The following is a 56,356-nucleotide window of genomic DNA, read 5'->3' on the forward strand; positions in this document are numbered from 1 at the left end:
CCCGTGCCAACCCCGGCCTACCGCCGGGGGATGGCGTCAAGGCCCGCATCGGAGCCCCAGGGGCTCGGCGGGAAGCTTTATAGCCGGTTATTGGGGCCCGGCCGTCTACCACGGGTGGGCCGGTAGCTCAGCCTGGAAGAGCGCTCGGTTCGCACCCGAGAGGTCCCGGGTTCAAATCCCGGCCGGTCCACCACCCCGTTTCTCCCCCGGCTGTGAGGATGCTCTGCCGGACAGCCGAAGGCCCCTCCCGCGTGGAGGGGTGGTGTGGCCCCGGGAGGCCGCGTCCCGAGCCCTGGCCTCTCATTAATCCCCTGGGTGGGGGCGACCCTCCCCAGGGGTGCCGTGGAGCGTCTTGCCCGGGCTCGCGGTATACGCTATGGGTAGCCCGTTCAAGCGGCTACCCCGCCTCGAGTTCGTATACGGCGCGGCGTCGGCCGAGGCCCTGGACCCCCTGGCCGCCCTCCTCGACCCAAACGTGTATGATAACCGGGGGCTCGTGCTGGTCCCCGACGTGTACAGTGTGTGGCCTCAGGTCGGCGCTTTCCCCCGGTCGCAGAGCTACAGGGAGGTGCTCGATAGGCTCCAGGACTACATGGTGAGGCGCTGTGGCCTCCGCCTAGGCACCGTGGCCTGTGCCCGTGCCTCCTACGCCACGGTGCCCTGGAGGGGCCTCATGGGCGGCTGGAGGTTCACGGGCCTACCCGGCGACGCTCACGCCGCGGTGCTCAGCGCGCTGCTCGCAGCCGCCCTGAGGGAGCGGAGGAGGCCCGGCACGGTCTACGTCGTCCTGGGCGAGGAGGGGCACGGCGCGCTTCAAGCAGTTGTGCTCGAGGCGGCCGCGGCGACGGCAGCCCTGCTCGGGGCCAGGCTGGAGGCTGTCGCGGCCGAGCCGCGGCCCTTCCCGGCTGAGACCAGGCAGGTGGTGGAGCTCCACGCCTACAGCTCCACGGGCTGGAGTGGCTGCCTCCTCCACACGCTCTCCCTCGCGCCCGAGGAGCCGCTTCCCTGGAGGCTGCTCGAGCCGAGGACGCCGCGCGGTAGGCCCCCGCCTCCGAGCCGGGAGGAGCTGCTGACGCTCCAGAGCCTCGTCATGGCTCGGCGCCGGTGGCTTGTGGCCCTCGTTTACAGTGGCTGCGGCGCCTGGGACCCCGCCTCCAAGCTCCACGGCATCATTAGCCGCGCGCTCGAGGCCTACATTGACGCCACCCAGCTCTCCAAGAGGAAGGTGGGCGGCACGGTGGCCCACCACCTGGGCTTCAACCACGGCATGGTGAGGGCTCTCGCCGCGGCCGCGGCAGCCGAGGCTGCCGCGCTTCGCAGCCTAGGCGGCCCCGCAGCCTGCGAGCAGGTCTACCGCAGGGGCGTTCCCCGAGAGGCTCTCAAGAGGCTCGAGGCTCTTCTAGGCCCCGACGCCACGCCGAGCGAGTGCCTGGAGGAGGCGCAGCACGGCCCAAAGCTAAGGGATGGCTGCATGAAGAGGCTCCGCGCCGAGGCGGCGGAGCAGGCAGGGCTCCCGGCACCCTAGCCCCCGAGGGGCTGGAAACCCAGATACCCCTCCAGCCCCGGCCCCACCGGTACCTGGGTGCCCCCGGCTTCCCGGCGGCGGCGCAGCCGCGACGCCGGGCAAAGCCCGGCGGGATGGGCGGGCTAGCCTCCAGCCGGGGGCACAGCACCACCGCTTCTCCGCACGCTCCCACAGCCGCCGGCGCCCCCTAGCTCTCCCCGCCCGGCCTCCATGGGTTCTATGGAGCTAGTCTCCATTTTCCACCGGGCTCCCACCGCATTACCGGGTAGTGTCCCACATACTTAGGTTCAGGTGCAGCACTACCTGTGCAGCCGGTCACGCTGCAGGGCGGCTGCAGCCATGTCTTGTAGACGCCGGGTCTTCACACTGGGTGTGACGGGGCCTGGGCCAATACGGGGGCGGCTGGCATACACGGTATTGAAAGAATGGTGGTAACACCCAGGCTTACCTGAAAACAGTAGCTCTGATAGAGTAGAGAGACACGACCACGAAATACTTATATCCTTCCCTCGGCCGCTAGCCCTCAAACACGGCGAGCCCCGCTGGGAGGGAACCCCGGCGGGGCCGCGGGACGATCACGCAGCAATAATGGGGGCCCAAGCAAACCCGGGGGCCGTACCCCTGGGACGCTTGGGCCCGACGGGGGCCCAGGCCCCGCCCGCCCACCGGGCCCGGGGCCAGACCCCGGGCCTCCGGGATAACGGGCGGCACGGGGTGGCCCGGCAACGGCCCGCCTTGCGGCCGTGACTCCGGTTGATCCTGCCGGGCCCGACCGCTATCGGGGTGGGACTAAGCCATGGGAGTCGTGCGCCCCCGGACGCGGGGGCGCGGCGGACGGCTGAGTAACACGTGGCCAACCTACCCTCGGGACGGGGATAACCCCGGGAAACTGGGGCTAATCCCCGATAGGCGAGGGGGCCTGGAACGGGTCCCTCGCCGAAAGGGCGCGCGGAGCCTCCCCGCGCGCCGCCCGAGGATGGGGCTGCGGCCCATCAGGTAGTTGGCGGGGTAACGGCCCGCCAAGCCGATAACGGGTAGGGGCCGTGAGAGCGGGAGCCCCCAGATGGGCACTGAGACAAGGGCCCAGGCCCTACGGGGCGCACCAGGCGCGAAACCTCCGCAATGCGGGCAACCGTGACGGGGTCACCCCGAGTGCCGCCGATAAGGCGGCTGTTCCCCGCTGTAGGAAGGCGGGGGAGTAAGCGGGGGGCAAGTCTGGTGTCAGCCGCCGCGGTAATACCAGCCCCGCGAGCGGTCGGGATGATTACTGGGCCTAAAGCGCCCGTAGCCGGCCCGGTAAGTCCCCCCCTAAAGCCCCGGGCTCAACCCGGGGAGTGGGGGGGATACTGCCGGGCTAGGGGGCGGGAGAGGCCGAGGGTACTCCCGGGGTAGGGGCGAAATCCGATAATCCCGGGAGGACCACCAGTGGCGAAGGCGCTCGGCTGGAACGCGCCCGACGGTGAGGGGCGAAAGCCGGGGGAGCAAACCGGATTAGATACCCGGGTAGTCCCGGCTGTAAACGATGCGGGCTAGGTGTTGGGCGGGCTTGGAGCCCGCCCAGTGCCGCAGGGAAGCCGTTAAGCCCGCCGCCTGGGGAGTACGGCCGCAAGGCTGAAACTTAAAGGAATTGGCGGGGGAGCACCACAAGGGGTGGAGCCTGCGGCTTAATTGGAGTCAACGCCGGGAATCTTACCGGGGGCGACAGCAGGATGACGGCCAGGCTGACGACCTTGCCCGACACGCTGAGAGGAGGTGCATGGCCGTCGCCAGCTCGTGCCGTGAGGTGTCCGGTTAAGTCCGGCAACGAGCGAGACCCCCACCCCTAGTTGCTACCCCGGGGGCCACCCCGGGGGCACACTAGGGGGACTGCCGCCGTCCAAGGCGGAGGAAGGAGGGGGCCACGGCAGGTCAGCATGCCCCGAATCCCCCGGGCTGCACGCGGGCTACAATGGCGGGGACAGCGGGATCCGACCCCGAAAGGGGGAGGCAATCCCTTAAACCCCGCCGCAGTTGGGATCGAGGGCTGCAACTCGCCCTCGTGAACGCGGAATCCCTAGTAACCGCGCGTTAGCATTGCGCGGTGAATACGTCCCTGCTCCTTGCACACACCGCCCGTCGCTCCACCCGAGCGGGGGAGGGGTGAGGCCCCGTCCCTCGCCAGGGCGGGGTCGAACCTCTCCCCCGCGAGGGGGGAGAAGTCGTAACAAGGTAGCCGTAGGGGAACCTGCGGCTGGATCACCTCCTGTGGCTGCAGGGGGCCGAACGGGCCACCCCGGGAACCCCCGTTATCCCGGGGCTCGGGGGCCCATACGGGCCCGGTGGGCGGCGCGCAGGGCCCGGGAGGGCCCGGCCAAACCGGGCCCTGGACCCCGCCCTGGGCGGGCTCCCACGGCACGGACGCCGCCCGGTGGATGGCTCGGCTCGGGCGCCGACGAAGGGCGCGGCAAGCGGCGATATGCCCGGGGTAGGCGCAGGCAGCCGTTGAACCCGGGATCCCCGAATGGGGCCTCCCGCCACGGGCGAATAGCCCGTGGCGCTCGGGAAACCGCGGGTTCTCCGCGGGAGTACCGAGCGGGAACCCCCCGAACGGAAACATCTTAGTAGGGGGAGGAAAAGAAACCAACAGGGATCCCCTGAGTAGGGGCGACCGAAAGGGGGAGAGCCCAAACCAATCCTCCGCGGGATAACCGCGGAGGGATGAGGGGTTGTTGGCTCGGCGGCTGGGGCCCCGAGCCCCAGCGGGCCGACCCCGGGTAGCCGAAGTGGGCTGGAAAGCCCCGCCGTAGAGGGTGACAGCCCCGTAGGCTAAACCCGGGGGGCCCGCGCCGCCGAGCAGAGTACCACGGCTTGGTTCTGCCGTGGGAAGCTGGGAGTCACCGACTTCCAAGGCTAAATACGTCCCGAGACCGATAGCGAACTAGTACCGTGAGGGAACGCTGAAAAGCACCCCGGAAGGGGGGTGAAAAGAGCCTGAAACCGGGCGGCTAAGCACGGGGCGGCCCGAAAGGGATGAGGCCCCTCGAAGGAAACCGGCGCGAGCCGGGAGTACGAGAGGGGCGGACCAGGGTCGCCCCGTCCGTCTTGAAACACGGGCCGGGGAGTTCACGGCCGTGGCGAGCCTAAGGGGTTCACCCCCGAAGGCGTAGGGAAACCGACGAGCCCGCAGCCGGGGGCTTCCCCCGGCGAGGGGCGGGGTCCGTAAGGGCCCGGAGTCACGGCCGTGAGACCAGAAACCGGGCGATCTAGGCGGGGGCAGGGTGAAGCCGGGCGAAAGCCCGGTGGAGGCCCGAAGGGGTTCTGACGTGCAATTCGTTCCCCTGACCCCCGTCTAGGGGTGAAAGGCCAATCTAGCCCGGTGATAGCTGGTTCCCGCCGAAGTGCCTCGCAGGGCAGCCCCGCCGGAGGCCGGGCCGCGGGGTAGAGCACTGATTGGGGGTGCAGGGGGCGTGACAGCCCCCGGCCCCCTATCAAACTCCGAACCCGCGGCCGCCGTAGATGGCGGGAGTGGGGCTCCCCGGGGTAAGCCCGGGGGCCGAGAGGGGAACAACCCAGACCGGGGTTAAGGCCCCCAAGGGCCGGCTAAGTGCCAACGAAAGGGCGTCCTCGGCCTCAGACAGCGGGGAGGTGGGCCTAACAGCAGCCATCCTCTAAGGAGTGCGTAACAGCTCACCCGCCGAGGCCGAGGGCCCCGAAGATATGTCGGGGCTTAAGCCGGCCGCCGAGACCCCGGGGGCGGCCCGCTATGCGGGCCGCATCCGGTAGGCGGGCGCCGGGGCGGCGCAGAAGGCGGGCCGTGAGGTCCGCTGGAGCCGCCCCGGGTGCGGATCCCGGCGGTAGTAACAGCGAAGAGGGGTGAGAATCCCCTCCGCCGGAAAGGGCCAGGGTTCCTCGGCAACGGTCGTCGGCCGAGGGTGAGCCGGCCCTAACCCGGGCCGTAACACGGACCCGGGGAAAGGGAAACGGGTCAATATTCCCGTGCCGCGGGGGTAGGTGCGGCAACGCAAGCCCCGCCTCCGACGCCTCCGGGTAGGCGGACCGGGGGCGGCCGAAGGGCCGCGACCCGGCTAACCGCTGAAGGCCGGGGAGAGCCGTCATGGCGAGAACCGGCCGAAGGCGGGAATGGGGGCCCGTTAGGGCCCTTCCGCCGATCCCGGGGGCCCTTGAAAAGGGGGCGGGGAGCGATCCCCCGCGCCCGTACCGAGAACCGACACAGGTGCCCCTGGGTGAGAAGCCCCAGGCGTCTGGGGGTCAACCCGGGCCAGGGAACTCGGCAAATTGGCCCCGTAACTTCGGGAGAAGGGGTGCCCGCGGTCTGGAGGTAAACCCTCTGGACCGCGGGTCGCAGTGCCTAGGGGGGCCTGACTGTTTAATAAAAACATAGGTCCCCGCAAGCCCGAAAGGGTGTGTACGGGGGCCGAATCCTGGCCACTGGCGGTCCGTGAAACCGGGGTTCAACCCGGCGAAGCGCCGCTGAAGGCCGGGAGTAACTCTGACTCTCTTAAGGTAGCCAAATGCCTTGCCGGGTAAGTTCCGGCGCGCATGAATGGATCAACGAGGTCCCCACTGTCCTGGCCCGGGGCCCCGTGAACCCACGGAGCCGGTGCACAGGCCGGCATCCCCCCGCAGGGCGAGAAGACCCCGTGGAGCTTTACCGCAGCCTGGGGTTGCCCTTCGGGCCTGGGTGCGTAGCGTAGGTGGGAGCCGATGAGCCACCCTCTCCGGGGGGTGGGGAGGCGCCAATGAAACACCACCCACCCAGGCCCGGGGGGCTTACCCCCGGCGGGAGCCGGGGGGACAGCCCCAGGTGGGCGGTTTGGCTGGGGCGGCACGCCCGCGAAAAGGTAACACGGGCGCCCAAAGGTCGGCTCAGGCGGGTCAGAGCTCCGCCGTAGAGTGCAAGGGCAAAAGCCGGCCTGACCGGACCCCGAACAGCAAGGGGTCCGGCCGGGAAACCGCGGCCTAGCGAACGCTCGTGCCCCCCTCGGTGGGGGCCGGGCATGACAGAAAAGTTACCCCGGGGATAACAGAGTCGTCGCGGGCGAGAGCTCACATCGACCCCGCGGTTTGCTACATCGATGTCGGCTCTTCCCATCCTGGGGGTGCAGCAGCCCCCAAGGGTGGGGCTGCCCGCCCATTAAAGGGGAACGTGAGCTGGGTTTAGACCGTCGTGAGACAGGTCGGACTCTACCCGCGGGGGGTGTGGGCCGCCTGAGGGGAAGGTGCCCCTAGTACGAGAGGAACGGGGCGCCGCGGCCTCTAGTGTACCGGTTGTCCGGCAGGGCAGCGCCGGGCAGCCACGCCGTAGGGGGTAACCGCTGAAAGCATCTAAGCGGGAACTCCTCCCCGAAAAGAGGCGGCCGCCCGGCCTCCTCTGGGGGCCGGGCCCGGGCTCCCGTAGAAGACGGGGTTGATGGGGCGGGGGTGTAAGCCCCGAGGGCCTTAGGGCCCGAGGGGTTGAGCCCGCCGCTCCCAATCGCCCGGACGCCGTGGGCTTCTCGCCCAGGGGCGGGCCACGCTGGTTGTAGGGCTGCGTGGCCCGCCAAGGGGTCCAGGGCCCGGGGCTAGGGGCTCTCTCCCCGGGCTCTGCGCGTGCGGGGCCTGGGCCCCCGGCTTTCCTGCTGCGTGGTCGTCTGGTTCTCCTCGCCTCCCTGTCTGTCCTCGGCTCTTCTGCCGTGTGCTTGTCGGCGTGTGTCTCCTCTCCGGGTGTGTTGGCTTCTCTACCTCCGGGGCCCTTCTCCGCCCTGGGGGCTGTGTGAGTGGGCGTTGAGGGGTGGCTGGGTTGGTTTGCTGGAAGCTTGTCCGGGATGGTGTTGCGCGGGAGCTTGAGGGGCGTAGTGATGTGGTGCTCTACCGGGTCTCCGGCAGCGTGTTGGAGGCACTGTTGAGGGCTAAGGTTGTGGAGGAGGCTTTGGAGTTTGCTGGGTCGGGCTCGCTGGAGGAGGCTGCTGACCTGCTGGAGGCGCTGCGGGAGTGGCTGCGCGTCCGGGGTGTGGGCTGGGAGGAGCTTGAGGGGGTTGCGGGGGAGAAGAGGAGGAGGCGTGGGGGGTTCTCCGGCGGGTTTGTGGCGATCTGGCCTGGCAGGGACGCCTGCTAGGGCCACTCCTCCCGGGCCATTATCTGGCGGAGTACCTGGCGTATGCTTATAACCCCTAGCACCCTGCCCTGGTCGTCGACTACTGGTATGTGGCGTACGTTGTGCTCTATCATCTTGTGGGCTATGAGTGGCAGGGGGTCGTCTGGGTGGGCTGTGACCGGGTTGGGTGTCATGGCGTCCTTGAGGGGCTTGTCCAGGTTCTCGCCGCGTGCTACTAGCCTGGTCAGGTCGCGCTCGGTGAATATTCCTAGGAGCCTCTTCTCCTCGTCGACGACGAGCACGCTCCCTACGTTGTGGTCGGCCATTATCTGTGCGGCTCTCCGGACGCTCGTCTCCGGGCCCGTGTAGATGGGGTGGATCTCCCTGACGAGGTCCCGCGCCCTCGTGGGTGCGGTCAAGACCTGTGGCTCCCGGGGCTACCATTTATGTGGTGAGCGTGTTATAGGGTCTCCGGGCGTGTGCCGGCCTTGAAGGGCCTGCGTCTACGCTTCCTCCACGTCGACGCCGGCTCCGGGCGCTACCGGGTTGAGGATGCGGCTGCCCCCGGCGTCCTCGGCCCCGTCGACTACGGTATCGAGGTCCACCTCAGGGCCGGGAGCCAGGAGCACCCGGTGTTCAGCGCCCGTAACCCCGTGGTCGCCGGCTGCGGGCCCTTCGCGGGCAGCAGGGTGTTCGGCTCCCGCCGGATGGTCTTCGTGTTCCGCAGCCCGGTCACCCGCGGGCTGCACGTGAGCGCGCTGGGCGGCGCCTGCTACCGGTTCATCCGCACCGGGGTCCACGGCCTGGTGGTGGAGGGCTGGAGCGAGGAGCCGGTTGCAGTGGTGGTCAGGGGCTCCAGCGGGGGGCTCGAGGGCGTCGAGGTCGTGGAGCTGGGCTGGGAGAGGCTCTGGAGCGTGTGGCGCGAGTACCGGGGGCTCAGGGGCACCTGGGCGCTCGCCGCCTACGCCCTGGACAGGCTCGCCCGGGGGCTCCCGTCCCCCGGCGTCCTCGTCGTGGGCCCGGCGGCCGCCCGCACCATCATGGCCGGGGTGTTCAGCTTCAACGTCGAGGCCGGGTCCCCGGGGAGGGTTGTGGACTCAGCCAGCAGGGGTGGCGGGGGCAGCGTCCTGCTCCAGGGCCACGGGGTCGCGGCGGTGGTCTATGGGGGCTCCTACGACCCCGCCTCCGAGAACCCCCGCCTCCGCGACGTGAGGCTGCTGGACCGGCTGAGCAGGGAGGCCACCGGCAAGAGCTTCATGGAGGCGGTGGAGGCTGCTACTGTGAAGTACCGGTACGACCCGAGGTTCGGGGCCGGCGGCACCTTCGGGGTGAACTACCCCCACTACAGGGAGCTCGTCCCCTTCTTCGGCTACAACAGTGTCTACCTGCCGGCGGGCGAGAGGAGGAGGCTCGCCGAGGAGGTGCTCAGGAGCCTCTGGGAGCCGGTGAAGAGGGAGGTGTTCCCGGAGGGTAAGGGGCCCCGGCCCTGGAGGACCTGCGGCGAGCCCTGCCCCGCGGCGTGTAAGAAGCTCTGGAGGGGCGTGAAGCTGGACTACGAGCCCTCCAACGCCCTCGGCCCCTTCTCCGGCGTGCTCCGCGCCGGGGACATGGCCGGCCTGGTGGAGCTCGCTGACGAGCTGGGGCTGGACGCCATAGAGGCGGGCCATATAGCCGCGTGGTTGATGGACCTCGTCCACCGCGGCATGCTGGATCCGGGGGAGGCGGGGCTCGAGGGGCGCCCGGTCTTCGACCCGGCTGGCTACAGCGTGGAGAGGGACAGCGGGGTCAACGCGGAGGCGGTCCGGAGGATCCTCGAGGGCCTGGTCGAGCACAGCACGCCGCTGCTGAAGGCCGTTGCCGAGAGGGGGCTGCGGGAGGCGGCGGCGTGGCTGGACCTCGTCTACCCCTGGAGGACTAGGATGTACCACGCCAGCCACCGGGACCCCGCGGTCTACTCCGCCTACGGCGAGCGGGGCTACATGACCCCCAACCTCTACTGGAGCCCGGGCGTGGTGGCGCCGGTGCCAGTGCCCGGCCGCTACTGGACAGTCTACAGCCCGAGCTTCGCCGACCCGGAGGAGCTGGCCGAGGCGGTGTACGAGAGGATGAAAGCCGAGTACCTGCTCGACAACGCGGGGCTCTGCAGGTTCCACCGCCGCTGGGCGGAGAGGCTCCTCGAGAGGATGTACAGGGAGCTACTGGGGGTGGACGTGGACCTCTCCAGCCACGCTGCCGAGACGCTGAGGAAGATAGCAGTGTACCAGCTCGAGGCCGGCGCCGAGCCCAGGCCCTGGGAGACCAGGAAGACCGTGGACATGGTGGCGGGTATAGCCTGGGAGGTCGGGAGCCGCGACTGGGCGGAGAGGCTCCTCAAGGACCCCTCAGCCGCCAGGGAGTGGTGGGAGCGGTTCCGCAGGAGGCTCTGGAGCATGATAGGCGTCGAGGAGCCCCGGGCCTCGTAGAAGGGGGCGCCGCCTCCTTTTTAGCAAGCGGCGTGGCCAGCCCGGCCTTCCTCGGGCTGCTGTGGAGTGAACCCAGCCGGGCCGCTGGCGGTTGGCTTCCTCGCCGGCTTCCTGGGGACACTGCTCGGCATAGGCGGCGGTGTGTTCATAGTCCCCCTCCTGGTCCTGGCCGGCGTCGACATCAAGCGCGCTGCGGCCGCGAGCCTCGTGGCGATACTCGGCACCAGCGCCGGGGGGCTCCGCCGCCTCCACCGGGAGGGCCTCGTAGACGTCTGGACTGCTGTCTTCCTCGAGTCGGCATCCACCACCGGGGCCTTCCTAGGCGCGGTGCTCGTCGGGAGGGTGGAGAGCAGGCTCCTGGTGGCGCTCTTCGGCATCCTCCTCATAGCCTCGGCCGCTGGCTTCGTGGTGGAGGAGGGGGTTGGCAGGCGTGGCGGCAGGCGTGGCGGCAGGCGCAGCCTCCGCGAGGTGCCGGGCTCGGGCCGGGCTGTGGGGTGGCTCGCCTCGTTCGCCGCCGGGATGGTCTCCGCCGTCCTGGGCATAGGCGGCGGCGTAATCAAGGTGCCGGTGCTGGTGCTCCTCCTCCGCTTCGACATGAAGGTTGCCGTGGCCACGAGCAAGATGATGGTTGGGCTCACTGCGCTCGCCGGTGTGCTAGGCCACGCCCTCGGGGGGAGGCTCGACGCGGGCCTTGCGCTCCCCCTGTTAGCCGGCACCTATACCGGCGCGACGCTTTCCTCCAGGGTCCTCCTCCGGGTAGGCTCCAGGGCGCTGCGCCGGCTGGCGCTGGCCTACTACCTTGCTATGGGAGCCTATATGCTGGCCCGGGGTCTGGGCCTGGCATAGCCCCGGGAGTGGCCTGGGGTTGGCGAGGCTCCACCCGGTGCTGAGGCTGCAGGACTACGAGAGGCTCCTACGCCGCCGCCGGCTGTGGGTCAGCGGCCCCGTGGTGCTGGAGGAGAAGCTGGACGGAGCCCTGCTGGTGGCCTACGAGGGCCGGATCTACACGGGTGCAGGCCGCCGAGCCCCCGGATGGATGGTGCGCGCGCTGGAGGAGACGGGCGCAGACCCCTGGGGCGCGGTCGGGCTCCTTCTCTACATAGAGCTCTACGGCCGCTGCTTGACCCCCGGGGGCTACCACCGCGGCGACCCGGAGTGCTACCGGGCGGCCCTCGTCGACGCAGCTAGGCCTCCGGCCTCGGCCGGGGTGTTGTGGGAGGCAGTGCTCCAGGCCAGGGTGCTTGAGCCCTGGGAGAGGCTCGCAGCCGCGGAGGAGGCGGGCATGGAGAGCCCGAGGGCGGTAGCCCTCTACGCCGAGAGGCCCCCGGAGCCCGGGGAGATGTTGCGGTGGCTGGACATGTTCCCGGGGAGGGAGGGCTACGTTATGAAGCTCTACGCCGTCCACGGCCACCGGCTGCCGCCGGAGCATGGGGCCAAGCTGCGGGGAGTCCTGGAGGTCAAGGTCAGGCAGGCTAACCGTGGGAGTCGGCTCCAAGCCTAGCGGGCGCCGGTACCCCTGGCTTAATGGCGGGGGGTCTCATTGCGGGCCATGACCGCGGACGGCTGCCTGGGGTTCAAGGGGCCGGGGGCCGTGTCCCTGGGCCGGTACGAGGATTTGGGTGATGGGGGTGGCGCCGCGGCCGGGATTTGAACCCGGGTCACGGGCTTGACAGGCCCGCATACTGGGCCGGGCTATACTACCGCGGCACCATGTAAGGCTGGGGCGACCTCCAGCCCCGTTAAATGTTTTGTCATCCAGTGGCTCCTTCCAGGGGCTAAGCTCTAAAATATGGCAGGTCCTCTTGGCGCTTCCCCCTGGGGTGCTGGACCGTGAGCGTCACCTACGCGACTCTGGGCGAGCTACGTGTCGGCAGCTACATTGTGATCGATGGAGAGCCCTGCAGGATTGTTGAGATGAGCAAGGCTAAGACCGGTAAGCATGGCAGCGCTAAGGCCCACGTGGTTGCTGTGTGCCTCTTCTCGGGGAACAAGAAGACCCTTACAGCCCCGGTCGATGCCAGGGTTGAGGTGCCCATCATCGATAAGAGGATTGGCCAGGTAATAGCCGATATGGGTGACATGGTTCAGATCATGGACATGGAGACCTATGAGACGTTCGAGGTCGAGAAGCCCAAGGACGAGGAGCTGCGGTCCAAGCTGCAGCCGGGCGCTGAGGTGGAGTACTGGGTGGTCATGGGCAGGTACATTATAAACCGGGTTAGGGGCGCCCCCAAGTAGCCCCTGCTCTATACTCGACCCGAGTATTTTCTAACGCAAGGCTTACACCTCCCGGCCGTCCGGCGCCTCAACCCCCCACTGGGTGCATGGAGCTGCGAGGGGCCTGGCGGCGCGCCCGGCTATGGAGCATAAGGCTGGGCGTTGTCATCTCCATGGTATACGCTGTCCTGGGCTTCGTGGCTGCTCCTCTGGGCGACTTCCATGCCCACTTCTCGCTGATGGCTCCCAGCATAGTCGTGTTCACGTCCAGCATGGCCTACGCCTATGCCGTGCCTGCTCTCAGCCGTCTGGGCAGCGCTGCCGAGGCCGCGGGCATCCCTGCTGTGGCCCTGCTAGCCCTCTACCCGGCCGCCCTCTACCTGGGCTACGGGTTCTCCTGGCTCCTCTACTCGGCCGGCGCTCTCCTCCTGGCTACACTGTCCGCGGCCGGCGTGGCGGCTATGCGCAGCAGCCTCCTGAAGGCTAGCTATCTCCACATAGCTCTGAGCTATGCGGTCTCGGCTGTCCTGGTGCCGTTGGCCCTCGGGAGGCTCGGCGCCGGCGCAGCGGGCATGGCCGCTGTCTACGGCTTGCTGCTGCCGATGGTTTATGCCGTATCATACCAGTCGTTCTCAATGACTTGTGGGGTTAAGCCAGTGCTGTGGCTTCTCCCGGTAAGCACGGGCCTCTCCCTGGCCGCCGGTGCCCTGCTGCTCACGGGCCCGGCCGGGCTGTCATCGCTGCTCGCCGCCCTCTCCACGGTACTATACGCCCTGGGTGCCCGCATCTACCGGGCCGGCCGCTGCGCCCGCAGCGGGAGCCTTGCCCACAGCTACTTCGCGGCCGGCTACGTGGGCGTGCTGGCTAGCCTTATCCCTGTCATCTACGCTGCCCTCGCCGGCGGGGACGTGTACACGATGCACATGGTGGCTATAGCCTTTATAGGCATGCATATAGCCGTGCACGCCCCCATGATGGTTCCGGCGGCGGCGGGCATCCCCAACGCCAGGCGTTACAGCATAGCACCCTTCCTGGTAGGCCTCTCGGCCGCCGCTGCCTGGAAGGCGTGCTGCCTCTGCAGCTCAGTATTCCTCATATACTGGCTCGCCCTGGTACTGCTCGTTGCAGCCGCCCTGAGGCGCGCCAGGCAATATTAGACGGCCCGGGGGCTGCTCTCCTCTACCCAGGGGGACCTGCGGCAGGGTGCATAGAGGGTGCCGGGCCTCGAGGACCTCCGGAGGGCAGTGGGGAAGCTGCTGAAGCGTAGTGGGCCCTACGAGGCCCTGGTAAAGGAGTATGTGAGGGACGTGCAGCGCGCCCTCATATCCGCCGATGTCAATGTGCGTCTCGTGTTCGAGCTAACTAGGAGGATACGGGAGCGGGCTCTGCAGGAGAGGCCGCCGCCCGGGGTGAGTAGGAGGGAGTGGCTGGTCAAGATAACCTACGAGGAGCTGGTAAAGCTTTTCGGCGGGGACGGGGAGCCGGAGGTTAAGCCCCGGTACACCCCCTACGTGATAATGATGGTTGGTGTTCAGGGGAGCGGCAAGACGACTACCGTCGGCAAGCTGGCCAAGTTCTACCGGTCAATGGGCTACCGGGTTGGCGTGGTCGCAGCCGACACGTACCGGCCGGGCGCCTACGAGCAGCTCAGGCAGCTCGCCGACCGAGTGGGGGCCATGTTCTACGGTGAGCCGGGCTCCAAGGATGCTGTGGGTATAGCTAGGAGGGGGGTGGAGGAGCTCCGGAAAAGAGGGGCTGAGATAATAATAGTTGATACGGCCGGCCGCCATGGCTATGGGGAGGAGGAGGCCCTGCTAGAGGAGATGAAGAACATAGCCGAGGCTATAAACCCGGACGAGGTAATGCTGGTCATAGATGCGGCTATGGGGCAGAAGAGCTACGACCTGGCTAAGAGGTTCCACGAGGCGACCCCGATAGGCAGCATAATAGTGACGAAGATGGATGGAACCGCTAAGGGCGGCGGTGCGCTGTCCGCGGTGGCTGCTACGGGCGCTAGAATAAAGTTCATCGGCACCGGCGAGGACGTAGACGAGCTTGAGGTGTTCAGGCCGAAGAGGTTCGTTGCAAGAATCCTCGGGATGGGTGACCTGGAGTCTCTGCTGGAGAAGATAGAGAGGCTCCAGAGCGTCGGTGAGTTCGAGAAGACTATGGAGGAGATGATGGCAGGGAAGATAACGTTCCGCACAATCTACAAGCAGTTGCATCAGATGAAAAAGCTTGGGCCTTTCAGGAAGGTGCTCCAGATGCTACCAGGCTTCTCGGCTATGCTCGACTCCTTCGACGAGGCCGCTAGGGTGAGCGAGGAGAAGATGAAGAAGTGGATAAGTATAATGGACTCTATGACCTTCGAGGAGCTTGACAACCCGGAGCTGCTGGAGCAGAGGAGCAGGGTCCGGCGGCTAGCCATAGGGGCAGGCGTCGAGACCAGCGATGTTAGGGAGCTGTACAACTACTACAAGACGGTTAAGAGGATGATGAAGCAGCTGAGGAAGAGGAAGGATATACTTGAGAAGCTCTCCCGGCTCGGGAAGCTGCCGGGTTAGGGTCCTCTACCGCGACGAAGCCTCCCCCGGCAGCCTGCTCCGCGCCGGCATGGTTGCTGCGGCCGCCCTCCTGCTCTCCGGCGGCATCCGTAGATGGGTCTGTGTAGAGGCTGTTGTGTGGCTCGAGGCGGGGGAGTGGAGGCCGGTCACGGTAAGGATAGACGGGTCTAGAGTGCGCTGGCTGAGGGCGGACGAGCCCACACTGCTCGGCGTGCTCAGCTCGGCCCTTGAGCGGGGCTCCTGGCCGGGGATCGAGGCGAATCCCGGCGACGTGCTCGAGGAGGCCGGGGGCTGTGTGGAGGCCTGGGAGGTGCTTGAGGAGGGCCTCTGCAGCAGCTGCATTCTAGCTCGGGGCCGCGCCGGGTTTAAGCCCTGGTGGCTGCTAGCCGCGGCAATGGTAGCGTATGATGAGCGGTGCCTCGGAGGCTGCGGGCGGGGAGAGGAGGGAGCCGGGAGAGGCCTGGGCGCTGGTTGAGAAAGCCTACCGCCTGCTGAGGGAGTACCCTCTCTGCGACCACTGCCTCGGCAGGATGTTCGCCCTCCTGGGGAGGGGGTGGAGCAACGCTGAGCGAGGCCGGGCTCTGAAACGCCTCCTCGTGATGTCGCTCCACATGTCCCTCCGAGAGGGCCGTGAGGAGGCCAGAGAGGAGCTGGAGAGGCTAGCACCCAGTATAGGCGGTATAGCGGAGGGGCTCTACCGCGAGGTATTCGGTAAGCCGCTGGAGGCTAGGCGCTGCTACATCTGCGGCTCCAGGCTCCCAGGCCTATTCGACGAGGCCGCGAGGAGGGCGGTCGAGCAGCTCTCCGGCATGGACGTCTCCAGCTTCCTTGTGGCAGCGCGCCTAGACCCGGGTCTGAGGGAGCGTGAGGACGAGCTGAAGAGGATGTTCGGCCTGGTGTACGCGGAGTCGATAGCATCGGAGGTGAAGAGGGAGGTTAGTAAGAGGATACAGAGGCTCACAAGCCTAGTCCCCGAGTTCGACAACCCTGACGTGGTTGTGGTAGTCGACATCCCCAGCGGGGATGTGGAGATACGAGTTATGCCTCTCCTACTGCGCGGCCGGTACTGGAAGACTGCCCGCCGCGTCTCACAGACAGCCTGGGTGACCAGGAGGGGCAAGCGCCGCTACCCGTTCAGTGTCGAGGACGCGCTGTTCATCTTGTCCGAGGCGGCAGACGTCGACGACGTCATCCTCCACGGCTCGGGCCGGGAGGATGCAGACGCGAGGATGCTCGGCCTAGGCCGCCCCTTCATAGTGGAGCTGAAGGCTGCCCGGCGCCGCAGCTTCTCCGCCGGCTTCCTGGGGGACTTGGTCAACCGCTACGCTGCTGGCCTGGTCGAGGTGAGGCTAGAGTCTAGGGCCCGCCGCAGAGACGTGGCTGAGATCAAGGGGGAGCACTCCAGGAGGGCTAAGATATACAAAGCCCTGGTGGTGGTTGCCAGGGAGGTCCGTGAGGAGGAGCTACGCGGCCTCGAGGAGTACTTCACCGGGGCCACGATAAGGCAGAGGACTCCCCGCCGGGTGAGGCACCGCCGCCCGGACGTGGTGAGGGAGAGGGCCGTCTTTTCCCTCCAGGCCCGGAGGCTGGCCCCGACAGTGTTCGAGGCTGTAATAGTGGCTGAGGGCGGCCTCTACATAAAGGAGCTTGTGAGCGGGGATGGCGGCGACACTACGCCGAGCTTCGCCGAGTACCTCGGCGCCGACGCCTACTGCGCGGAGCTGGACGTGCTGGGAGTGCTGGAGCAGCCTCCGGCCCGGGCACGCTAAGAGGATATAATACTCGCCCCCACAGCCGCGGGACCCGGGGCTGGAGCATTGAAGGCATCCAGGGGCTTCAGGCACCGCACCAGAAAGCTCCTCCGCAAGCACGTACGTGAGCGCGGCGCAGTACCTCCCCTAAGCCTACTGATGCACGAGTACAAACCGGGAGACAAGGTGTACATAATAATAAACCCCTCAGTGATGAAAGGTATGCCCCACCGCCGCTACCATGGTAAGGTCGCGACAGTTGTCGGGAGAAGGGGGAAGGCCTACATACTTCAGCTGAAGGTCGGCAGCAAGGTAAAGACGCTCATAGTGAGGCCCGAGCATATGCGCCCGGTGCCGCCGGAGGCGCTGACGCCTCCGAAGAAGAAGGAGGGGGTCTAGCCCCTCGGCCTGCAGTAGGCGAAGAGGCTCCAGGCTCTCCGCAGCCTCGAGGCCTCTTTCGCGGCCGGGGAGGCGAGACTGGTATCCCTTCGTGCCTCACTCTCAGTCGAGCACGCCCCTAGGGTGTCAGCCGTGGTGGAAATACTTAGTTCCAGGTACACGCCGATACCTGTAGCGAAAAAGATACTCGAATCCCTCGTCCCAGTGATGGGCGACAACCCTATAGTTATGAGGACCTACGAGTATGTGGGTAAGTTCGCGAAGTGCGGGCCAGACGAGGCCGAGGAGGCTATGAAGAAGCTTAGAGAGATAGGGTTTAGTGAGTTTGCTGCCTCGATCCTCGTGAACATCCTGCCGGAGACTGTGGAGGAGGCTAAAGCTATACTGGGCGATATAGACGGCGGCTATGATGCATCAGACGTGGAGAAGGCCCTGGAGATACTATCCGAGGCGTGCCGGCGCGCGGCTCGGCAGGAATAAGCACGTCCGGTGTCCAGGTCCCCTACGACTGTTCCTCCCAGCGGTGCGGAGGCCGCGTGGGCGCAGTACCTCTTTTGTCCTTTGTCTCGCCTTCTTCCCTCTTCTCCCTAGAGGATGGCGGCGATCCGCCCCGTTTAAATCCCTTCGGGACGGCGTAGTGTATGGGGCTATGCGTTTGAGAGGGAGCTGGAATGCAGCAGCGCAGGCCGAGGCAGCGCCGGAGAGGCGGCAGGCCGCATGAAGAGTACGCCTATGTGCTAGACTACATGCCGATGGGCAACCCTACTGATAGGCATCCATGGCATAAGAACAAGCCGGTGGTACAGCTGATCGGCGAGGACTACTTCATACTCATGGAGGCTTCTCCGAGGCATGGAGTCCAGCTCGAGGTTGGCGAGCGTGTCTATGTAGGCCCTGTTGCAGAGGTGCGTGATAAGATATACCGTGTGGAGGCAGACATAGAGTATGAAGACTTGACGGGGTTCGCGAAGGAGATGTTGCCAAGCATTGTTGAGGAGATAGTGAGGAAGAAAGAGCCCGTGTTCGTCGAGTTCTTCAACATAGCGGGGCCTATAACCCTAAGGTTTCACAGTCTTGAGCTACTGCCGGGCGTAGGGAAGAAGACTGTTATGAAGATTATAGAGTCTAGGGAGAAGGAGCGCTTCAAGAGCTATGAGGATATAAGGAGTAGGATCCACATAGACCCGGTTAAGGTTATCGCGGCGCGTATAGTTGAGGAGCTTAAGGGGGGACAGAAGTACTACCTCTTCGTGAGGCCCCCCAGGCGGGAGAGGGAGCAGCCCGTGAAGCCACTTTACCTGAACTACCTGGAAACTATATACGCGAAGCTGAGCCGCGGACCCACTGGCCAGGGGGAATCAGGAAGCAGTGGAGCCCAGCCCTAGGGCCTCCAGGAGGCTTGGCCAGAACTTTCTCAGGGCACGCTGGGTTGCCAGGGAGTTCGCCCGCTGGGCGTGCGGCTTCACCCGCCTCCTAGAGATTGGCGTGGGCCAGGGCTTCCTAACTTCCGAGATCCTCAGGCGCTGCAGGCCCAGCCTCCTGGTGGGTATAGAGCTCGACCGGAGGCTCATGGAGTGGCTGGGGAGCCTATCCTTCTTCCACCCGGTGTTTGCCCCGGTCCAGGCTGATGCCCTAAGCCCCCCGGTCGTGTTGGAGCGGTTTGACGCTGTCTACGGGAGCATACCCTACAGTATAACGGGGCCCCTCCTCTCGCTCCTCTCAGTGGAGGCGCAGAAGCCGGCTATGCTTCTTCTCCAGAGGGAGGTTGTCGACCGGATAGCGGCTAGACCCGCCGCCAGCAGCTACGGGAGGATAACCGTGCTAGTCCAGCTAGTTTACCGCGTCAAGCCGGGCCCCGTGGTGCCTCCCTCAGCGTTCCGGCCAAGGCCCAGGGTGTACTCGAGGATAGTAGTGCTCGAGCCGAGGGAGGACCGGCCGGGGAGGGAGGAGCTGCGCCGCGTGGAGGAGCTTACACGCTGCATGTTCTCTGGGAGGAACAGGAAGGCCGCCAAGCAGGCCTCCAGGTGCCTCGGCCTTAGCCGTGACGAGGCTGAGAAGCTCCTAGGGGGGCGTAGAGTCTACGAGCTATCCCCTAGCGATTTCTACCAGCTGGCAGTGATGGCGTAGAGGGTCCCGGGGCGCCTTGGAGGAGCTGGGCTATAGCTGTGAAGCCGGCTGCCATAAGCGTGTCTACCTTGATGGTGACCGTGGCGTCTGCGTCTGCCCCCGGGTCTACGAGCCTGCGGAGGATACATGGCTCGCGCTTGAGGCCATTCGGGAGATAGAGGCTGGAGGCCCCGCCCCGCTCTGCGTCGATGTGGGCTCGGGCACTGGCGTGCTCGGGCTCGAGTGCGCCAGCCGGGGCAGCTACACCGTCATGATAGACTTGAGCCCCTGCGCGGCCCGCTGCAGCCTCCTCAACGCCCGTGGCTCCGGGCTCGACGCGCTGGTTGACGTAGTCCAGTGCGACAATGCCTCATGCCTCCGCTGCCCCGGCGCCGGCGCTTATATCATGTACAACACGCCCTACCTGCCCGTAGAGGATGAGGGTATAGAGGCTCTGGCCTGGAGCGGGGGTATAGGCGAGGCTGAGAGGCTCGCGGCTCTAGTGGCCGGCTGCCCAGGCTACCGGTGCGTGGTGCTCGTTTACTCCTCTCTCAGTGGAAGCAATGAGAGGCTGCTAGACGTGCTCAGCAAGGCAGGTGTAGCGTTGAAGAAGGGGAGCCTCCACCTCTTCTTCGAGGACATAGTGGTGGTGTATGGTTGCCGGGAGCCGCGAAGGTGAGGCTCGTACTCGTCGGCACCGAGGGGGAGGTGAACCTGGGGTTCATAGCCAGGCTAGCCGCCAACTTCGGGGTGGACGAGTTCTACCTGGTCTCGCCGAGAGTCAGCCCGGGCAGCGAGGAGGCGAGGCGCTTCGCAGCCCACGGCGCCTATATGCTCGATCGCGCCAGAGTGCTAGATAGCCTGGACGAAGCGCTGAAGGGTGTCGATGTAGCCGCATGCACCAGTGCGAAGACGGGGCAGCGCAGCGACGTGCTCCGCCACGCCGTCGCTGCCAGGGAGTTCGCCGAGAGGCTGGCGCCGCGCTACAGGAGCCTGGCCGTGGTGTTCGGCAGGGAGAGCGTCGGGCTCACCAGGGAGGAGCTGTCGAAGTGCCATGTCCTGGTCCATGTGCCGGCTAACCCGGAGTACCCGGTGCTCAACCTCAGCCATGCAGTGGCGATAGTGCTCTACGAGCTGTGGATCTCCCTCAGCGGCCGCCGCGAGCTGCATGAGAGGGCTGATGCGGCGAGCCTGGAGAGGGTCTACAAGCTGCTCCGCAGCGTGGCGGAGGCCCTTGTTGACAGGGAGAGGCTTGGGGCGGTGGAGGCGGCTCTCCGCCACGTGCTGTGGCGCTCGGGGCTCACGGGTGGCGAGGCGTCAGCATTATACCTGCTAGCTAAGAGGCTCCGCCGCCTAGTGGAGGAGTGCAGAGGCGGTGGCGCCCAGGACGCTGATACTTACGACAAACCCGGGGATAGAGGACATAGTGGCGGAGGAGGCGACGGCTAGGCTCGGGGCCAGGATCCTCGAGACCAGGACGGGTCACGGCCGTGTAATAGTATCCCTGGATGAGGACCAGCTATACCTAGTCAGCTACATGAAGTCGATACACCGGGCTAGGCTCCTTCTCTCCCGCAGCAGTATCTGCGGCGGCCACAGCTGCCTAGAGAAGGTCCGCGAGGCGGTTCTCGAGAGTGGAGTGGAGAAGTACATAACGCCCTACACGAGCTTCGCTGTGAGGGCTGAGCGCGTCGGGAAGCATAGCTTCTCCTCGCTAGACGTGGCCCGCGTGGCCGGGGACGCTGTTATAGAGGCTGTGAGCAGAGCCCATGGAGCCAGGCCCCCTGTGGATCTCGACTACCCTGCTGTAGTAGTAGCGGTGGATGTCATCCACGATGAGCTCTTCGTCTCTATAGAGCTTGGCGGCGAGCTGTCCTGGCACCGGAGGGGCTACAGGATATACGACCACCCGGCGGCGCTCAAGCCAACCCTCGCCTACGCTATGATAATTCTCTCGGGCATACGTGACGGAGAAACATTGATGGATCCCATGTGCGGCGGGGGCACGGTGGCGGTGGAGGCGGCAACCCTGCTGGAGAGCTCCAGGATAATCTGCATGGATAGGAGCCGCAGACACATAGGAGGTGCTAGGCTCAACGCCAGGGCCGCCATGGTGGAGAACCGTATACGCTTCATAGTGGGCGACGCCGCAAGGCTCTCAAGCTACGTGGACAGTGTCGATGTTATAGTGTCTAACCCTCCCTACGGGATACGCATGGGGAGCCCTAGGGAGGTGCGGCGTGTCTACCACAGCTTTCTCCGAGAGGCGGTTAAAGTGGTGCAGAAGAGTATAGTATTGATAACTACAGAGCATAAGACGGTGAGGCAGGTGTTGGAGAGGGAGGGCTGGTCCATAGCCCACGAGCGCCGCGTGGCCCACGGGAACCTCTATCCCTACATAATTGTCGCTAGGCCGGGGTAGCGGCGGAGAAGGCTTCATAAACAGCCACCTCCGGGTCTCTCCCTCGGGGCCCAGTCATGCCGCAGAAGCCCGCGCGCTGCTACACGAAGCGCAGGTCCAAGGCGTTCTCCGGGCCGGCGTATACGAGGAAGGAGTATATCCACGGTGTGCCGCCGCCGAAGATACAGAAGTTCACCATGGGTAACCCGCACGGCGACTATGACTACATAGTTGAGGTATACGTGGAGGAGCGCGGCCAGATACGCCACAATGCCCTCGAGGCAGCCCGTGTAATGGTTCACAAGTACCTGTCCACCACCATAGGTGACCAGAACTACCTCTTCCGCGTAAGGGTGTACCCCCACCACGTGCTCCGCGAGAACAAGATGATGGCCTTTGCGGGCGCGGACCGTCTGCAGGAGGGCATGAGGCAGGCCTTCGGCAAGCCCGTCGGCACCGCTGCAAGGGTATACCCCGGCCAGGCGGTGCTAGAGGTGCGGGTGAGCAAGAAGCATCTCGACCACGCTAAGGAGGCGCTGCGCCGTGGCGCCTCTAAGCTGCCACTGCCAACCCGTATACGCATAATACCCCTGAAGGAGGAGGTGGCCCCTGCGAGCTAGCGTCTTCCTCCCCACACCTCCTCTCTCCAGCTAGCCGGCCCCTTCACCCCCCGGGCCACATTCGGGGCCCTCAGGCGCGGGCAGTGCTATCGGGGTGCTCCCGGGTCCGGGCCACTGGGTGCATGGGCTGTCTTGGCCTGGGAGTGTAGGGGCTGCTGCACGGTCATAGACGGCTACATGTTCGACTTCAACCATGTCGCGGAGGCCGTCAATACCAGGCGGTCCGAGCTGCTCATCCTCGAGGCTCCACAGGGCATGGTTAGGCTTCTCGAGAGGCTAGCCGGCTTCCTGGAAGCCTGTCTCGGCGTGCGTGTCGCTGTAAGGCTGGAGCCCTCGTTCGGCGCTTGCAGTGCCTCCCTGGACGCACTAGACATGTTCGGAGGCCGGGCTATACTGGTGCATATAGGGCATGGCGAGTACGTCTACCCCCTCTGCTGGCGGGGGAGCTGCTCCCAGGGGCTCCCCGGCGGCGTGTATCTCGTCGAGGCAGAGTACCTCGGCGGCGACCCCGAGGCCTTATCCTCCAAGCTCCTAGAGGCCCTGGAGAGGCACGGCTGGTCTAGGGTGGCTGTCGGCTATTCGGTCCAACACCGTAGGCTTGCAGCTATGATTGCTGGGAAGCTCTCCAGCTCCGGCGTAGTGGTTAGGGCTGCCAGCAGCGTGCTCGGCTGCTATTACTACAACCTGACCAAGCTACGGGGAGCCGTGGATGCCTACCTGGTAGTTGCTGGAGGATACTTCCATGCCCTCGGCCTCGGCCTGGCGCTCGGCGGCTCCAAGCCCGTGCTCCGCGTCGACCCCTACACATCCAGTGTCGATGACATAGGCGGCCTTGTCTCAAAGACCCTGGCCAGGCGGTACTGGTTAATGCAGCAGGCCTCTAGGGCCTCAAGCCTGGGCATTATAGTGGGGCTTCTGCCGGGCCAGTACCGGCCCTGGATAGCTGACTACCTCTCCCGGCTAGCGGAGAAGAGGGGTATAAGGCACCGCGTGATACTCGCCAGGTACCTCTCGAGAGAGTATCTCGACAACCTCTCCCCGGGCGACTACGACGCCTTCGTGGTCACCTCTTGCCCGAGACTGGCCATAGAGGATCTGGGAGACTACTACAAGCCAGTGCTCACGCCGGCCGAGGCCAGGATAGTGCTTTCGGGCGGAATCACGTCGCAGGACTACACATTTCCCTGGTGACATGGCCGCCTTGAAGCCCCTAAAGGTTTCGAGGCTTGCCGTCCTCCTGGAGAAGCTTGTTCCCAGGCTCCCCAGGCCTAAGCGCATCTATGAGCAGTACCGTACACCGCCGGAGATAGCGCTAGATATGGCCCTATGCATTGCCCTCGAGGACTGCGGCTTGGCGGTTGACCTGGGCTCGGGAACCGGTATGCTCAGCTATGCAGTATCGCTGGTTACAGCGGCCTACGTTGTAGGCATCGACATAGACTCGGAGGTCCTCGAGGCTGCAAGGGGATCGGCGCTCTACCGTATGAGTCTAGTAGACTTTGTAGCAGCCGATGTTGCCAGCCTGCCTCTACGAAGGCTCGAGGACGCCTGTATTGTCGAGAATCCCCCCTTCGGCGTCTCAAGAAGGAGGGTTGATCGGCTATTTATGGAGGCGGGTATTGACCTGGGAGCGCGCCTGGTCTGCAGCCTCCACTACGCGGGGGAGGGTGTGAAACGCTACCTTTCCCGCCTCTTCTCCTCCGCGGGCTACACGGCGGAGTTCCTTAGGGTTTACCGCTTCCCCATACCCGCTATGTATGATGGCCACGTCAAAAGGATACATTACATACCGGTGCTGCTGCTGAAGGCCCGGAAGGGGACGCAGAGCCATGGCGCTGAGGAGCATCGAGGAGCTGGCGGGGCGTAGAGTGTTCCCCGGAGAGCCCCTCTGCACGGTGGAGGAGTTCATACCAGGCGACGGCGTCTATGTGGACGACGGCTTGATACGGGCGGCGCGCTTCGGGAGAGTAGAGGTAGACATGGCTTCTAGGAGGATAAGCGTGAAGCCTTTCTCAGCAAAGCCCAGGCTACCTAGGCGTGGCAGCGCAGTCTACGGCATCGTGTACGCGGTCCCGCGGGAGGAGCTAGCCCTTGTCAGGATATTCGCGGATGAGCGCATGGTGCCCTATAACGGGTTCTTCAGTGGCGCACTACACATAGTCCAGGTAGCCGACTCCCCCGGCGAGAGGAGCATATACGACTACGTGAAGCCCGGCGACTACATACGCGCAACGGTCATGTCCTCCACCCCGCCCTTCATGCTGTCCATGAAGAAGTCGCAGGACGGCGTAGTGCTGGCCTACTGCTCTGTCTGTGGAGCCCCTCTTTACCGCGTCCCAGGTAGCCCCAGGCTCGTCTGCCTGCACTGCGGCAATGAGGAAGATAGGAGGGTATCCCCACTCTACATACTCACCGCCCGGCGCAAGAGGAGGCACAATGCTGGAGCGTAGCGGCCCTGAGGGTGACGGGCTTGAGGGTGGTAAAGAGGAAGCTCTACGTGGTAAACGCTCCACCTGGTGTGCCTATCGAAAAGCTGTATGAGAAGATAGGCAGTGCCCTCAGAAGCAACTATGCCGAGGTAAGCATTAGGGATGGAAAAGTGTATGTAGAACTCGTAGGCACCGACTATGAGATCAAGGACACCTGGTACCGTGTGAGGCAGGCCTTAGCCGAGCTATGGGAGATCTACAAGCTGGAGACGAGGCGGGAAGCCTCCATAGAGGCCATAGTGAAGGAGGCCGGCAGGACCTTCCCGCCGGAAGCCCTCGTCCATGCCCTCCTGCTCCGCGGTTACGATGCCCGGCTGAGCGAGGACAAATCCATACTCTACACCGACGCTCCGCCGGAGGAGGTGATAGAGCTTGCTAGGAGAATAGCCGAGGTTATAGAGGGCCTCAGGTTCCGGGTAAAAGGGGCGGCGGCCAAGCGGATGATAGCTGCTCTCGCGGCTGGACTGGGGGAGGACCCCGAGAGGGTGATAGAATACGGGCTCCGCTCCAGGGTTCTTGAAGAGACCGAGGAGGGGCTCGTTCTCCGGGAGGAATGGCGCCGCGGCTTGAGGAAGATAGCGGTACTGCTTAAGGGGGCTCAGCTCCCCGGCTAAGGCGGCGGGGGCTGTGGGAGGCCATGGCCGAGAAGGTGAAGCTGCTGAAACGCGAGGGTAATAGCGTGGAGCTGGAGCTTGTGGGCGAGGACCATACCATGGCAAACCTGATCGCCAAGTACGCCATAAGGAAGCCGGGCGTGGTGTACTCGTCCTACATGATACCCCACCCGCTGATAGGCAATCCGGTCATAGTCCTCTCTACTGACGGCAGCAGGGATCCCCTGGACGTGGTAGAGGAGGTTTTGAGCGACATAATCAGAGATGCTAGAGAGTTCCGCCGGGCCTTTGAGGAGGCGCTAAAGTCTAATGCGAAGTGTGAAGCGTGAAGCCCGCCTCCTATACATCCAACAGTGTGGAGACGCGGCGGCAGCGGCGGTTCTGCGGGGGCAGGGTAGGGTCGAGGCCCTCTTCATAGGCGGCTCCCTCGAGGAACTGGTCGAGACAGTTAGATCCAGCAGCTTCTTCGAAGAGCTTAGGGCTGCATGGCCTCCGGGGGCCGCTGCGCGGCTGGGCCTAGAGCCTCTGAGCCTAGAGTCCTACACGCCAAGCTGCCATGCCTGCATCAAGGCGCTCTTAAGGGGTCTCTGCGCTGAAGACCCCCTGCGTCGATGGCTCCAGGGTCGTGGAGAGGACGCGGGCGGCTGGCAGCGCCGCGCGTAGGTGGAAAAGTGTAAGAGAGGCCAGGTGGCTGGCTCTGTGGGCTGGCTCCCGAAGCGTATCAATAGGGCGGAAGGGCGGCGCGGCGCAGTGGATCATAGGGGGTGCCTGGTGCCATGAAGTTCTGTCCTCGCTGTGGTAGCCTAATGGTCCTACGTACCGTTGATGGCAAGCGTGTCTGGGTGTGCCCCAGCTGTGGCTACCAGGAGGAGGTCGATGGTAACAATAGCCCGGCCCTCTCGGTACTCCGGCAGCAGATAAGACACAGTGAGAAGGAGAGGATAGTTGTTGTCAGCAGCCAGCAGAACCTAGAGTCGCTGCCTAAGACGAGGGTTACATGTCCACGCTGCGGCTACCATGAGGCCTACTACTGGGTTGTGCAGACCCGCCGCGCCGACGAGCCCCCGACAAGGTTCTTCAAGTGTGTGAGCTGCGGGTATGTGTGGAGAGAGTATGACTAGCGGCTCGTGCGTGATCGACTATAGCTACTTGGAGTATTTTGCCAGGCTGTTCGGGAAGCTCTACGAGGATGTTTTTGAGGCATACAGCAGGACTCCTCAGCACATATCGTCGAGGCCCCATATGGAGAGAGCCCTTCACCTAGTGCAATCGGGGCTGAGTGCAGCCCAGCAGCTGCTGGCTATGTGCCGTGAAGCCCAGGGCCGGGAAAAGGCCCCATCCTAATTTTACCCCGGTCAAGCCCCCAGCGTACGCTACATCCTGGGATAGGAACTGCTGGAACCCCCCGGGTCCAGGGCAGCGACGAGGTGACACCGGTCTTGAAAATTGTGTTCTTCGATGCCCGTGTCTGGCGTTACCTCGTATCGGCGATATCGAAGGTTATAGAGGAGGGCGTGTTCGTCGCAGACCCGGAGGAGGGGCTCCTCTTCAGGGCAATGGATCCCTCGCACGTAATTATGCTAGACATGCGGTTTCCCAGGGACTCTTTTGAGGAGTTTGATCTAGAGGAGCGTAGGGAACTCGGCCTCAACCTCGACGATGTCGCTAAAGTCTTACGCCGAGCGGGGAAGGAGGACCGGCTAGAGATAAATGCTGACGAGAACTCGGTGAGCTTCAGCTTCATAGGAAAGGGTGTGCGCACATTTACCCTCCCCCTGCTCGACATAACTGCCGAGCAGCTTCCCGAGCCCCAGCTAGAGTTCAAGGCCCACGTCAAGGTTATGAGCGACGTGTACCGTGATACTATAAAGGACGTGGAGCTCATAGGTGACGTGATAAGATTCGTAGCGGAGGGCGACGAGTTCAAGGTATCGTCCTCAAGCGAGCTCGGCGAAGCCGAGATAATATACACGCGTGAGAGCGGAAGCCTTGTAGACCTCGAGGTGGACGGCTCCCAGCAGGCAAGCTACACGCTCGAGTACTTCAGCGACCTATCAAGCGCCTCCAGAGTGGCCGACATGGTTACAATCCACTTCAGCACCGACATGCCGGCTCTGGTGGAGCACGAGCTCCCCCAGGGCGCTAAGTTCAGCTTCCTAATAGCCCCGAGGGTAGAATAACCGATGCCGGAGGAGGGCCTGCGGGCCAAGGCCGCTAGGACTAGGAGGCTGTTAGAGAGGCTCACCCGCGAGTACTATGAGAAGCGGGATCCTAGCCTTCCCAGCGACTTTGCTCTCAGAGAGTTTGCCGCACAGACCTGGACCGGCAAGAGCTATATACGCCACCTCTCCTTTACAAGCGCCTCGCAAGTCAAGCAGTTCCTAGTCGAGAGAGCGCCCCGCCACTTCTACTACTCCTCCGCCCGCTACGACCAGCCGGGGCTGGACGATATGGATGCTAAAGGATGGCGCTCCGCCGACCTTGTATTCGATATAGATGCCGACCACCTGCCCGAGTGCAGCGGTATGACTGTGGAGGTCGAGACCCCCCTGGGGGAGAAGACCTCCTTCATAGACGAGAAGTGCATCAAGCCCGCCGCGCTGAGGAGTGTGCTCCTCTACGACATACTGGTCGATGAGCTGGGCGTTGAGGAGAAGCAGGTGGCGCTAGAGTTCTCGGGGCACCGTGGCTTCCACCTGACGGTCTACCTCCGGGACTCTGACGAGCTGGCCCGGGCCGGGCAGGATATACGCCGCGAGCTGGTCAACTACGTCAAGGCAGTGGGGCTTCGCGAGGAAGTGCTCGAGCCCTGGCGCAGCCTCAGCCTACGCAGAGGGAGACCCTCCCCCATACCCCCGAGCATAGACCTCGCCGGGGCAAGGGGCAGGCTAGCTAGGGTGATGTACAGGCTAGCCGAGGCCGCCGGCCGCCGGGATCTGGCGCGCCGCCTTACGGGCCGTGTCCAGATGAGCTACGAGGAGTACCAGAAGCTCTTCGGCGAGCTTGAAGCCCGGGCCCGTGAGCTGCTGGGCGTGGAGGTAGACGAGCAGGTGACTGTGGATACGCGTAGGCTAATCCGTGCCCCCTGGAGCATCAATGGGAAGACCGGGCTCCCAGTGGTGCCTCTGAGCCTGGACGCCCTCTACGGCTTCACGCTGTCGGAGAGCCTGTCGCCCTTCACAAGCTATGATACGCTGAGGATCGAGATAGTGGCGGATATACCTGCCACTGTGACGGTGCTGGGTAACCGGCTGCGGCTGCGGAGGGGAGATAAGCCTAGGCTGCCGGCTCCCGTGGCTGTCTACCTGCTGGCTAAGGGGGTAGCTGTAGTGGCCTAAGCCCCCGGCAGCCCAGAGGTGGGTAGTATTGTCTGTTGAGGGGGAGTATGGTCTCTCCCTGTTACTGGATGCTTTGAGGAGGGTTCTCGACTCTGGCAAGCTTGGGGAGCTATTAGAGGCCGGCCTCCGGTTCCATGGCATGCTTGCCCGTAGCCTCCTGGATCGGCATGCGCTTGAGCATAAGCGTGTACTTGTCCGCTACTTCGACATGGTAGGGGAGGTAAAGGAGCTTGCTAGAGAGGTGCTGGTGGAGGCTGCAGGAGCGGGCGTCGATGAGGCGGAGACATATGCGAGGCTTCTTGCCGGCGAGCTGGTTTACGGCAGGCAGTGTATGCCGGTGGTGCTCCGCCAGCCCCTGGGCGTTAAGGGCGGTCTTGGTAAGCCTGGCGCCTACACGTGCATGGAGCCCTCTAGGGCGGTTAAGCTGATAGCAGCGGGGCTCGCCGAGCCCGTGGAGACCGGCCTGGCCTTCAGCCAGGCGCGGTGAGGGCGGCAGCCCTAAGGGGCCCATCTATAGAGTATTTAATTTAAGTCTGGGAACCCCCTGGGGCCCGGTATACGGGGTTCGGTAGGGTAGCGGTGCAGCGCCATGAAGGTGCCCAAGGTTATAGTCACCTACTGCCCGCGCTGTAAGACGCATACACCCCACTCGGTGACGATATACAAGCATGGTAAGAGGCGTAGCCTAGCTGAGGGTGAGCGAAGGTATCGTAGGAAGCAGGAGGGCTATGGTAGCAAGAGGAAGCCGGAGCAGAAGCGCTTCGCCAAGGTAACCAAGAAGGTTGTACTCAAGCTCAAGTGCCAGAAGTGTGGCTATATACTGCACCGTAGGGGGATCCGGCTGAAGAAGGTCGAGCTCGTGGAGGTGAGGTAGCCTATGGTGAGCCGGCTGAAGGTACTGGTCCCCCAGCCGAGGAGCAAGTTCCTACTCGTCCGCTGCCCCGTCTGCGGCAACGAGCAAGTGGTGTTCAGCCACGCCACCTTTCCTGTCCGCTGCCTGGTCTGTGGAGCCCAGCTAGTGGAGCCCACCGGCGGCAAGGCCAAGATACTCGGCCAGGTGGTCCGCGTCCTGGGCTAGCCCAGCTTTTTCACCCGTGCTCTCGGCCCCCCTTTGCCCTCCCGGCTGCAGCATAGTGTTCCCGGTCTCCTTCTCGCTGCTGATCCGCGCCTCTGCACAAGATGGGTGGCTCTAGAGCTGCTACGTTATATTAGTAGGCCACGCATCCCTCGGGTTCCCGGGGCAGGTGTAGCCCTAGAGGGGTGTAGGGCAGTGCCTATGAGGAAGAAGGAGTTGCCCGACGTGGGAGAGCTAGTGGTGGCGACGGTGCGCGAGGTGTACGATTACGGCGCCTACCTCAACCTGGACGAGTATGGCGGCCTGGAGGCGTACCTACCCTGGAGTGAGGTCGCCTCCCGCTGGGTGCGCAGCATACACGACGTGGTGAAGCCTGGCCAGAAGATAGTAGTCAAGGTTATCAGGGTCAATAGGCGGAACCGCCAGGTGGACGTGTCGCTCAAGCGTGTCAACGATAATGAGCGCCGCCGCAAGATGATGGAGTGGAAGAGGGCCCAGAAGGCGGAGAAGATACTGGAGATAGTGGCGCAGAAGCTGGGGAAGAGCCTGGACCAGGCTTATGAGGAGGTAGGGTGGCGCCTCGAGGAGGCCTATGGGGAGCTGATGGCAGCCTTCGAGGAGGCAGCTATACGCGGCGAGGAGGCTCTCCGCAAGGCCGGCGTCCCGGAGGAGTGGATACAGCCGCTGCTCGAGGAGATAAGGCGCCATGTAGAGGTGAAGAGGGTAAGGATAGGCGGGGTCATAACGGCTAGGAGCCTAGCGGGCGACGGTGTGGAGCGCATAAAGAAGGTGCTACTCGCGGTGAAGAACGCTATAATGAAGTCCTCTGGTGATATAAGCGTCAGGCTCTACACTATAGGCACGCCCCGCTACAGGCTTGAGCTAGAAGCCTACGACTACAAGACCCTCGAGAAGGCTCTAGAGAAGGGCCTAGAGACCGGCAGGGCCGAGGCCGAGAAGTTGGGCGTGAGCTTCGACTTCACTAGGGAGAGGCGGTAGCGCTGAAGCCCCGGGAGGCCCGAGGAGGGTGGCGACAATGAGGTGGCTCATGAGAAGGTGCATGGTCTGCGGCAGGTACACGCTTCGGCGCGACCGGTGCCCCCTCTGCGGTGGCCCTCTAGCGGTTCCCCATCCGCCCCGCTTCTCGCCGGAGGATAGGTACGTTGCCTACAGGTACCGCATGAAGCTGATGGCCGGGCTGATAAAACCTGGGGGCTCCGGCAGCGGGGAGGCGGGGGAGGAGCGTAGCAGGTGAAATGGGGGACCCACGTGGCGGGCCCCTCTGCGGCGGCCTTGGGGCTTCTACCAGGGTACCTGCTTCAGCCTCAGCTTATTGGCCGCAATGTTGGTGGCGCGGTGCAGCATGAACACCGCCGGCGCCAGGAGCACCGCGGTTAGAGGATCCACCACGAGGCCGAGAGTATAGAGGAGCAGCAGGGCCCCGGAGTAGAAGTCCAGCTGGTCCAGCACCGGGGCGGGCGCTCCACGCTCAAGGCCGAGCCTCCTCTTTATGAACGCGGCGAGCATGTCCCCGATCAAGGCTCCCAGAGAGGCGGCGATGCCGCCCCAGAGTATGAGGGGGCGGCAGGTGAGCGAGGCTAGGAGGAGCGCCACTATCGAGCCATACAGGGTGCCTAGCGCCAGCCCCTCCCAGGTCTTCCCGGGGCCCAGCAACGGCCTTCCGTCGATGAACCTCCTGCCCCCGTCGATCGGGGTGCCCCTGTGGCCTAGGAGGACGGGGGAGCCGTTGGCCGCGAGAGCTGGCAGGAGGACGAGCACGGTCTCAGTGGGGGTCAGCAGTCTAGCCACTCCACTCCTCCCTCTACTATGCGGAACTCCGCCTCCAGGCCGCCGGGCCTCTCCAGGTGGAGCCTCCTACGCCCGGGCGAAGCGTATTCAAGCCTTACCATGTTATGCGCCCACATCTCCAGCCCCTTCGCCGCCACAGGCTCGTAGGAGTTGCCCGCGCTGTGTACCTGGGCGGTCTCCACCACGGGTACCCTATAGTCTTCGCTTAGTTTGAAGAGCGCGGCGGCCAGGAGCAGTGTGGTCTCATAGGCCTTCTCCACCCCGCTCCGGGCGAAGAAGTTCACGCTATCCACCACAACTATGTCGTTTAGCGGGAGGCTCTGCTGGGCCAGCAGCTCTAGGAAGTCTGTATGCTGTAGCGCCTCGTACACCGTGACCCGGCTCATATCCACGCCCATCCGCTCGGCGCGCTTCACGAAGTCCAGGCCCTCGGTGGTCAGGTATAGGCATCGCGAGCTGCAGTAGTCCTTTAGGAACTCTAGTGCGAGCGTTGTCTTACCTACACCCGCCGCGCCGTACACCAGCACCACGCCGGGCCAGGTAAGGGCTTCCAGGAGCTTCCTACAGACAGGCAAATATTCTCCCCGTAAGCCGGGTCACTGACTCCGGGTTGGCCAGGTCCCCACCGGCCACGCCTGGGAGGCGCACGGTTATTATATGGAGTAGCGAGCCAGTGCTCGCTAAGAGGCTGGTGGAGCTAGCCAGGCTTCTCGGTGTAGGCTACCGGGTCCCCCGGGGCCCGGCCCCCTGCAGCGACGGCGAGATAGTGGTTGCAGACCACCGCTCCCTGGAGAGCCTTGGGGAAGGCTGCGGGAGAGTGGTGATCCTAGACGAGGGGGAGGGGCCGATAGCCGGGCTTCTGGACTTCGTAAAAGCGGTCCAAGGCCGCCTCTACGAGGCTATACTGGGCGTCGACGTGGGCTCCTCGAAACTCGCCTACGTGCTTCTCTCGGCGGGCGCGGTTCTCTATAGCGGCTTCGAGCCGCCGGGCTCCAGGCGGCTGCTTGGCTGGATATGCAGCGCCTCTAGGAGGCATCCGGAGCTCGTGGTAGCTGTGGGCTCCTCTCCCTCGATGGCTGGCCGCGCCCTGGGCCTAGTGGAGGAGCTTAGAGCCTGCGGCGCCCGGGTGTACCTGGTAGACGAGCACAGCTCAAACCGGGCGCCCCTGCTGGGGGTGCGGGGCGCCGAGAAGCTGGCTGCCGACGACCTCCGTGCAGCTGCCGCTATAGCGCTCCGCGCGTTCATCGAGGGATATCGGCTCTAGAGGGGACTTGGCGGGGGCTCCAGGTATGCGTATCAGCATCCGGCTGGAGCCTGGCCAGGTTGTGAGGGCCACCGGCCCCCTCCGGGCGCGCGTATCCTACGGCCAGGTCGTGGTGCTCGGCGCGGTTTTCAACCACGGGGACGAGTTCGTCGTCCACAAGCACCGCAGCTACGCGATAAAGGCCCTTGTAGAGTCTAGCGTCGAGGTCGAGGTGGGCTACGGGGGCTCGCTTGAGCGGCCGGAGCCGGGCGAGGAGGTTGTCGATACCTGGCTCCGCAGCGTGGACGACGCGATCCGCAGGGGCTGCAAGAGCTTCATGGTGCTCGGCCCCGTGGATGCAGGCAAGTCCAGCCTCTCGGCTATGATACTGAACCGTGCCCTCCTCCGCGGCATGAGGGCTGGCGTGGTAGACGCTGACGTGGGCCAGGCGGATGTAGGGCCACCGGCCTGTGTCTCCGCCGCCGAGGCTCGGCGGCCCCTGCTATGGCTCCGCGAGCTGAGGGCCGAGTACATCAGGTTTGTTGGGAGCATAACTCCCCAGCGGGCCGAGCGCAGAATAGTGGCAGGGGCTGTGGAGCTCGCCCTCCGGCTGCGCAGCCGGGGCATCGAGGTCGTCGTGGTTGATACTGACGGCTGGGTACAGGGAATAAACTCCATAGAGTATAAGGCTGAGATAGCCAGGTACATACCCGTTGACATGGTGTATGTGGTTGGCGACGAGAAGCTCTACCACATGGTTGAGAGGCTTTTCTCCGGGCAGCGCTGCGGCGTCGCCTACCTGCCAAGCCCGGCTTCGAGGAGGGAGCGGAGCAGGGAGGAGCGCAGGGAGCTGCGGAGCCAGGCCTACCGCAGGTACCTGGAGCCCCTCTACGAGAGGGACATAGACCTCGCCAGGGTCTCTGTCTACGGGAGCTGCTTCTTCTCCGGCGCCCGGCTCCCCGGGGAACATGTGAAGACGCTCCAGCAGCTCCTCCGGGCCCCCGTGCTAGCGGCTAGCGAGACCCACGACACGCTTTACGTGGTTACCCTGGGGCAGGCGGATCCCGGGGGTATTGAGAGGGCTGCCTCAGTCTACCAGAAGCAGATGTATATACTCGACAAGAACCTGGCCATCAACGCCCTGGTGTCCCTCATAGGCCCCGATGGGGAGGAGAAGGCGCTGGGTCTGCTACGCGATATAGACTTCCAGAGGATGGTGGCTCGTGTGGCTACCCCCTATACCGGCGAGGTTAAGGGATTAGTTCTAGGAGGTGTCCGGCTTAGCGAGGACTACGAGGAAACGGGGAGGCCGCTGAGATGCGTAATATAGATGCTTCCGTGGAGCTGTTCCTTGAGGAGGCCAGAAGCCGTGGAGCCAAGCTTGTGGAGGCTCCAGAGCCCCTCGATCCCCGCTACGAGGCCGCACGCTTGATAAAACAGTATGACGGCCGCGGTATAGTGGTGTATCGTGTAAGGGGCTTCGGGTGGCCCTTCGCTTCAAACCTGATAGCTGGGAGGGAGACACTCTACTGGGCCCTCGGCGCGGGCAGCGATGTGGAGGCCTACTCCAGGCTCTCCCGTGCCCTATCCAGCCCGGGGGGCTTCGAGGAGCGCCGGTTCAGCAGCTTCTTCGAGGAGGCCGGCTCCGGGGTCTCCCTCCTCCCAGCCCTGCGGTTCTACGAGAAGGATGGGGGATCTTACGTCACCTCGTCGATATTTATAGCATGTAGGGGGGATGTGTGCAACGCCTCCATACATAGAATAATGGTGAGCGATGATAAGAGCTATGCAGCTGTAAGGGTTGTACCCCGCCACCTCTACAGGATGCTCCGCGAGGCGGGGGACAAGGGGCTCCCGGTAGCGGTTGTCATAGGTGTCGACCCCCGCGTTCTTCTGGCCGCGGCTTCGAGCCCCTCCTACGGCGTGTTCGAGCTGGGCATAGCCTCTGCCCTCCTAGGCGGCCTGGCTGTTTGCCGTACTCCCCTCCACGGGCTGCCGGTGCCCTGCGGCTCCTCGATGGTTATTGAGGCTAGGCTGGGCCCCGACCGGGCGCCGGAGGGCCCCTTCGTAGACCTCCTCCAGCTCTACGACCGGGCCAGGGAGGAGCCCGTGCTCCATGTGGAGCACGTCTATGTAAACAAGGTCTACAAGCCCTACATGCATGTAATACTGCCCGGCGGCTACGAGCACATGATGCTAATGGGGTTCCCCAGGGAGGCTGCGATATACGAGGCTGTGGCGCGCACTGTGCCTCATGTGAGGAAGGTGCGGCTCACCCCCGCGGGGGGTATGTGGCTGCATGCTGTGATCTCTATCGAGAAGCAGCATGATGGCGATGGGAAGACTGCCGGCCTCGCGGCGCTAGCAGCTCATCCCAGCCTCAAGCACGTGGTTGTTGTAGACAGCGATATAGACCCCGATGACCCGTGGGAGGTCGAGTGGGCCATAGCCACCAGGTTCCAGGCTGACAGGGGGCTAGTCGTTATCCCTCATGCTAGGGGCTCCACGCTTGATCCGAGTGCCAGGGAGGGGCTAACCTACAAGCTTGTCCTGGACGCTACAGCCCCTATACGCGAGCGTGAAAGGTACACCAGGCCTAGGATAGGGGGTAGCAGCTGAGCCATGTACCTCACCCGGGAGGAGGAGCGCATCCTCAAGGGCGAGGAGGGCCCGGCCCGCCAGCTGGCTATGAAGCTCCTCGTCCGCATAGGCGAGGCTCTTGGAGCGGAAAGGCTCATAAGGATAAGCCATGCGCATGTCAGCGGCGTGTCGTACAGCAACATAGGAGACCCGGGCCTCGAGTTCATAGAGGGCCTGGCTTCCGGCGGGAGGGTAGCGGTCTACTCTACATTCAACCCCGCCGGCGCCCCGCTGGGCATGGATCCCCCCTACCCTGTGCCGAGGGAGCATGTGGAGAAGCAGGCCAGGATAGTGAAGGCCCTCCTCCGTATGGGGTTCGAGCCCAGCGGGACCTGTATACCCTACGCGCTGCGCAGGCCTAGGCCCGGAGAGCACCTGGCATGGGGCGAGTCGAGCGCGGTAGCGGTGGCTAACACTCTCTATGGGGCCAGGACCAACAGGGAGGGCGGCCCCGTAGCGCTCGCCGCCGCGCTGGTCGGGAGGACCTACCTCTGGGGCCTTCACCTGGAGGAAAACCGGCGCCCAACTATCACCGTGAGGGTCGAGACCCTGCCGAGGGGCGAGGTGGAGGCAGGGCTGCTCGGTTACATGATAGGCAAGCTGTTCTCGGGCGAGCTCCCCTACCTAGATGCGGGGAGGCTAACAAAGCGCCAGGTCATAGCCATGTGCGCGGCGGCAGCCGCCTCCGGCAGCACGGCGATGTGTGTAGTGCGCCACGTGTCTCCCGAGGATCAGGGGCCGCCGGGGGGCGTCGAGAGAGCGGCGCTAGGCCCCAATGATCTGCGGGAGGCTCGGGAGGAGGTCGAGTCCGCTAGCCTGGATGAGGCCGAGCTATTCTTCACCGGCTGTCCTCACCACCCGGAGCACGTGGTAAACCGCGTCCTGGAGTTGATGGAGGCTCACGGGGTGTCTAGGCTCCGGCGGCCGGTGTGGATAGCAGTGCCTGGCAGGGCTTCTAGGCCTCTGGCGACGCTTGCGGGGGAGCTGGCGAGGCGGAATATACGCATCCTCCCCGGGACCTGCCTAGTGGTGAGCACGCTGGGTAGGAGCGGCTTGAAGGCCATAGCAACCGACTCGGTGAAATCGGCGTTCTACCTGCCGAGGCGACATGGCGTAAGGGTGGCCCTTGCCTCCCTAGAGGATTTCGTCAAGGCTTACGGCGCCTAGCAGGGCTTGGCCCCGCCGGGGTGCGGCGCGGTGCCGGAGAGACGTGTGAAGCTGCGCGGCATCGTCGAGGGCAACGGCTCCGGAGAGACTCTCGTGGTCCACGGCAGGCTCTCCTTCTACGGCGAGGTTGACCCGGAGCGCGGCACCCTGACCGACGGCCGCAGCATAGCCGGGAGGGTGCTCATAATGGAGGGTGGGAGGGGCAGCACGGTAGGCCCCTACATCCTCTACGCCCTAGCCCGCCGCGGCCTAGCCCCCTCAGCCATAGCGGTGGTCGAGGCCGAGCCGATACTGGTCGCAGGGGCGGTGATGGCGTCGGTGCCGCTGGCCTCCGGGCTACCCCCCAGGCTCCTGGAGGAACTGAGGGACGGCTGCCGGGCCAGGCTATACTCCAAGCCGCCCAGCGCCATGCTCATCGTGGAGTGTTAGCGCCTCCCCCTCCTCCTCGGCTCCGAGGGCCCTCTCTCCTCGCCGCGGCGCTCCTCGCCGAGCGACACTGACACCATGCCTAGGATGCGCTCAACCCTCTCCAGCACATCAAGCCACCCACGTATCTCGTCAATCGCTGCAGGCTCCTGCCCAGCCTCCGCGCGCCTCATAGCCTCGCTCAGCCTATAGGCGACAAACTTCTCGAGCTCCTCAAGCACGCCCTGCACTGTGACCTTAGAGGCCTCGCTCTCATCCCTAACAATGTAGACCCTCCCGTGGACCGGGCAGACCACCTCGCCGCTCCGCAGCCGGAAGAGAGGGAGGCCGCAGATAGGGCAGCGCTCCGGGAGCATGGCGGCGCCAGCGCGCAGCAGGTCTGCCATACGGCGTACTACATCCGGGCTAGCCCTCTCGCCCACACCTCTACACCCATAAAGCCTGGAGCCGACAGCATTCACGAGGACAACGTAATAAAGCTGAACCCAGGACTGCTGTTCCAAGACGGGCCCAGGCCCTCCACCCTCGGGACCCGGGGCTAGATGCCCCGGGGCTACGTCTCCGGAGGTGATAGCAGTGGCGGCCCCCCTCTATGACAACGAGGCAAAGCTGAGGCAGGCCATGGTAATGCTCATGAGGATAATAAATGACACTGCGGTGCCGCGTAACATAAGGCGAGCAGCCACGGAGGCGATCAAGCGGCTCCGCGACGAGAGCCTCAGCCCAGGCGTAAGGGCAGCGAACGCTATAAGCATACTCGACGAGATAAGCCAGGACCCCAACATGCCGGTCTACGCCAGGACGATAATATGGAACGTGATATCATTGCTGGAGACTGTAAGGGACTGAGAACCCCCACAGAGAGGCGAGAACCTTACGCAGCACCCGAAGGAGGAAAAGAGCAGCGGACGGAACCCGCTGGGCGTTTTTACCACGCTGCCAGGGCCCGAACCTAGACTGGTACCTCTATCACGGGCGCGCGGGGATCGTACCTTACACTGTTACGGCTCTTGGGCACCTCTATACCCTCGCTCCTTAGAAGCCTCTCTATAGCCTCCCTTATCACCTCGCTTCGGGTCAGCCTACGCATCCTAGCATAGCGGTCTAGCACGGCTAGCACGTCCTCCTCTATCTTGAACGTGACTATCCGCTGCAAGGCCGCGTCCCGGGCTTAAACGGTGTTATCCTCCACGGTGTATATGACGTTGTATGTAACCCGGATCTCCGGGGAGGGGGAGGGGCGGAAGTATTGCAGCCCGGCCCGCATCCCAGGGGCTTGGGAGAGGAGATGTGCGGCAGTGGTGCGGGGGGTGGGATTTGAACCCACGCAGGCCTACGCCAGCGGGTCCTGAGCCCGCCCCCTTTGACCTGGCTCGGGCACCCCCGCGCCCAGCAGGCTCCATGCAAAAGTCTCCCGGCATTATGGGGCTTTATAACGGTTAGTCTCCCAGCGCCTTTCTAGCCTTCTCAAGCGCCTCCCGGTAGAGCTTCTCCGTAACTATCCCCGATTCAAGTGCCTTCTTCAGCTCATCCTCGTCTATGAGGCGTGGCTTCTCCCCCGGCTTCTTCACAACGTCTACTTCTAGGTCTAGATATACCAAGGCATCTTCCGCCACCTCTGGGGGCGTGTTCACGTTGACGTATATGCCCTTTACCCAGCCGCTCCTAGAGTAGTAGGTGTGCTTCACAAGCCAAGAGCCTGTGTCAATCTCCGTTACTATCCTGTCTCCGGGCTCCTTCTCGGCTCCAAGCCCATCGTAGACGCCGCGGCTCCGTACCCGCCTCTCAATGACGACTATGAGGCGGCCGTTCTCCCGGTAGATACTTCTAACCTCGCCCCGGCCGAGCTCCACCACCCTACCGTCAAGCTTAACATGGATAATCCTGACGCTGCGCCTTGAGGAAAGCATTTCCCCCATAGTGTCGAGCAAGGCCTCCCGGAGCAGCGCCGGGTCCACGCCCCGCGCCTTAAGCTTCTCCGCGTAGTCCACAACAGTGGAGATGCTCGGTGCGAGGCTCTTCACGCTGTGATGCAGCTCTATGGTTGGGGTCACCTTGTCTCTCACCGTGTCCAGCGTAGCCTTGTCCAGGCTGCTCAGCCTCACGACGGCCACCGTCTCGCCCGGCGTGTAGACGCCGGGGCCGCCCCTCTCAGCCCTCTCCCTGGCCTCGAGGAGCGCTTGGTACAGCTCTTCGAGGTGTCTCCGCAGGGTCTCGGCGTCGGCGTGCTGGCTGCTGCTCCTCCAGTGGACGCTCAGCCCCCGGCTAGTGTACTCCGTGGCCAGAGCCGCTAACTCGGCCCTCTTCTCCTGCATCCTTACATGCTCGCTTACCGTCACCCTGGGCCGGGGGGACTCGAAGAGTATCGCATAATCCCCTATGACGCGCGCCCCCAGGGCGAGGCGTGGCCTCTCCCACGGCTTCACTCCAGGCCTCACAACGGAGGCTACAACCTCCCTCCCAGGCTCGCAGACCTCTTCGTCCGCAAGCTCGGCTTCAACCCCCTCCACCTCGGCTATGCACGCCTCGCCGCTGGCCCGGCCCCTCACCCTGGCCTTGACGGTGGCGTGGAGCGGTAGGCGGCTGCGCCAGTAGAATGAATAGGGCAGGGTCTCCCTAAGCTTCTCCAGAACCTTTTCGACAGCCCAAGTATAGCCTACAACCACGAGCTCTGATGGGTCGCTATCACTGTTCTTCAGTGTGACGTCGGCAGGGAGCGTCAGCTGGGGTATGCCGAACCGGTCTGCGATAACCCTTGAGGCCTGCACAACCTGGAACCCGTAGTCCAGAGCCAGCCTAGTCAGCGCTGTAGCGTAGATGCCGCGTATCCTGACACGCACCACACCGGCGCCGGTAGTCCTTCCCGCGGCCATTCCCCCCCCCCAGCCCTGCGGAGGGCTGTGCGGGGCGCATTAGGGGCTCTAAGTACTCTATCTACTAGAAGACCGAGTGGAGGAGCCCGCCATCGACCGGTATCGAGGCCCCGTTTATGTAGCCGGCGTAGGGGCTCAGGAGAAACGCCACCAGGTAGCCAACCTCCCTAGGCTCCCCGATTCTCCCCAGGGGCACGGAGGCGGCGATGTCACGGAGCACCTCCTCCGGGCTACGCCCCTCCCGCCGGGCCCTCCTCTCAGCCAGCTGCCGGACCCGATCGGTCATAATGTAGCCCGGCATCACGGCGTTAACCCTAATACCGTGCCGGCCGAGCTCCCTGGAGAGCGTCTTGACTAGCCCGTGCACGGCTATCCTGAGCGCGTTTGAGAGCGTAAGCCCCTCCACAGGCTCCTTAGTGGCCACGCTGGTAACATAGACTAGGCTCGGCCTACTGCTCTCCCTGAGGTATGGCAGCGCGTAGTAAGCAACCCAGACGGCGCTCATGACCAGAAGCCTGGCGGCATAATCCCAGTCCTCGAGCCCAAGCTCCTCGAAGACACCGGGCCTCGGAGGCCCCGTGACGTAGACCACCGCGTCGAGACCTCCTAGAAGCTTGGCGGCGTTGTTTACAAGCCTCTTGACGTCATCCCTCCTGGTGAGATCAGCAGCCACTCCGTAGACCTCGCCTCTGCCCCGGAGCCCCTCCAGCGCCTCCTCAATCCTCTCGCGGTTACGCCCGTTGATCACCACCCTGGCGCCCTCTTCGAGAAGCACCTCCGCTACTCCATGGCCTATGCCCCGTGTGGACGCGGTGACGAGAACCCGTAGGCCCTGGATCCCGAAGGCCATGGATTCTCCCCGCCGGCTCTCCGGGCAGGTATTACGGCTATTATTCGCTGCAGCGGCGGCTTGGAGGAGCACCGGAATAACAACATAGGTTAAAATAATTGATGTAACGTGTTATGACATGCCCCGGTGGGCTCCGAAAGATTAGGGATCCAAACATAACTAGTTGTACACTATGGATACTCAACTTACCACGGTTGTATTAGGGAGGGCACCAAGCTATGAGGAGGCTCCTCCTAGCAGGGGTCACATTAGCTATACTCTTGTTCGCAGTGGCAGCCCTGGCGCCCGCGGCGCATGCCGAGGACGACAATGTGGTATTCGGCGACCAGCTGGTAAAGAAGGTACAGGAGCTAATGCGGAGCGACAAGGTGAGCCCGCAGACAAAGGCTTGTCTAAGCTGTCACGTCCAGTACACGCCCGGCATAGTCTACGAGTGGGCTAACAGCAAGCACGCCCAGGCAACCCCCGCGGAGGCGGCAGACCTCTACAAGGCCATTGGAGCCGCCGAGTGGGCGGACAAGATAGCTGACAAGTTCAAGAACTACCCTTACGTTGTAGGCTGCTATGAGTGCCACGGCATGTTCAAGGTGCAGGATAGGCCCGACGTGATAGAGAACCACTTCGGCTACAAGATAGTAACAATAGTGACCAAGAAGGACTGTAGCCAGTGCCACCCCAAGGAGGCTGCCGAGATAAGCTGGACCTGGCACGCCACTGGCGCTCTGCACTCACCATTCCTACCCTGGTATAGGGGCATACTAGCCTGGGCCAAGAAGCAGGGCGCAAACCCCTTCGGCGACGTCAAGGCCAAGCAGCTGTACCTCAAGTACCTCCCGCCCTACCTGCTCAAGCAGCGCGACAAGGACGAGGTAGACTGGGACTTCTACAAGGACATAGCTAAGGCTGTAATGGAGTACCTTGAAACCGGCAGGGAGAACGATATAGTAAAGATGCTTAAGCAGGCTACCGGCATGGTGACCCCCTACGACATGGACTTCAAGAACTGGATAAGCCCGCTGTGGCCTGCCAGCGGCGTACTGAACACCACAGTCCTCAGCAGGCTTGGCATAAAGATAACTGTCACAACAATGGATGGCAAGGTGAGCAAGCCTATAAGCAACATAATGGAGCACCCGTACTTTAGGAACGGCTACATCTACCACGCCTGTGGCGAGTGCCACGGCACCATAGTGGTGCCCTACAAGAAGGAGACGGTTCAGCTCCGCGGCCTCACAGTTAACAGGGTAGCCCTATGGGGCTGGCCTAACAATGGCGCAGCCCGTGTAGACCCCGACGGCAGCATAGGCACCTGCACCGCGTGCCATGATAGGCACCTCTTCAGCCTCAAGCAGGCTCGCAAACCGTGGACCTGTGGCCGCTGCCACCTAGGCTACGACCACCCGCACATAGAGATCTACGAGGAGAGCGCCCATGGTAACATAGAGCACGCCTACGGCGAGAAATGGAACTGGGAGACCCTGCCGTGGCATGTGGGCAGCGACTTCAACGCGCCTACCTGCGCTACCTGCCATATAAGTACAATAGCAACCCCTGACGGCAGGATAGTTGTGAAGGGCACGCACGACCTTGAAAACAGGCTTGTATGGGACGAGATGCACTTCTTCAGCATACCCAAGGGCATAATACCCGACAAGGTGCAGCTGGCGCTCTTCTACGGCTGGAGCCAGCTCGCCGGCAAGGCCGAGGACATAGAGGCCCACAAGAACCCCAACGCCCCGCCGGAGTACCGGTACCCAGTGTTCATGGGCTTCAAGATAGTGGAGGGCCCCGCCCCCGGCGAGACTAAGTTCCCGAGGCTGCTGAAGATAGAGTATAGCGGCGAGCTGGCCAAGCACCGTGAAGAGATGAAGAAGGTGTGCAAGCTCTGCCACAGCTCGCAGTGGGCAGACAACTTCTTCCGCACAGCCGACCAGAACATAATAGACTACGACATAGTGGCTAAGTTCGCATACGGCCTGCTACAGCTGTCCTGGAAGGAGGGCATAGCAGATCCGACCAACAAGCTGGACGAGTTCCCGGAGATAATGTGGTACTACATATGGCACCACCAGGGCCGCCGCTGGAGGAACGGTGCCATGATGATGGGTCCCGACTACGCGCACTGGTTCGGCATAGTCGACACAGTGATGGAGGCCCTCGGTAAGATGACCAACTGGATAGCCCTCAACCTGAAGGTAAAGATGCTGCAGACCGAGCTGCAGAGCCTCAAGGCCGCTGCAGGCGGCAAGTATACGCCCGAGCTGGCAGCGAAGATAGCGCAGATAGAGCGTGAGATAGAGGCCTTAAAGGCGGAGATAGCTGCCCTCAACGCGCAGGTGCCAGCCCTAAAGAGCCAGCTAGAGAGCGTTGAGGGCGCCGCCGCTGAGGTGGATGCGCTAAAGGGTGATGTAAGCACTCTGAAGACTAATGTGAACGAGCTAGTGAAGCAGCTCGAGGAACTGAGTAAGCAGCTTGAAGCTATAAGCCCCCAGGCCAAGAACATAGAGCAGGTTGTAGAGCAGATAAAGCAGGTGACCAGCCAGCTGCAGACACTAAGCAGCAAGACCCAGGAGGCCAGCGCTAGGGCGGAGAAGGCTAGCAACGAAGCCAAGGAGGCCAGCAGCAAGGCTGGCCAGGCTCTAAGCATAGCCGAGGAGATAAGCAGCAAGATAGACAAGCTGAGCAGCAAGATTGACAGCGTAGCCACAGCATCCTACACGCTAGGCGGAATAGCGCTAGCCCTGGCAGTAATAGCCCTAGGCATAGCCATCGTATACAGGAGGGGCTAGCAGCCCTCCCGCTAGCCGTCACCCGCGCCCAAGGCTTTTTACCTCTCCATACCCGGCCTCTCCAACCCCTCCTCCACCCGCCTTGAGAGCCTCAAGCCCTAGCCCTAGGGCTACGGAGCCCGCGCCTAGGCGTCCCCGGGAAGGGAGTCCAGGATGAGGCAAGCCCGCGCCGCAGCCGCGGCCCTGGCGCTCCTAATGCCTGCGCTAGCTTTCAGCGCAGTCCAGGCCCACCAGGGAAGCTACAGCCTAAGGATAGACTTCCTCAAGCCCATAGACGACTCCTCCTGGAGGGTGCACGTGGAGCTACGGGGCCCCGGCCTGGATGTCGGCTGCACTGGCGTGCTGAGACCAAACATCTACTACATCGAGACACGCGACATCTCCAGAAGCCTCGTGGCAGCACCGCTCTACTACATTCTCGACACGGTTTGCCCCCAGGCCGCTGCCAGGCTGGAGTCCATAAGCCGGGCTAGCGGCGGCGCACCGGCGGTTGTGACGGTTAATGCTCCGAGAGGCTACTTGGCTAGAAGCGCTATGGACTGGCGTGGCTACGGGCCCCCCGGGGGCCCTTACCGTGTGCCCCTGCGCATGCTGGCCAGGTACTACGTCTTCGACAGCGTAGTGGTGGCCGATGCCTCGAGCTACCACGTGGTGGATAACAGCAGCACCGGACTGACAATAATATACTCTAGCAGGCTACCCGGTAAAACAGCTAGCTATGCGGCACACGTGGTAGCCGTCGTCCGCTCCCTCGTATCCCAGTGGCTGGGCCCTAGCCCCCGCTCCCCAGTGCTAGTGGTGCTCGTCGACCCTAAGGGGCAGCCACTGCAGCTCCCCAAGAGCGGCCACAGCACTGGGGGAATGGTCTACATTAAGACGGGCTTACTCCAGGTGGATCTCCCCTGGCTCGTGCACACAGCGGCCCACGAGACGGTGCATGGGTGGCTAAACAGCGGGCTGCTCGGCGGGGACTTCAGCCTAGAGGAGGCGGCTACCGAGTTCCTGGCGCTGAAAGCCCTCCACGACGCGGACCCCAGGCTTTACAGCATGGCAGTAAGCTACGTGCGTGGCTCCATAGAGGCCGGGGACGCGTACGCCACCTGGATGAGGATGAATGCCGCCCTCCGGTACGCCGGGGTCCATGCCTGCGGCACGGACCTATACACGAGAGCCCTACGCCAGCTCTTCAACAGCTCGCTGGCGGGCGGCGGTAAGCCAGTAAGCCTGCTGGACCTGATTAGAACAATGCTCTCCCTAGCACCCCCAGGGTGTAGGAAGAGGCTTAAAGCCAGCATAGGCCCGGCCCTCATAGCGGCTGCAAGCAGGGCGGACAGCTGGCCATTCATAGATATAGAAGTCTTCGAGGATAGTAGCACATCTGCCTCAACCCCCGCGACGCGGGCAAGCAGCCCTCCACGGACGCAAACTACACGCAACAAGTCCACCGGCTATGCCACCTACGCTACCACCGGTAGCCCGGTGCTAGTAGAGAACCCGGAGAGGAGCCAGAACCCGCACGGGGCAACTGTCCTAACGCACTCTCACGCCCCCGCCAGTGCACCAGGATGGATCGTATCAGGCGCTCTGGGCGTAGCACTGGGCGTTGTGCTTTCCCGCCTACCCCTAGCTAGACGGTCCTAGTAGGCCTGCGTCGCTGGCAAGCGCTATAGCTCGACGCCACACAGCAGTAATATTTATAATTACTATGCTCGATAACACGCGACTAAGCGGGTGAAGCTGGTAGTATGTTTCCCTTCTCATCCTCATACTCTGCTTATTTTTGTGCTTATTTCTGTTTATTTACGTATTCCGCCCCCAGAATTAATGCCCGTATTAGAGCTCCCGGGGTGCTAAGGGATGCACGCTAACAAGCCGCTAGTTATATATTGTATACGTAACATTGACTGCCCATTGCTCAAGGCTATTAGATCCGTCCCCTCGCTCGGCGGGCATCATGAACTCGATGAAGGCTCTGACGGAGGCACTGGATTTAGAGAAATAATAGGTGGCGACAAGGCTACCAGCCCTGCTCTACGCGTGCTCCGCGTGAACGCGCTCTCCGATGACTACACGGAAATATGGGTTAGGATGAGCGGAGACAATCATGTCATGAACGAGCTTGAGAGGAAGCTACGTGAGACCCCGGAGGTCTACTTCCAGCAGATCTACTCTAATAAGTTTAACAGGATTCTCCGCATACTCGTCTCCAAGAGGAGCTACTGCAGTAAACGCGCGGCAGAGCCGAAGGGCGATGCGTGCCCGCTGGTAGCGGCCCCTATAGGGGCTATGTCTAAGACGGTGGTTCTCACGCCTCTAGGCATCCTGTATGAGTTCATAATAGCCCGCAGCAGCGCTCTCGAGGAGCTACGTAGATGGGGCTGCAAGATAATCCACAGTCATAGCATAGACGAGTACGCCTATATGCTTACGGAGAAGCAGGAGCTCGCGATAATATACGCCTACTTCATGGGCTACTATAGCTTCCCCCGTAGGATAAGTCTCAAGCAGCTCGCGGAGAGCCTTGGGCTCTCGGTGTCAACGCTGGCTGAGCTCCTCCGGAGAGCTGAATCAAAGATAATAGACGCCTTCGTACGCCACGAGCTTCCGCAATACCTAGTAGGCAGGATGCTGCAGGGAGAGCACCAGATGAACGTGGTAGAGAAGCGTCTAGGCTCCAAGCATGGGTTAAAGCGCGGGAAGGCGGGTGTCGGAGAGAGTGTCGAAGAACCGGTGGTTGGGGGCGGCTAGGCTAAGAAGGGAGAAGGGTTCGGTGTTCTAGAGCCCCTCGGGGGCTCATGGGCGTGCTGGGCGCTGTAGTAGCCATAGTACACCGGGATGTACTGCTCGACATACGTCGGCGCGTTGAGGCGGGTTCTATGCTAGTTTTCTCCGTCTCTGCAGGCCTGCTCTCAGCCTACGTTATGAGGAGCGCTGCCGGCGTCAACGCGGCTGCCACGAGTATAGCCTTGACGCTGGTCCTAGTGTTTCTCGCGGTGTTCGGAAGCTTGTCGAGCTTTGTGCGTGAGGCCGACCGGGGGACCCTTGACGGGCTCCGCCTAGCCCCCATAGGCGCGGAGGCTGTATTTATGGCGAAGTTCATCTACAGCATGGCTGTGATACTTCTACAGACGCTGGTGTTCCTAGCGTCAATGGGCTTCTTCGCGCAGATTGGGAGCGTTCTAAGGCTTGTCGTGCTGCTCCTAGCCCTGGTCTCCAGCATGTACCTGGCCGCTGTGTCCAGCTTCACCTCCGCGATACTCGTGTTCAGCGAGGCCCGCGCAGTGCTCATGCCGGTTATGGTGCTCGTGCTCGTGCTGCCCTACATACAGTCAGCCGCGCCGAGCATTGTGGCGGCGCTGGCCGGCTCCCCTGTCTCGCTCCTAGAGGTGGGCTGGCTCGCGGCTGCAGCTCTCCTCTTCGCCGGCCTGACTGTGTGGCTCTCCCGCTATGTGCTCGAGGAGGTGTAGAGCTAGCCGGGGGCGAAAAGTATAGTCATAAGGTAAATTAGCTGTGACTATTTCTACGAAGCCATGGGTTTGCCACAATCGTTTGCCTAGAGGGTATGGGCTACTGGTGCAGCGGGTATGAGAAGTCCACGTAGGATGCGTCTGGACCTGCGCGGCTTCCAGCGGGCTAAGAGGGCCGGCCTGCTGCTGGTTTCCGTGGTTATAGTCGCCGCCTCGTTCACGGCAGCGCTGATTGAGCATGAGATGCACGTGGCTAACTACTATCTAAGCGTAAGCGGGTACTCGATAAGAAGCTCCAGTGTGTTCGACAGAGTGGTGCTGGGGTCATCAAAGCCTGTAGCGGTTATGTTCGAGTCACCCACGTGCCCTGTATGTAAGAGGATGTACCCCTACTGGGCGGTGCTGGAGCGCGAGAGCGATAGTCTCCCCATACGCTTCCTCCACGTCATGTTCAGCCCCGCCACCCAGGACGTGTTCATGCGGTACCATGTGACCGACACGCCGACATTCATAGTGTTTGTTAACGGTAGGCCTGTGGCCAGGCACGTGGGCGCCTTCGGGGGCAGCAACATAACGAATGCTATGCTGGAATGGGCTCTCTTCTCCGTGGGCGCCGCCACGGTATCGGAGCCCGAGAAGCTTGCTCAGGAGGGGCTGCGCGTGTTCAACGAGCGGTGCTCGGCCTGCCACGGGGAGGTGAAGGGTCTTGATAAGGCGTCTCTGGAGGCCTGGCTGTCCTCGCGTAGCGGGCAGCCCGACCCGCTGGCGGAGAAGATGAAGGAGGCTCTGGAGAAGAATATGACGCTCCGCAAGCTCTACGGCAGCTATGGAGAATTGATGACGGCGGTAGCGTCTATGAGGAAGTACCTCCCGGACCTGTCATCCTACGAGATTGACAGGGCAGCCTACTTCCTCGACTACGTCTCGGCGATACTCGAGGGCAAGGCGGCCCCTAGGATAGTGGGCCGCAGGGCGCTAGCTAACACCACTACCGCCGCCCCGGCGCGTGGCGCCTCGAGCCCCCTCGAGGAGGCCGGCACTGCGGGGGCTAGCGCGGTGAGCGCGTTGGCGGCGCTCGCCGCCGGCGCGGTGGCCGCCTTCTCCCCCTGCGTGCTGCCGCTCTTGGCAACCTACGTCAGTGTAGTCGGTGCCTCCGGTAGAAGGGTCAGCGCCTCAGGCTGCGTGGCCTGCGGCGCCGCGTCCTTCGCCGGCGTTATAGCCATAGGGCTTGTGTTCGCCCTGGCCTCTAGCCTGGCCTCCTCGCTGCAGAGCATACTAGTCCCGGTTGTGGCAGCCGCGGTCGTGGCCGCCGGGGTGGCTAGCCTCCTCGGCGTCCCGGTGGAGCTTGAGGGGCTTGTAAGCACTCGCCGCGGCGGGTTGGCGGGGTTCTGCACGGTCTACGGCTTCCTGGCGGTCCAGTGCAACCTGCCTATAGTGGTCGGCGCCTTGCTGCTCGTGGCCAGCTCCGGGAACCTGGCCTCGGGGCTCCTGGTGGCGGGCAGCTTCGCGGCCGGTATCAGCATCCCACTGGCGGCGGCTGTCTACGCGGTGAGCCGTGTGGGCGGCGGCGTTGTCAGCAGGATCATGGCCAGGTATGACCTGCTAAGCCGTGTTGGTGGTGCGGTGCTTTTAGCCGCCGGCGTCTACCTCCTGCTGTACTCCCTCCAGCTCGTCTAGCCCCGCGTATAGCTCCACTCGGCCGTGGACGGGAAGAGGTTGGGTGAGATGGCGCTTCCGCTCCACTATACTGGCGTGCTACCCTTGGCCTCCGGGGTCCTCGTAGCCGCCGGGGTGGCGGCTGCCCTAGCCCGGCGGGACGGCTCCAGGCTGCTGCGCTACGGCCTCCTGGCAGCGGTGCTGGGGTGGCCGCTATACGTCTCTGCTTTTGTCCGCCTCGACTACAGCTTGAAGGAGGTGTTCTGGGAGACTAGTCCAGGGCTGCCGGCCTGGATGAGGATAGCCTCCTCCTGGGCTGGCGGCGGAGGCAGCCTCTACCTCTTCGCCGTGCTGGCTTCTCTCGCCGGCCTCTACCTGCTCCAGAGGCATAGGCGCCGCAGCTTCCAGGTACTCTTGGGCAGCATAGTGCTGGCCGGGCTGGCGGCCGCGTTCCTCAACGATGCCTTCACACCTATGCAGGGGCACCCTGCCAGCGGCGCCGGGCTCAACCCGTTGCTGAAGAGCCCCTGGCTCTATCCTCACCCACTCAGCACCTTCAGCGGCTATGCCCTCCTCGCAGTGGCCGCGGCCGCGATGCTGACGGGGGAGAGGCGCCGCTGCCTGGTGGTGTATGAGCTAGGCTGGGCACTGTTAACCATCGGTATAATGCTTGGCGGCTACTGGAGCTACGAGACCTTCGGGTGGGGAGGCTACTGGGCCTGGGACCCTGTAGAGACGAGCGAGCTCATGGTATGGCTTGTGGCAACAGTGCTGCCCCACCTACTGATGACCCTGCCAAGTCTCTCAGCGTTCAACTCCGCCTGGCTGCTGAGCTCAGTGTTCATGGCTATGTATGTCACGCGTACAGGGCTCAGCCCGCTCCACAGCTTCGCAGCCCCCAGTGCTGGCGCTCTAGTGCTGCTGGCCGCGGGCCTGACCCCCGCAGCCTACGCAGTCTACCTCGCCGCCAGAAGGGGCGAGGAGGCGCTCTCAGAGGCTGCCGCCGTGCTCAGGCGCCGCCAGTCCTACACTGTGGGGCTGCTGGTAGCCGGCCTCGTGCTCGCCGCCGCGGCGGTCTACGTCTACGGCACCCTCTTCCTACCCTCAATACTGACGGCCATCGGCCGTGAGGTAAGCGTGCCGCAGATGGAGAGCGGCATCCGCTACTTCCACCCAGTACTATACCCGGTGCTAGTCGTCCTCCTCGCGGCGATCCCGCTAGCCTTCACCGGCGACAAGCTGGGCTGGCGCGGCTACGCCGCCCTCACCGCATCGACCGCTATAGTGGCTACAGCCTTCGGGCTGGCCGCCTACCGCGGCACCTACCTCCTAGCCCCGCTCAGCCCGCTTGCGACAAACGCGATGATGGCCTTCGGCCTCCCATGGGCCCTCGTGGCCGCCGCCTCCGTGCTAGCCTACCTCGCCTACAAGCTGCGCCTCGGTCCCCGGAGGCTGCTGGCAGACCGGCTGACCAGCGTATCCCTGCTCCACCTGGGCCTCGCCGTCACCGTTATAGGTGTGCTGCTCAGCGGCACCTACGCCTTCAACACCAAGTACACCTGGTACTACCAGCTGAAGCCCGGCGACTCGATAGAGCTGCCCGGAGGAGCTAGGCTAGTCTTCGAGGGCTATAGCTACGGGATAAGCAACTCCACCGTAGACATATACACAGACTACGTGGGCAGGAGCAGCACCTATATGCTAGCCTGGAGCACGATAAACTACATAAAGAGCGATATAGTGGGATTCCTCAACCTCTACAACCAGGGCAAGCAGCTGGTAGCCAGGAACAAGACAATAGATTGGCTTCTCGGCATTGCCAGAAAGAGCCCGCTGGCCCTCAACAAGACCCTCGTAGTAAAGGCCAATGCCACGCTCAAGCTCTTCGACCTAGAGAGAAATACTACAGTAGTACTTGCTAGCGGCGAGCCCGTGGAGATAATACTCAGCAATGCATCAATAAACATCAATCTGAACATGAATCCCAACACGGGGATAATGAGTGTAAACCTGCTGCTGGTAGCCGGTAACCTGGCCATAGTGCTGCCTAGGAAGGCCCCACTGGAGCAGAAAATAGGCATACACCAGTTCATAGGCATAGAGCCCGGCAAGCCCCTCAGCATAGCCGTCGACGGGGTAAACATAACGGTGAGCCGCGCCGCCCTGCTCTCCGAAGCCCTACTCTTCGCGGGCCAGGGCAGACCACTAGACCTGAAGGGGAGGACCATTAGCGGGAGCAACGCAGCCCTCTACATCTACGGCTCGATAGCGGCGCCGGGGGGCAGCGGCATCGAGGTGCCCTCACAGCTGCCGCAGGCGGTCAGCGCCTACATAGTAGCCTCCGCAGACCCTACAATGCGCAGGGTTATCCGGCTGATAGAGCACTCATCGATCTACAGCATACTGACGAACACGAGCCGGCTGGAGGCTGTAATAAGCTCGCCAAAATGCCTGGGAGGAGTCCACGGCTGCATGGGCTATGTCGCCGCCCCGAGGCTCGTGCCGGAGACAGCCTGGCTTGATGTGAAGCTGAGGCTCGACCGGGGCAGCTCCCACAGGGATGTAAGGGTGCGCATCCGCTTCGAGGCCTACGGCGAGGTTCAGGGTATACACGGCCTAGTATCAAAAGTCATACCCATAGCTAACGGGCTCGGCGACGTCTATGTAGTGGTGAGCCCGCCTGTAGTGGAGGGCTACATCGGCGGTAGGGCGGCTTACCACGAGCTGCTCATATACTACCTGCACGAGGCGTTTAAGCAGCTGCCGCCGGAGAAGCGCCTAGCGCTGGCAGCCCTCATGGCTGCTGGCTACAATATTGACGTGCTCCGGGACGGCGTGGTGGATAATAGTGAGAGGCAGCAGCTCGAGGCCACGCTTATGGACCTCTACCTTCTAGCCGAGAACTTCAATCCTGCGAACTCGACTATAGCCAGGGAGGGCCTCCACGTAGAGGTCAAGGTGATACCCGGCGTCAGGCTTGTATGGCTCGGCCCCCTGGTCATGGCGCTAGCAGCCGTCTATGCCGCGGCCTCGAGAGTCGCAGCCTACAGGGAGGGTGGCAGGTGACAAGGTGCCTGCGGAAATGTCGGGCTTGAGCATTAAATACCCTTTTACCGCATCGATTACCCCTTGGTGAAGGAGCAGCTATGCCTCCACGAGGCTTCGCAAGGCTCGCGGCGCCGCTCCTAGCGCTGCTAGCCCTCGTAGACGCTGGCCTCGTGATCTATGCTGTGTACCATGCCCCCTACCCGCTGCGGGTCAGCCTGGGCTCGCCCACAGCCTACCTGAACATCTACATACACATACCCATGGCCTGGGGCAGCTACCTTCTCTACACGCTAGCATTCGCCTCGGCCATACTCTACCTGACACGCGGGAAGGAGAAGCTAGACGCCTACGTGAGAGCCTTCGTGCTTACCGGATCCCTCTACGCAGTGTTCACGCTCGTCAGCGGCATGGCGTGGGCCAGCGAGTCCTGGGGCGCAGCCTGGTCCTGGGATCCAAGGGAGACCGGTGTGCTCCTCCTACTCCTCGCATACATCCTCTACTTCGTGCTCCGCTCCAGTATACCTGACCCCGATAGGGCTAGCAGGCTAAGCGCAGTCTACGCCGTCGCCGCCTACTCCATGGTGCCTATAAGCTTCCTGGCTCCCCGTGTAGCCGCCTCGAGCCTGCACCCCACCGTGGAGAACTTCAGGGATTTCATGCAGCAGCCAGCCGTGCTGAGAGTATTCATAGCCAGGGTCCTCATGGCCTCTGTGATAGCGGTGCTGCTGAGCTATACACTGGCGGAGCGCCTCCGGGGGGAGGAGATCCCGTTTACGCGCAGTCTTCGCTACGTAGGCGCCGGCCTTGTGATGCTTGGCATGGTGATAGGCTTTATAGTGGCCTCCCCCTACCTCGCCGGTGGCGTGGAGCGTGTACTAGGTGCCAGGCTTGTTAACGGCTCCGTGGTGGCGCTCAACCTCTCAGGGAGCGGCTACGTGAAGCTTGCCAAGCCGCTCCACGTGCAGGTGGTTGATGGCAAGCCCAGCATAATCGGTCATATAGTGAGGCTTAATGGAGGAAGCGTGGAGATAGTAATACACTGGAGTGTGGCGCTCAACGCGGCTATGTACATGGTTCTACTAGGCCTACTGATGCTCTATATATCTAGGCTCCGTAACTCTACGAGGTAAGTCTTATACTAACGCAGTCGCCCAGCCCCCAGCATGGGGTCTGTATGGTTAAAGCAGGTAAATACATCGTCTTAGCAGGGGTTTTGTTCGCGCTTCTCTTCGCCATAGGGCTTGTAGGCATAAAATCCTCCGACTACCGGGATGTATCGAGTCTAAAGAACCTCGAGTACAAGGCCTACGTTACGGTCAAGGGGCGGCCGGTCAGCCTGAGCGGCACCTACCTGCTCCGGGTGGGAGACACGCTATTCCTAGTCAAGGGGTATGGCTCCTACGCCGTGGCTAGCAGGGTAAGCGGCCCCCGCTTCGGCAGCGACGATAGCTATGCAGTGTTCATACTAGAGGGGCAGGATGGCCATACAAAGATCCTAGCACTATACAGTGCAACGACCTTCAAGACCCTCTATGGCGGCAGCCCTGCAGTCTCCTCGAGGATAGTGGTAGAGGGTACCTACGACCCAGCCCTGGAGGCGGTCCTCCTGGATCCCTCCACAGGCTCCAGGGTAGCCGGCCCCTATAGTGTGCTCCTAGTGTCCAAGATACTCGAGGGCTGCCACGAGAGCTATAAGGCGCCCGCTGGGAGGGTTGAGGGCTAGACCAGCGCGGCGCCATCCAGTTACATCCTCGAGCCCTTCTCAGAGTTTTCACGCAACCCTTGGTCCCCCTCCTCTAAGCACGTATCCTGATGCTGGATCGCGTAGAGCCCCGGTCCTCTCCGCATCTGGGGCCTGGCGAACCCGCGGAGGATCCTCCGGGAACTTCTATCATCCTGTGGCAGGCGTGTATGGAGGGAATTCTTTCGGGCTAATTCTTATTGTAAGCCTCGGCCCTAGCAGATTTAATCATGGCAGAATGCCTGGCGGAGCGCGTCTGGCGTAGCGGCTAGATCATGGAGGTGCATGTGTTGAGAAAGGGGTGGCTCCGTGGCTCTAGGGCTGTAGCCATCCTCATGCTGTTGTCCATGGTCGTGTTGCCGCTAGCCCTTGCGGCCAGGGCCGGCGCCGAGCAAGCTGGCCAGCAGCTCTACCAGATATACCCATGCACAAAGTGCCATGCTGCAATGAACTTGCCGGGCAACCGTAAGGTGGTGCCCTTCCACGGTATAAACCTTACAAAGGGCGCCCATCGTGGCCTTGTATGCTCCAACTGTCACCGGCCGCCTACAATGATAAACCTTGTGGGGGGTGCGAAGGTCTACATACCTGGGCTCCATAGCCGGGACAAGCTGATGGAGACCAACAAGGTCTGCGCCGTCTGCCATCCACGCGAGTACATGGACTACATCAACTTGGTTCACGGCAATAAGACGTTCGTATGCCAGGGCGGCAAGGTGGTTAAGGTTAAGGGCTACAAGGGCGTCATATACGACTTCCACATCTGCCCCAGCTACAAGGACCTGAAGACGGTGCCTGCGAGGGCCTGCGTCGAGTGCCACGACCCCCACAACCCGGTGCTCAAGGCCCTCAACATACTCCCGGGGCCTTCCTTTAGGCCGCCGCCCCCCGATGAGAGCAGCGTCACCTATGGCAACATAGCGGCGGTTGTAGGGGGCCTGATCCTCGTCCTGGGAGCACTCGTTCTGCCCTATGAGCGCTCCCGTAAGAACTCCTCTGGAGCCTGAATCCCGGGGTGTCTCGGCTTGTCGGGCGGGGTGGATAGGTCTAGAAGGGATTTCCTCAAGGCGGCTGCGCTCGCGGCCGGCGCCTCAGCTGTATCGTTCATAGCTGTCGACAGGTCCCACCTAAGGAAGATACTGGTGCCGGTCAAAATCGAGGACCTGGTCGCCGAGGCTGCCGAGGCAGGCTCGCCCCTGGAGAGGAGGGCGCGAGAGAAGGAGGTCAAGATAAAGAGGTGGTGCAGCGCGGAGGCTGAGAAGATATGCAGGGCGAGGGGTGAGAGCTCCGATGCTTGCAGGGAGGCGCGGAAACGCTGCGCGATGATAAGGGTTAAGGCCACCGGGCCCCGGAAGGGAGTACGCTACGCAATGGCGCTCGACGTCAATAAGTGTATTGGCTGCCGCCGCTGCGCCTACGCCTGCGTTATGGAGAACAACCAGGCTAGGAACCTGCACATAGAGTGGATAAAAGTAGTCGAGATGCCCCGGAAGGAAATGGAGATAACGGAGGCCAACATGCACTATAACGATGCGCCGAAGCCGGACAAGGTGTACGTGCCGATAGCCTGCATGCACTGCGAGGACCCGCCGTGCGTCATGGTGTGCCCGGTGCGGGCCACCTGGAAGGAGCCCGACGGCATAGTGGTGGTCGACTACGACCGCTGTATAGGCTGCAGGTACTGTATGGTCGCCTGTCCCTACGGCGCCCGCCACTTCAACTGGGCCAAGCCCTACATACCGGTGACGGAGCTAAACCCCAATATGCATATACTCGGCAATATACCGAGGCAGCCCCACGTGATGGAGAAGTGCACCTGGTGCATCCAGCGCACCCGTGACGGCGGGGTGCCGGCGTGCGTCGAAGTCTGCCCCGTCGGCGCCAGGGTGTTCGGAGACCTCAACGACCCCAATAGCCCAATACGAAGGGTGTTGGAGGAGTACGGCGCCTTCGTGCTTAAGCCCGAGGCGGGTACCAAGCCCAGGTTCTTCTACTTCTTCGGCCCAGCCCGCACGCCTCCACGCAAGCAAGCTGCAGCCGAGGGGCAGGTAGGGGGTGGCCACGCGTGAGCAGGGAGAGCCCTAGTCTCTGGGGTACAATAAAGTACATTGTGAGAGAGGCCCTGGTCTCGGACAACCCGCGCTACTATGCAGCGGGGCTGGGGCTGCTGCTGGTAGCCATCTACGGCCTCTACCTCTGGATATTCGTGCAGCACGCCCCCATATTCCTTGGAAGCGACAAGGGCGGGCTTATACTAACGGCAATGAATGACAGCGTTGCATGGGGGCTCTACATATCCTTCTTCATATTCTGGGTCGGTGTAGCCGCCGCCGGCATAGCCTTCGGCCTGGCTGCATATGTGTTCGGGGACGAGGAGTTCAAGAAGATAGCCCCGTTAAGTGAGGTACAAGCCGTAGCAGCACTCATAACCGTGCTAATGCTTATCGTCGTCGATCTCGGCAGGCCAATACGCGCGCTCATACTGATGCCCCAGCTGCCCAACCTACACTCGATGCTCGACTGGGACTTCATAGTGATAACTGGCTACCTCACCATAAACCTGATAGGGGTGCTAGCATCGGTCCACTACTACCGCCAGGACAAGCCGCTACCCAAGAAGTTCATAGTGCCCTTCATAACAATAGCAGCGCCCTTCGCCATAGGTATACACACGGTAACCGGATTCATCTCCCAGGCGTTAACAGCGAGGCCTATATGGAACAGTCCACTGTTGGCCCCCGAGTACGTTGCCACGGCGTTCGCCAGCGGTCCAGCCATACTGCTGGTAGCCCTCTACATAGCTGAAAGATATGTGGATGGGTTCAAGATAGATGTCCAGGTCTACAGAAGGACGCTCTACGTTATAGTGGGCGGCCTAGTAGTAGGCCTCTACTTCACCCTCAGCGATGCGCAGGAGATATTCTGGTACACCACAGAGCCCCTCAAGAAGGCACAGGCAGCAACGATGTTCCTGGGGCAGCATCTGCCGTACGTGTCGGTGCTGGCATGGCTC

General features: G+C 63.3%; 57 protein-coding genes, 3 tRNA genes and 2 rRNA genes (1 of these 62 cut by a window edge). 53 read left to right on the forward strand and 9 right to left on the reverse strand.

The annotated features are described in order from the left end of the window. Positions 1–116: 116 nt before the first annotated feature. The 5 genes from ACZ42Y_RS08445 to ACZ42Y_RS08465 all read left to right on the forward strand — a co-directional run bounded on the left by ACZ42Y_RS08445 (position 117) and on the right by ACZ42Y_RS08465 (position 7,619). Positions 117–193, forward strand: a tRNA-Ala gene (locus ACZ42Y_RS08445). A 159-nt stretch (positions 194–352) separates the two neighbouring features. Further along, positions 353–1,525, forward strand: a complete 1,173-nt coding sequence (locus tag ACZ42Y_RS08450; protein ID WP_058370424.1) for a hypothetical protein — start codon at positions 353–355, stop codon at positions 1,523–1,525. Positions 1,526–2,271: 746 nt separating this feature from the next. Then, a 16S ribosomal RNA gene (locus tag ACZ42Y_RS08455) occupies positions 2,272–3,769 on the forward strand. A 139-nt stretch (positions 3,770–3,908) separates the two neighbouring features. Next, positions 3,909–7,018: ribosomal RNA gene (locus ACZ42Y_RS08460) — 23S ribosomal RNA — on the forward strand. Together the 16S and 23S rRNA genes form the textbook arrangement of a ribosomal RNA operon. A 286-nt stretch (positions 7,019–7,304) precedes the next feature. Beyond that, positions 7,305–7,619 (forward strand): nucleoside triphosphate pyrophosphohydrolase family protein, encoded by a 315-nt coding sequence (locus ACZ42Y_RS08465; RefSeq protein WP_058370423.1) that lies wholly within the window; start codon positions 7,305–7,307, stop codon positions 7,617–7,619. On the opposite strand, the gene ACZ42Y_RS08470 is transcribed toward ACZ42Y_RS08465, so the two are convergent. Beyond that, positions 7,616–8,017 (reverse strand): CBS domain-containing protein, encoded by a 402-nt coding sequence (locus ACZ42Y_RS08470; protein WP_058370422.1) that lies wholly within the window; start codon positions 8,015–8,017, stop codon positions 7,616–7,618. The genes ACZ42Y_RS08465 and ACZ42Y_RS08470 overlap by 4 nt on opposite strands. A 60-nt stretch (positions 8,018–8,077) precedes the next feature. Between ACZ42Y_RS08470 and ACZ42Y_RS08475 the strand changes: the two genes are divergently transcribed. The 3 genes from ACZ42Y_RS08475 (at position 8,078) to ACZ42Y_RS08485 (ending at position 11,561) form a co-directional block, all read left to right on the forward strand. Continuing rightward, on the forward strand, positions 8,078–10,060 hold the full coding sequence (locus ACZ42Y_RS08475; protein ID WP_464735471.1) for an aldehyde ferredoxin oxidoreductase N-terminal domain-containing protein: 1,983 nt from the start codon (positions 8,078–8,080) through the stop codon (positions 10,058–10,060). A gap of 66 nt (positions 10,061–10,126) precedes the next feature. After that, positions 10,127–10,906 carry a sulfite exporter TauE/SafE family protein gene (locus tag ACZ42Y_RS08480; protein ID WP_464735472.1) on the forward strand — a complete coding sequence of 260 codons (780 nt, stop codon included), beginning with the start codon at positions 10,127–10,129 and terminating at the stop codon, positions 10,904–10,906. Between the two features lie 19 nt (positions 10,907–10,925). After that, positions 10,926–11,561, forward strand: coding sequence for a hypothetical protein (locus tag ACZ42Y_RS08485; protein ID WP_058370419.1), 636 nt, complete (start codon positions 10,926–10,928; stop codon positions 11,559–11,561). 128 nt (positions 11,562–11,689) lie between these two features. Here the strand turns inward: ACZ42Y_RS08485 and ACZ42Y_RS08490 are convergent. Beyond that, a tRNA-Asp gene (locus ACZ42Y_RS08490) sits at positions 11,690–11,767 on the reverse strand. Positions 11,768–11,890: 123 nt separating this feature from the next. On the opposite strand from ACZ42Y_RS08490, the gene ACZ42Y_RS08495 reads away from it, so the two are divergent. The 28 genes from ACZ42Y_RS08495 to ACZ42Y_RS08630 all read left to right on the forward strand — a co-directional run bounded on the left by ACZ42Y_RS08495 (position 11,891) and on the right by ACZ42Y_RS08630 (position 30,889). Further along, on the forward strand, positions 11,891–12,298 hold the full coding sequence (locus tag ACZ42Y_RS08495; protein ID WP_058370418.1) for a translation initiation factor IF-5A: 408 nt from the start codon (positions 11,891–11,893) through the stop codon (positions 12,296–12,298). Positions 12,299–12,384: 86 nt separating this feature from the next. Continuing rightward, positions 12,385–13,434 (forward strand): hypothetical protein, encoded by a 1,050-nt coding sequence (locus ACZ42Y_RS08500; protein WP_464735473.1) that lies wholly within the window; start codon positions 12,385–12,387, stop codon positions 13,432–13,434. A 57-nt stretch (positions 13,435–13,491) separates the two neighbouring features. Then, the gene (locus ACZ42Y_RS08505; protein WP_464735474.1) at positions 13,492–14,841 is read left to right on the forward strand and encodes a signal recognition particle protein Srp54; all 1,350 of its coding nucleotides are present in this window, start codon (positions 13,492–13,494) and stop codon (positions 14,839–14,841) included. Then, positions 14,804–15,316, forward strand: a complete 513-nt coding sequence (locus ACZ42Y_RS08510) for an RNA methyltransferase (protein ID WP_058370415.1) — start codon at positions 14,804–14,806, stop codon at positions 15,314–15,316. Before ACZ42Y_RS08505 ends, ACZ42Y_RS08510 begins: the two co-directional genes overlap by 38 nt. Then, positions 15,249–16,610, forward strand: coding sequence for a tRNA pseudouridine(54/55) synthase Pus10 (locus ACZ42Y_RS08515; RefSeq protein WP_058370414.1), 1,362 nt, complete (start codon positions 15,249–15,251; stop codon positions 16,608–16,610). The genes ACZ42Y_RS08510 and ACZ42Y_RS08515 overlap by 68 nt, the downstream gene beginning before the upstream one ends. A 48-nt stretch (positions 16,611–16,658) precedes the next feature. Continuing rightward, on the forward strand, positions 16,659–16,991 hold the full coding sequence (locus ACZ42Y_RS08520) for a 50S ribosomal protein L21e (RefSeq protein ID WP_058370413.1): 333 nt from the start codon (positions 16,659–16,661) through the stop codon (positions 16,989–16,991). Positions 16,992–17,123: 132 nt separating this feature from the next. Next, complete coding sequence (locus tag ACZ42Y_RS08525) at positions 17,124–17,471, forward strand: hypothetical protein (protein ID WP_058370412.1); 348 nt, start codon at positions 17,124–17,126, stop codon at positions 17,469–17,471. Between the two features lie 191 nt (positions 17,472–17,662). Next, positions 17,663–18,376 carry a DUF655 domain-containing protein gene (locus tag ACZ42Y_RS08530; RefSeq protein WP_058370411.1) on the forward strand — a complete coding sequence of 238 codons (714 nt, stop codon included), beginning with the start codon at positions 17,663–17,665 and terminating at the stop codon, positions 18,374–18,376. After that, a complete protein-coding gene (rsmA, locus tag ACZ42Y_RS08535; RefSeq protein ID WP_058370410.1) occupies positions 18,360–19,118 on the forward strand; it encodes a 16S rRNA (adenine(1518)-N(6)/adenine(1519)-N(6))-dimethyltransferase RsmA in 759 nt (252 codons plus the stop codon). The genes ACZ42Y_RS08530 and rsmA overlap by 17 nt, the downstream gene beginning before the upstream one ends. Before the next feature lie 16 nt (positions 19,119–19,134). After that, positions 19,135–19,776 (forward strand): class I SAM-dependent methyltransferase, encoded by a 642-nt coding sequence (locus ACZ42Y_RS08540; RefSeq protein WP_464735475.1) that lies wholly within the window; start codon positions 19,135–19,137, stop codon positions 19,774–19,776. Then, on the forward strand, positions 19,755–20,546 hold the full coding sequence (locus tag ACZ42Y_RS08545; RefSeq protein ID WP_464735476.1) for an RNA methyltransferase: 792 nt from the start codon (positions 19,755–19,757) through the stop codon (positions 20,544–20,546). The genes ACZ42Y_RS08540 and ACZ42Y_RS08545 overlap by 22 nt, the downstream gene beginning before the upstream one ends. Then, the gene (locus tag ACZ42Y_RS08550; protein ID WP_058370408.1) at positions 20,473–21,519 is read left to right on the forward strand and encodes a THUMP domain-containing class I SAM-dependent RNA methyltransferase; all 1,047 of its coding nucleotides are present in this window, start codon (positions 20,473–20,475) and stop codon (positions 21,517–21,519) included. The genes ACZ42Y_RS08545 and ACZ42Y_RS08550 overlap by 74 nt, the downstream gene beginning before the upstream one ends. 56 nt (positions 21,520–21,575) lie before the next feature. Next, complete coding sequence (locus tag ACZ42Y_RS08555) at positions 21,576–22,118, forward strand: 50S ribosomal protein L16 (protein WP_058370407.1); 543 nt, start codon at positions 21,576–21,578, stop codon at positions 22,116–22,118. Between the two features lie 132 nt (positions 22,119–22,250). Then, on the forward strand, positions 22,251–23,309 hold the full coding sequence (locus ACZ42Y_RS08560) for a 2-(3-amino-3-carboxypropyl)histidine synthase subunit 1/2 (protein WP_058370406.1): 1,059 nt from the start codon (positions 22,251–22,253) through the stop codon (positions 23,307–23,309). Positions 23,310–23,319: 10 nt separating this feature from the next. After that, entirely contained in the window at positions 23,320–23,985 is a 666-nt protein-coding gene (locus ACZ42Y_RS08565) for an METTL5 family protein (RefSeq protein WP_168371224.1), read from the forward strand. Continuing rightward, positions 23,948–24,568 carry an exosome complex RNA-binding protein Csl4 gene (locus tag ACZ42Y_RS08570; protein WP_058370404.1) on the forward strand — a complete coding sequence of 207 codons (621 nt, stop codon included), beginning with the start codon at positions 23,948–23,950 and terminating at the stop codon, positions 24,566–24,568. Before ACZ42Y_RS08565 ends, ACZ42Y_RS08570 begins: the two co-directional genes overlap by 38 nt. Positions 24,569–24,594: 26 nt before the next feature. Continuing rightward, a complete protein-coding gene (locus tag ACZ42Y_RS08575) occupies positions 24,595–25,221 on the forward strand; it encodes a DUF2067 family protein (protein WP_236698192.1) in 627 nt (208 codons plus the stop codon). Between the two features lie 23 nt (positions 25,222–25,244). After that, positions 25,245–25,550 carry an RpoL/Rpb11 RNA polymerase subunit family protein gene (locus ACZ42Y_RS08580; RefSeq protein ID WP_058370402.1) on the forward strand — a complete coding sequence of 102 codons (306 nt, stop codon included), beginning with the start codon at positions 25,245–25,247 and terminating at the stop codon, positions 25,548–25,550. Further along, positions 25,531–25,884 (forward strand): hypothetical protein, encoded by a 354-nt coding sequence (locus tag ACZ42Y_RS08585; RefSeq protein ID WP_168371223.1) that lies wholly within the window; start codon positions 25,531–25,533, stop codon positions 25,882–25,884. Before ACZ42Y_RS08580 ends, ACZ42Y_RS08585 begins: the two co-directional genes overlap by 20 nt. A 113-nt stretch (positions 25,885–25,997) precedes the next feature. Next, positions 25,998–26,342 carry a transcription factor S gene (locus ACZ42Y_RS08590; RefSeq protein WP_058370400.1) on the forward strand — a complete coding sequence of 115 codons (345 nt, stop codon included), beginning with the start codon at positions 25,998–26,000 and terminating at the stop codon, positions 26,340–26,342. Beyond that, positions 26,335–26,565, forward strand: coding sequence for a hypothetical protein (locus ACZ42Y_RS08595; protein ID WP_058370399.1), 231 nt, complete (start codon positions 26,335–26,337; stop codon positions 26,563–26,565). Before ACZ42Y_RS08590 ends, ACZ42Y_RS08595 begins: the two co-directional genes overlap by 8 nt. A 104-nt stretch (positions 26,566–26,669) precedes the next feature. Continuing rightward, positions 26,670–27,401 carry a proliferating cell nuclear antigen (pcna) gene (gene pcn, locus ACZ42Y_RS08600; protein WP_236698191.1) on the forward strand — a complete coding sequence of 244 codons (732 nt, stop codon included), beginning with the start codon at positions 26,670–26,672 and terminating at the stop codon, positions 27,399–27,401. Between the two features lie 3 nt (positions 27,402–27,404). Further along, positions 27,405–28,559, forward strand: a complete 1,155-nt coding sequence (locus ACZ42Y_RS08605) for a DNA primase small subunit domain-containing protein (protein WP_058370397.1) — start codon at positions 27,405–27,407, stop codon at positions 28,557–28,559. A 28-nt stretch (positions 28,560–28,587) separates the two neighbouring features. Further along, entirely contained in the window at positions 28,588–29,046 is a 459-nt protein-coding gene (locus tag ACZ42Y_RS08610; protein WP_168371222.1) for a hypothetical protein, read from the forward strand. A 102-nt stretch (positions 29,047–29,148) separates the two neighbouring features. Continuing rightward, positions 29,149–29,433: a 50S ribosomal protein L44e gene (locus tag ACZ42Y_RS08615; RefSeq protein WP_058370395.1), complete on the forward strand. Its 285-nt coding sequence runs from the start codon at positions 29,149–29,151 to the stop codon at positions 29,431–29,433. 3 nt (positions 29,434–29,436) lie between these two features. Further along, on the forward strand, positions 29,437–29,637 hold the full coding sequence (locus ACZ42Y_RS08620; protein ID WP_201783076.1) for a 30S ribosomal protein S27e: 201 nt from the start codon (positions 29,437–29,439) through the stop codon (positions 29,635–29,637). A 192-nt stretch (positions 29,638–29,829) separates the two neighbouring features. Further along, positions 29,830–30,633: a translation initiation factor IF-2 subunit alpha gene (locus tag ACZ42Y_RS08625; RefSeq protein WP_058370394.1), complete on the forward strand. Its 804-nt coding sequence runs from the start codon at positions 29,830–29,832 to the stop codon at positions 30,631–30,633. 37 nt (positions 30,634–30,670) lie between these two features. After that, positions 30,671–30,889 (forward strand): RNA-protein complex protein Nop10, encoded by a 219-nt coding sequence (locus tag ACZ42Y_RS08630; protein ID WP_058370393.1) that lies wholly within the window; start codon positions 30,671–30,673, stop codon positions 30,887–30,889. Positions 30,890–30,936: 47 nt separating this feature from the next. On the opposite strand, the gene ACZ42Y_RS08635 is transcribed toward ACZ42Y_RS08630, so the two are convergent. Both ACZ42Y_RS08635 and ACZ42Y_RS08640 read right to left on the reverse strand, forming a co-directional pair. After that, complete coding sequence (locus ACZ42Y_RS08635) at positions 30,937–31,443, reverse strand: CDP-2,3-bis-(O-geranylgeranyl)-sn-glycerol synthase (protein WP_070807807.1); 507 nt, start codon at positions 31,441–31,443, stop codon at positions 30,937–30,939. Beyond that, positions 31,428–32,018, reverse strand: coding sequence for an AAA family ATPase (locus tag ACZ42Y_RS08640; protein WP_464735477.1), 591 nt, complete (start codon positions 32,016–32,018; stop codon positions 31,428–31,430). The genes ACZ42Y_RS08635 and ACZ42Y_RS08640 overlap by 16 nt, the downstream gene beginning before the upstream one ends. A 98-nt stretch (positions 32,019–32,116) precedes the next feature. Here ACZ42Y_RS08640 and ACZ42Y_RS08645 point away from each other — a divergent pair, with 98 nt between their 5' ends. The 5 genes from ACZ42Y_RS08645 to ACZ42Y_RS08665 are packed head-to-tail and all read left to right on the forward strand — an operon-like array spanning position 32,117 to position 36,922. Beyond that, entirely contained in the window at positions 32,117–32,707 is a 591-nt protein-coding gene (locus tag ACZ42Y_RS08645) for a hypothetical protein (RefSeq protein WP_058370391.1), read from the forward strand. Between the two features lie 25 nt (positions 32,708–32,732). After that, a complete protein-coding gene (locus ACZ42Y_RS08650) occupies positions 32,733–34,016 on the forward strand; it encodes a Clp1/GlmU family protein (protein ID WP_058370390.1) in 1,284 nt (427 codons plus the stop codon). Then, positions 34,004–35,305 carry a UbiD family decarboxylase gene (locus ACZ42Y_RS08655; RefSeq protein WP_058370389.1) on the forward strand — a complete coding sequence of 434 codons (1,302 nt, stop codon included), beginning with the start codon at positions 34,004–34,006 and terminating at the stop codon, positions 35,303–35,305. Before ACZ42Y_RS08650 ends, ACZ42Y_RS08655 begins: the two co-directional genes overlap by 13 nt. A 3-nt stretch (positions 35,306–35,308) precedes the next feature. Continuing rightward, the gene (locus ACZ42Y_RS08660; RefSeq protein WP_464735478.1) at positions 35,309–36,493 is read left to right on the forward strand and encodes an aconitase X; all 1,185 of its coding nucleotides are present in this window, start codon (positions 35,309–35,311) and stop codon (positions 36,491–36,493) included. Positions 36,494–36,523: 30 nt separating this feature from the next. Next, positions 36,524–36,922 carry an aconitase X swivel domain-containing protein gene (locus tag ACZ42Y_RS08665; protein WP_058370387.1) on the forward strand — a complete coding sequence of 133 codons (399 nt, stop codon included), beginning with the start codon at positions 36,524–36,526 and terminating at the stop codon, positions 36,920–36,922. On the opposite strand, the gene ACZ42Y_RS08670 is transcribed toward ACZ42Y_RS08665, so the two are convergent. Beyond that, positions 36,919–37,341 carry an Sjogren's syndrome/scleroderma autoantigen 1 family protein gene (locus ACZ42Y_RS08670; protein ID WP_058370386.1) on the reverse strand — a complete coding sequence of 141 codons (423 nt, stop codon included), beginning with the start codon at positions 37,339–37,341 and terminating at the stop codon, positions 36,919–36,921. The genes ACZ42Y_RS08665 and ACZ42Y_RS08670 overlap by 4 nt on opposite strands. A 154-nt stretch (positions 37,342–37,495) precedes the next feature. Between ACZ42Y_RS08670 and ACZ42Y_RS08675 the strand changes: the two genes are divergently transcribed. Next, positions 37,496–37,768, forward strand: a complete 273-nt coding sequence (locus tag ACZ42Y_RS08675) for a UPF0147 family protein (RefSeq protein ID WP_083494588.1) — start codon at positions 37,496–37,498, stop codon at positions 37,766–37,768. Positions 37,769–37,871: 103 nt separating this feature from the next. Here the strand turns inward: ACZ42Y_RS08675 and ACZ42Y_RS08680 are convergent, their stop codons facing one another. From ACZ42Y_RS08680 to ACZ42Y_RS08695, 4 genes are all read right to left on the reverse strand, one after another. Beyond that, positions 37,872–38,075, reverse strand: coding sequence for a ribbon-helix-helix protein, CopG family (locus ACZ42Y_RS08680; RefSeq protein WP_058370385.1), 204 nt, complete (start codon positions 38,073–38,075; stop codon positions 37,872–37,874). Positions 38,076–38,218: 143 nt separating this feature from the next. Beyond that, a tRNA-Leu gene (locus ACZ42Y_RS08685) sits at positions 38,219–38,306 on the reverse strand. Positions 38,307–38,358: 52 nt separating this feature from the next. Next, on the reverse strand, positions 38,359–39,792 hold the full coding sequence (locus ACZ42Y_RS08690; protein ID WP_464735479.1) for a ribonuclease FAU-1 family protein: 1,434 nt from the start codon (positions 39,790–39,792) through the stop codon (positions 38,359–38,361). A gap of 64 nt (positions 39,793–39,856) precedes the next feature. Then, a complete protein-coding gene (locus ACZ42Y_RS08695; RefSeq protein WP_058370383.1) occupies positions 39,857–40,642 on the reverse strand; it encodes an SDR family oxidoreductase in 786 nt (261 codons plus the stop codon). A gap of 218 nt (positions 40,643–40,860) precedes the next feature. On the opposite strand from ACZ42Y_RS08695, the gene ACZ42Y_RS08700 reads away from it, so the two are divergent. From ACZ42Y_RS08700 to nrfD, 11 genes are all read left to right on the forward strand, one after another. Further along, positions 40,861–43,431 (forward strand): multiheme c-type cytochrome, encoded by a 2,571-nt coding sequence (locus tag ACZ42Y_RS08700; RefSeq protein ID WP_464735480.1) that lies wholly within the window; start codon positions 40,861–40,863, stop codon positions 43,429–43,431. A gap of 153 nt (positions 43,432–43,584) precedes the next feature. Continuing rightward, positions 43,585–45,072, forward strand: coding sequence for a hypothetical protein (locus ACZ42Y_RS08705; protein ID WP_464735481.1), 1,488 nt, complete (start codon positions 43,585–43,587; stop codon positions 45,070–45,072). Between the two features lie 270 nt (positions 45,073–45,342). Next, complete coding sequence (locus ACZ42Y_RS08710) at positions 45,343–46,179, forward strand: helix-turn-helix domain-containing protein (RefSeq protein WP_464735482.1); 837 nt, start codon at positions 45,343–45,345, stop codon at positions 46,177–46,179. Between the two features lie 47 nt (positions 46,180–46,226). Next, on the forward strand, positions 46,227–46,898 hold the full coding sequence (locus tag ACZ42Y_RS08715; RefSeq protein ID WP_464735483.1) for a heme exporter protein CcmB: 672 nt from the start codon (positions 46,227–46,229) through the stop codon (positions 46,896–46,898). A gap of 117 nt (positions 46,899–47,015) precedes the next feature. Beyond that, positions 47,016–48,575 (forward strand): thioredoxin domain-containing protein, encoded by a 1,560-nt coding sequence (locus tag ACZ42Y_RS08720; RefSeq protein ID WP_464735484.1) that lies wholly within the window; start codon positions 47,016–47,018, stop codon positions 48,573–48,575. Positions 48,576–48,623: 48 nt separating this feature from the next. Beyond that, positions 48,624–51,620, forward strand: coding sequence for a cytochrome c biogenesis protein CcsA (ccsA, locus tag ACZ42Y_RS08725; protein WP_464735485.1), 2,997 nt, complete (start codon positions 48,624–48,626; stop codon positions 51,618–51,620). An 80-nt stretch (positions 51,621–51,700) separates the two neighbouring features. Further along, positions 51,701–52,732, forward strand: coding sequence for a cytochrome c biogenesis protein (locus ACZ42Y_RS08730; protein ID WP_464735486.1), 1,032 nt, complete (start codon positions 51,701–51,703; stop codon positions 52,730–52,732). Positions 52,733–52,815: 83 nt separating this feature from the next. Next, entirely contained in the window at positions 52,816–53,325 is a 510-nt protein-coding gene (locus tag ACZ42Y_RS08735; protein ID WP_464735487.1) for a hypothetical protein, read from the forward strand. Between the two features lie 365 nt (positions 53,326–53,690). Continuing rightward, positions 53,691–54,350 carry a hypothetical protein gene (locus ACZ42Y_RS08740; protein ID WP_464735488.1) on the forward strand — a complete coding sequence of 220 codons (660 nt, stop codon included), beginning with the start codon at positions 53,691–53,693 and terminating at the stop codon, positions 54,348–54,350. An 18-nt stretch (positions 54,351–54,368) separates the two neighbouring features. Beyond that, a complete protein-coding gene (locus ACZ42Y_RS08745; RefSeq protein WP_236698102.1) occupies positions 54,369–55,412 on the forward strand; it encodes a 4Fe-4S dicluster domain-containing protein in 1,044 nt (347 codons plus the stop codon). After that, positions 55,409–56,356: the 5' portion of an NrfD/PsrC family molybdoenzyme membrane anchor subunit gene (gene nrfD / locus ACZ42Y_RS08750; RefSeq protein WP_058370367.1), read on the forward strand. Its footprint extends 300 nt past the window's final position; 948 of the gene's 1,248 nt are visible here — the first part of the coding sequence; its start codon is at positions 55,409–55,411; its stop codon lies beyond the right edge, outside the window. Before ACZ42Y_RS08745 ends, nrfD begins: the two co-directional genes overlap by 4 nt.

Source organism: Pyrodictium brockii (assembly GCF_055379715.1).

What these genes read in the sequence shown, in the direction of transcription:
- ACZ42Y_RS08500 (WP_464735473.1), top strand. Translation starts at nt 12,385, where the DNA reads ATGGAGCTGCGAGGGGCCTGGCGGCGCGCCCGGCTATGGAGCATAAGG.
- ACZ42Y_RS08515 (WP_058370414.1), top strand. Translation starts at nt 15,249, where the DNA reads ATGAGCGGTGCCTCGGAGGCTGCGGGCGGGGAGAGGAGGGAGCCGGGA.
- ACZ42Y_RS08530 (WP_058370411.1), top strand. Translation starts at nt 17,663, where the DNA reads ATGCAGCAGCGCAGGCCGAGGCAGCGCCGGAGAGGCGGCAGGCCGCAT.
- ACZ42Y_RS08555 (WP_058370407.1), top strand. Translation starts at nt 21,576, where the DNA reads ATGCCGCAGAAGCCCGCGCGCTGCTACACGAAGCGCAGGTCCAAGGCG.
- ACZ42Y_RS08570 (WP_058370404.1), top strand. Translation starts at nt 23,948, where the DNA reads ATGGCGCTGAGGAGCATCGAGGAGCTGGCGGGGCGTAGAGTGTTCCCC.
- ACZ42Y_RS08580 (WP_058370402.1), top strand. Translation starts at nt 25,245, where the DNA reads ATGGCCGAGAAGGTGAAGCTGCTGAAACGCGAGGGTAATAGCGTGGAG.
- ACZ42Y_RS08585 (WP_168371223.1), top strand. Translation starts at nt 25,531, where the DNA reads ATGCGAAGTGTGAAGCGTGAAGCCCGCCTCCTATACATCCAACAGTGT.
- ACZ42Y_RS08590 (WP_058370400.1), top strand. Translation starts at nt 25,998, where the DNA reads ATGAAGTTCTGTCCTCGCTGTGGTAGCCTAATGGTCCTACGTACCGTT.
- ACZ42Y_RS08595 (WP_058370399.1), top strand. Translation starts at nt 26,335, where the DNA reads ATGACTAGCGGCTCGTGCGTGATCGACTATAGCTACTTGGAGTATTTT.
- ACZ42Y_RS08605 (WP_058370397.1), top strand. Translation starts at nt 27,405, where the DNA reads ATGCCGGAGGAGGGCCTGCGGGCCAAGGCCGCTAGGACTAGGAGGCTG.
- ACZ42Y_RS08615 (WP_058370395.1), top strand. Translation starts at nt 29,149, where the DNA reads ATGAAGGTGCCCAAGGTTATAGTCACCTACTGCCCGCGCTGTAAGACG.
- ACZ42Y_RS08620 (WP_201783076.1), top strand. Translation starts at nt 29,437, where the DNA reads ATGGTGAGCCGGCTGAAGGTACTGGTCCCCCAGCCGAGGAGCAAGTTC.
- ACZ42Y_RS08630 (WP_058370393.1), top strand. Translation starts at nt 30,671, where the DNA reads ATGAGGTGGCTCATGAGAAGGTGCATGGTCTGCGGCAGGTACACGCTT.
- ACZ42Y_RS08650 (WP_058370390.1), top strand. Translation starts at nt 32,733, where the DNA reads ATGCGTATCAGCATCCGGCTGGAGCCTGGCCAGGTTGTGAGGGCCACC.
- ACZ42Y_RS08655 (WP_058370389.1), top strand. Translation starts at nt 34,004, where the DNA reads ATGCGTAATATAGATGCTTCCGTGGAGCTGTTCCTTGAGGAGGCCAGA.
- ACZ42Y_RS08660 (WP_464735478.1), top strand. Translation starts at nt 35,309, where the DNA reads ATGTACCTCACCCGGGAGGAGGAGCGCATCCTCAAGGGCGAGGAGGGC.
- ACZ42Y_RS08690 (WP_464735479.1), bottom strand. Translation starts at nt 39,792, where the DNA reads ATGGCCGCGGGAAGGACTACCGGCGCCGGTGTGGTGCGTGTCAGGATA.
- ACZ42Y_RS08695 (WP_058370383.1), bottom strand. Translation starts at nt 40,642, where the DNA reads ATGGCCTTCGGGATCCAGGGCCTACGGGTTCTCGTCACCGCGTCCACA.
- ACZ42Y_RS08700 (WP_464735480.1), top strand. Translation starts at nt 40,861, where the DNA reads ATGAGGAGGCTCCTCCTAGCAGGGGTCACATTAGCTATACTCTTGTTC.
- ACZ42Y_RS08705 (WP_464735481.1), top strand. Translation starts at nt 43,585, where the DNA reads ATGAGGCAAGCCCGCGCCGCAGCCGCGGCCCTGGCGCTCCTAATGCCT.
- ACZ42Y_RS08715 (WP_464735483.1), top strand. Translation starts at nt 46,227, where the DNA reads ATGGGCGTGCTGGGCGCTGTAGTAGCCATAGTACACCGGGATGTACTG.
- ACZ42Y_RS08720 (WP_464735484.1), top strand. Translation starts at nt 47,016, where the DNA reads ATGAGAAGTCCACGTAGGATGCGTCTGGACCTGCGCGGCTTCCAGCGG.
- ccsA (WP_464735485.1), top strand. Translation starts at nt 48,624, where the DNA reads ATGGCGCTTCCGCTCCACTATACTGGCGTGCTACCCTTGGCCTCCGGG.
- ACZ42Y_RS08730 (WP_464735486.1), top strand. Translation starts at nt 51,701, where the DNA reads ATGCCTCCACGAGGCTTCGCAAGGCTCGCGGCGCCGCTCCTAGCGCTG.
- ACZ42Y_RS08740 (WP_464735488.1), top strand. Translation starts at nt 53,691, where the DNA reads ATGGTCGTGTTGCCGCTAGCCCTTGCGGCCAGGGCCGGCGCCGAGCAA.